The organism is Vibrio pomeroyi (genome assembly GCA_041879425.1).
Classification (GTDB): Bacteria; Pseudomonadota; Gammaproteobacteria; order Enterobacterales; family Vibrionaceae; genus Vibrio; species Vibrio pomeroyi_A.
This window is the reverse complement of sequence record CP090854.1, coordinates 1,903,157-1,960,827: the sequence shown is the minus strand read 5'-3', so window position 1 is coordinate 1,960,827 and position 57,671 is coordinate 1,903,157. Positions and strand designations below refer to the sequence as shown.

At 46.5% G+C, this 57,671-nt stretch carries 31 protein-coding genes (2 of these 31 running past the window's edge); 16 read left to right on the top strand and 15 right to left on the bottom strand.

Going from position 1 to position 57,671, the window contains the following annotated elements; translation table 11 throughout:
• A protein-coding gene (locus tag L0992_08785) for an Ig-like domain-containing protein (GenBank protein XGB65823.1) crosses the window boundary here: on the top strand, positions 1-18,031 show its 3' portion. It extends 2,021 nt beyond the left edge of the window; 18,031 of the gene's 20,052 nt are visible here — the last part of the coding sequence; its start codon lies off the left edge, out of view; it ends in the stop codon at positions 18,029-18,031.
• A 52-nt stretch (positions 18,032-18,083) separates the two neighbouring features.
• Here L0992_08785 and L0992_08780 read toward each other — a convergent pair whose 3' ends face one another.
• Both L0992_08780 and L0992_08775 read right to left on the bottom strand, forming a co-directional pair.
• Positions 18,084-19,277 carry a class I SAM-dependent methyltransferase gene (locus L0992_08780; protein XGB65822.1) on the bottom strand — a complete coding sequence of 398 codons (1,194 nt, stop codon included), beginning with the start codon at positions 19,275-19,277 and terminating at the stop codon, positions 18,084-18,086.
• Between the two features lie 109 nt (positions 19,278-19,386).
• Positions 19,387-20,790, bottom strand: a complete 1,404-nt coding sequence (locus L0992_08775) for a methyl-accepting chemotaxis protein (protein ID XGB65821.1) — start codon at positions 20,788-20,790, stop codon at positions 19,387-19,389.
• A gap of 88 nt (positions 20,791-20,878) precedes the next feature.
• On the opposite strand from L0992_08775, the gene yccX reads away from it, so the two are divergent.
• Positions 20,879-21,166, top strand: coding sequence for an acylphosphatase (gene yccX, locus L0992_08770; GenBank protein ID XGB65820.1), 288 nt, complete (start codon positions 20,879-20,881; stop codon positions 21,164-21,166).
• Positions 21,167-21,217: 51 nt separating this feature from the next.
• On the opposite strand, the gene L0992_08765 is transcribed toward yccX, so the two are convergent.
• The 6 genes from L0992_08765 to L0992_08740 all read right to left on the bottom strand — a co-directional run bounded on the left by L0992_08765 (position 21,218) and on the right by L0992_08740 (position 26,953).
• Positions 21,218-21,547 carry a TusE/DsrC/DsvC family sulfur relay protein gene (locus L0992_08765; protein XGB65819.1) on the bottom strand — a complete coding sequence of 110 codons (330 nt, stop codon included), beginning with the start codon at positions 21,545-21,547 and terminating at the stop codon, positions 21,218-21,220.
• A gap of 179 nt (positions 21,548-21,726) precedes the next feature.
• On the bottom strand, positions 21,727-22,392 hold the full coding sequence (locus tag L0992_08760) for a Bax inhibitor-1/YccA family protein (protein XGB65818.1): 666 nt from the start codon (positions 22,390-22,392) through the stop codon (positions 21,727-21,729).
• 294 nt (positions 22,393-22,686) lie between these two features.
• On the bottom strand, positions 22,687-23,451 hold the full coding sequence (locus L0992_08755; protein ID XGB65817.1) for an amino acid ABC transporter ATP-binding protein: 765 nt from the start codon (positions 23,449-23,451) through the stop codon (positions 22,687-22,689).
• Positions 23,452-23,473: 22 nt separating this feature from the next.
• On the bottom strand, positions 23,474-24,571 hold the full coding sequence (locus tag L0992_08750; protein XGB65816.1) for an amino acid ABC transporter permease: 1,098 nt from the start codon (positions 24,569-24,571) through the stop codon (positions 23,474-23,476).
• Between the two features lies 1 nt (position 24,572).
• Positions 24,573-25,778, bottom strand: coding sequence for an amino acid ABC transporter permease (locus L0992_08745; protein ID XGB65815.1), 1,206 nt, complete (start codon positions 25,776-25,778; stop codon positions 24,573-24,575).
• Positions 25,779-25,924: 146 nt separating this feature from the next.
• Entirely contained in the window at positions 25,925-26,953 is a 1,029-nt protein-coding gene (locus tag L0992_08740) for an amino acid ABC transporter substrate-binding protein (protein XGB65814.1), read from the bottom strand.
• A gap of 481 nt (positions 26,954-27,434) precedes the next feature.
• Between L0992_08740 and L0992_08735 the strand changes: the two genes are divergently transcribed.
• Complete coding sequence (locus L0992_08735; protein XGB65813.1) at positions 27,435-28,376, top strand: siroheme synthase; 942 nt, start codon at positions 27,435-27,437, stop codon at positions 28,374-28,376.
• Between the two features lie 168 nt (positions 28,377-28,544).
• Here the strand turns inward: L0992_08735 and L0992_08730 are convergent, their stop codons facing one another.
• The gene (locus L0992_08730) at positions 28,545-29,027 is read right to left on the bottom strand and encodes a YajQ family cyclic di-GMP-binding protein (protein XGB65812.1); all 483 of its coding nucleotides are present in this window, start codon (positions 29,025-29,027) and stop codon (positions 28,545-28,547) included.
• A 12-nt stretch (positions 29,028-29,039) separates the two neighbouring features.
• Positions 29,040-30,098: a 3-deoxy-7-phosphoheptulonate synthase gene (locus tag L0992_08725; protein XGB65811.1), complete on the bottom strand. Its 1,059-nt coding sequence runs from the start codon at positions 30,096-30,098 to the stop codon at positions 29,040-29,042.
• 207 nt (positions 30,099-30,305) lie between these two features.
• On the opposite strand from L0992_08725, the gene L0992_08720 reads away from it, so the two are divergent.
• Both L0992_08720 and L0992_08715 read left to right on the top strand, forming a co-directional pair.
• The gene (locus L0992_08720; GenBank protein XGB65810.1) at positions 30,306-31,193 is read left to right on the top strand and encodes a phosphoenolpyruvate synthase; all 888 of its coding nucleotides are present in this window, start codon (positions 30,306-30,308) and stop codon (positions 31,191-31,193) included.
• Between the two features lie 159 nt (positions 31,194-31,352).
• A complete protein-coding gene (locus tag L0992_08715) occupies positions 31,353-31,838 on the top strand; it encodes a DUF4442 domain-containing protein (protein XGB65809.1) in 486 nt (161 codons plus the stop codon).
• A gap of 111 nt (positions 31,839-31,949) precedes the next feature.
• Here L0992_08715 and L0992_08710 read toward each other — a convergent pair whose 3' ends face one another.
• Positions 31,950-33,305, bottom strand: coding sequence for a hypothetical protein (locus L0992_08710; protein ID XGB65808.1), 1,356 nt, complete (start codon positions 33,303-33,305; stop codon positions 31,950-31,952).
• Between the two features lie 28 nt (positions 33,306-33,333).
• On the opposite strand from L0992_08710, the gene L0992_08705 reads away from it, so the two are divergent.
• A complete protein-coding gene (locus L0992_08705) occupies positions 33,334-34,242 on the top strand; it encodes a S1-like domain-containing RNA-binding protein (GenBank protein ID XGB65807.1) in 909 nt (302 codons plus the stop codon).
• 361 nt (positions 34,243-34,603) lie between these two features.
• Here L0992_08705 and rsmF read toward each other — a convergent pair whose 3' ends face one another.
• From rsmF to L0992_08685, 4 genes are all read right to left on the bottom strand, one after another.
• Complete coding sequence (rsmF, locus tag L0992_08700; protein XGB65806.1) at positions 34,604-36,025, bottom strand: 16S rRNA (cytosine(1407)-C(5))-methyltransferase RsmF; 1,422 nt, start codon at positions 36,023-36,025, stop codon at positions 34,604-34,606.
• A 149-nt stretch (positions 36,026-36,174) separates the two neighbouring features.
• Positions 36,175-38,832 (bottom strand): MlaD family protein, encoded by a 2,658-nt coding sequence (locus tag L0992_08695; GenBank protein ID XGB65805.1) that lies wholly within the window; start codon positions 38,830-38,832, stop codon positions 36,175-36,177.
• Positions 38,819-40,102, bottom strand: a complete 1,284-nt coding sequence (locus L0992_08690) for a paraquat-inducible protein A (GenBank protein XGB65804.1) — start codon at positions 40,100-40,102, stop codon at positions 38,819-38,821. Before L0992_08690 ends, L0992_08695 begins: the two co-directional genes overlap by 14 nt.
• Before the next feature lie 54 nt (positions 40,103-40,156).
• Complete coding sequence (locus tag L0992_08685) at positions 40,157-41,953, bottom strand: ABC transporter ATP-binding protein/permease (protein XGB65803.1); 1,797 nt, start codon at positions 41,951-41,953, stop codon at positions 40,157-40,159.
• Positions 41,954-42,042: 89 nt separating this feature from the next.
• Here L0992_08685 and L0992_08680 point away from each other — a divergent pair, with 89 nt between their 5' ends.
• From L0992_08680 to rlmKL, 10 genes are all read left to right on the top strand, one after another.
• Positions 42,043-42,534, top strand: a complete 492-nt coding sequence (locus L0992_08680; protein ID XGB65802.1) for a GAF domain-containing protein — start codon at positions 42,043-42,045, stop codon at positions 42,532-42,534.
• 97 nt (positions 42,535-42,631) lie between these two features.
• Entirely contained in the window at positions 42,632-43,255 is a 624-nt protein-coding gene (gene proQ / locus L0992_08675; GenBank protein ID XGB65801.1) for an RNA chaperone ProQ, read from the top strand.
• A 17-nt stretch (positions 43,256-43,272) separates the two neighbouring features.
• Positions 43,273-45,267 carry a carboxy terminal-processing peptidase gene (gene prc, locus L0992_08670; protein ID XGB65800.1) on the top strand — a complete coding sequence of 665 codons (1,995 nt, stop codon included), beginning with the start codon at positions 43,273-43,275 and terminating at the stop codon, positions 45,265-45,267.
• Positions 45,268-45,589: 322 nt separating this feature from the next.
• On the top strand, positions 45,590-46,273 hold the full coding sequence (locus L0992_08665) for a hypothetical protein (protein XGB65799.1): 684 nt from the start codon (positions 45,590-45,592) through the stop codon (positions 46,271-46,273).
• Positions 46,274-46,491: 218 nt separating this feature from the next.
• Positions 46,492-49,098 carry an aminopeptidase N gene (gene pepN, locus L0992_08660; protein ID XGB65798.1) on the top strand — a complete coding sequence of 869 codons (2,607 nt, stop codon included), beginning with the start codon at positions 46,492-46,494 and terminating at the stop codon, positions 49,096-49,098.
• 207 nt (positions 49,099-49,305) lie between these two features.
• The gene (locus L0992_08655; GenBank protein XGB65797.1) at positions 49,306-49,524 is read left to right on the top strand and encodes a DUF2835 domain-containing protein; all 219 of its coding nucleotides are present in this window, start codon (positions 49,306-49,308) and stop codon (positions 49,522-49,524) included.
• Between the two features lie 228 nt (positions 49,525-49,752).
• On the top strand, positions 49,753-54,594 hold the full coding sequence (locus L0992_08650; GenBank protein XGB65796.1) for an NAD-glutamate dehydrogenase: 4,842 nt from the start codon (positions 49,753-49,755) through the stop codon (positions 54,592-54,594).
• Between the two features lie 312 nt (positions 54,595-54,906).
• On the top strand, positions 54,907-55,917 hold the full coding sequence (pyrD, locus tag L0992_08645) for a quinone-dependent dihydroorotate dehydrogenase (protein XGB65795.1): 1,011 nt from the start codon (positions 54,907-54,909) through the stop codon (positions 55,915-55,917).
• 206 nt (positions 55,918-56,123) lie between these two features.
• Complete coding sequence (locus L0992_08640; protein ID XGB65794.1) at positions 56,124-56,672, top strand: cell division protein ZapC; 549 nt, start codon at positions 56,124-56,126, stop codon at positions 56,670-56,672.
• 507 nt (positions 56,673-57,179) lie between these two features.
• A protein-coding gene (rlmKL, locus tag L0992_08635) for a bifunctional 23S rRNA (guanine(2069)-N(7))-methyltransferase RlmK/23S rRNA (guanine(2445)-N(2))-methyltransferase RlmL (GenBank protein XGB65793.1) crosses the window boundary here: on the top strand, positions 57,180-57,671 show its 5' end (the start). 1,629 nt of this gene lie beyond the right edge of the window; only the first 492 of its 2,121 coding nucleotides appear in the window; the start codon lies at positions 57,180-57,182; the stop codon falls past the right edge of the window.

Sequence of the window (57,671 nt, the reverse complement as noted above, 5' to 3'; positions counted from 1 at the left end):
GGTGACGCTGAAAGAAACGAACGTGAACGACAACGACACGGTCATCGATAAAGCGACAGATACGTTCGAGTATGCGGAAGGCACGGCAGCGGGCGTAACGCTGGGCACGGTCACGGCGACCGACGCCGATGGCACCAACATCGAGTACAGCATCGCTGACGCAAACAACGTGTTCCATAATGGCGAAGCGCTGTATACCGTGAATGAGCAGACCGGTGAGGTCAGCCTGACGGATGCGGGTTATGCCGCGTTCACCAACGACTACGAGTTGGATGACAACAGTCATACAATCACAGTGACGGCGACGGGCACGGACGGTTCGGGCGATAACACGGTTGATACGATCGAGGTGACGCTGAAAGAAACGAACGTGAACGACAACGACACGGTCATCGATAAAGCGACAGATACGTTCGAGTATGCGGAAGGCACGGCAGCGGGCGTAACGCTGGGCACGGTCACGGCGACCGACGCCGATGGCACCAACATCGAGTACAGCATCGCTGACGCAAACAACGTGTTCCATAATGGCGAAGCGCTGTATACCGTGAATGAGCAGACCGGTGAGGTCAGCCTGACGGATGCGGGTTATGCCGCGTTCACCAACGACTACGAGTTGGATGACAACAGTCATACAATCACAGTGACGGCGACGGGCACGGACGGTTCGGGCGATAACACGGTTGATACGATCGAGGTGACGCTGAAAGAAACGAACGTGAACGACAACGACACGGTCATCGATAAAGCGACAGATACGTTCGAGTATGCGGAAGGCACGGCAGCGGGCGTAACGCTGGGCACGGTCACGGCGACCGACGCCGATGGCACCAACATCGAGTACAGCATCGCTGACGCAAACAACGTGTTCCATAATGGCGAAGCGCTGTATACCGTGAATGAGCAGACCGGTGAGGTCAGCCTGACGGATGCGGGTTATGCCGCGTTCACCAACGACTACGAGTTGGATGACAACAGTCATACAATCACAGTGACGGCGACGGGCACGGACGGTTCGGGCGATAACACGGTTGATACGATCGAGGTGACGCTGAAAGAAACGAACGTGAACGACAACGACACGGTCATCGATAAAGCGACAGATACGTTCGAGTATGCGGAAGGCACGGCAGCGGGCGTAACGCTGGGCACGGTCACGGCGACCGACGCCGATGGCACCAACATCGAGTACAGCATCGCTGACGCAAACAACGTGTTCCATAATGGCGAAGCGCTGTATACCGTGAATGAGCAGACCGGTGAGGTCAGCCTGACGGATGCGGGTTATGCCGCGTTCACCAACGACTACGAGTTGGATGACAACAGTCATACAATCACAGTGACGGCGACGGGCACGGACGGTTCGGGCGATAACACGGTTGATACGATCGAGGTGACGCTGAAAGAAACGAACGTGAACGACAACGACACGGTCATCGATAAAGCGACAGATACGTTCGAGTATGCGGAAGGCACGGCAGCGGGCGTAACGCTGGGCACGGTCACGGCGACCGACGCCGATGGCACCAACATCGAGTACAGCATCGCTGACGCAAACAACGTGTTCCATAATGGCGAAGCGCTGTATACCGTGAATGAGCAGACCGGTGAGGTCAGCCTGACGGATGCGGGTTATGCCGCGTTCACCAACGACTACGAGTTGGATGACAACAGTCATACAATCACAGTGACGGCGACGGGCACGGACGGTTCGGGCGATAACACGGTTGATACGATCGAGGTGACGCTGAAAGAAACGAACGTGAACGACAACGACACGGTCATCGATAAAGCGACAGATACGTTCGAGTATGCGGAAGGCACGGCAGCGGGCGTAACGCTGGGCACGGTCACGGCGACCGACGCCGATGGCACCAACATCGAGTACAGCATCGCTGACGCAAACAACGTGTTCCATAATGGCGAAGCGCTGTATACCGTGAATGAGCAGACCGGTGAGGTCAGCCTGACGGATGCGGGTTATGCCGCGTTCACCAACGACTACGAGTTGGATGACAACAGTCATACAATCACAGTGACGGCGACGGGCACGGACGGTTCGGGCGATAACACGGTTGATACGATCGAGGTGACGCTGAAAGAAACGAACGTGAACGACAACGACACGGTCATCGATAAAGCGACAGATACGTTCGAGTATGCGGAAGGCACGGCAGCGGGCGTAACGCTGGGCACGGTCACGGCGACCGACGCCGATGGCACCAACATCGAGTACAGCATCGCTGACGCAAACAACGTGTTCCATAATGGCGAAGCGCTGTATACCGTGAATGAGCAGACCGGTGAGGTCAGCCTGACGGATGCGGGTTATGCCGCGTTCACCAACGACTACGAGTTGGATGACAACAGTCATACAATCACAGTGACGGCGACGGGCACGGACGGTTCGGGCGATAACACGGTTGATACGATCGAGGTGACGCTGAAAGAAACGAACGTGAACGACAACGACACGGTCATCGATAAAGCGACAGATACGTTCGAGTATGCGGAAGGCACGGCAGCGGGCGTAACGCTGGGCACGGTCACGGCGACCGACGCCGATGGCACCAACATCGAGTACAGCATCGCTGACGCAAACAACGTGTTCCATAATGGCGAAGCGCTGTATACCGTGAATGAGCAGACCGGTGAGGTCAGCCTGACGGATGCGGGTTATGCCGCGTTCACCAACGACTACGAGTTGGATGACAACAGTCATACAATCACAGTGACGGCGACGGGCACGGACGGTTCGGGCGATAACACGGTTGATACGATCGAGGTGACGCTGAAAGAAACGAACGTGAACGACAACGACACGGTCATCGATAAAGCGACAGATACGTTCGAGTATGCGGAAGGCACGGCAGCGGGCGTAACGCTGGGCACGGTCACGGCGACCGACGCCGATGGCACCAACATCGAGTACAGCATCGCTGACGCAAACAACGTGTTCCATAATGGCGAAGCGCTGTATACCGTGAATGAGCAGACCGGTGAGGTCAGCCTGACGGATGCGGGTTATGCCGCGTTCACCAACGACTACGAGTTGGATGACAACAGTCATACAATCACAGTGACGGCGACGGGCACGGACGGTTCGGGCGATAACACGGTTGATACGATCGAGGTGACGCTGAAAGAAACGAACGTGAACGACAACGACACGGTCATCGATAAAGCGACAGATACGTTCGAGTATGCGGAAGGCACGGCAGCGGGCGTAACGCTGGGCACGGTCACGGCGACCGACGCCGATGGCACCAACATCGAGTACAGCATCGCTGACGCAAACAACGTGTTCCATAATGGCGAAGCGCTGTATACCGTGAATGAGCAGACCGGTGAGGTCAGCCTGACGGATGCGGGTTATGCCGCGTTCACCAACGACTACGAGTTGGATGACAACAGTCATACAATCACAGTGACGGCGACGGGCACGGACGGTTCGGGCGATAACACGGTTGATACGATCGAGGTGACGCTGAAAGAAACGAACGTGAACGACAACGACACGGTCATCGATAAAGCGACAGATACGTTCGAGTATGCGGAAGGCACGGCAGCGGGCGTAACGCTGGGCACGGTCACGGCGACCGACGCCGATGGCACCAACATCGAGTACAGCATCGCTGACGCAAACAACGTGTTCCATAATGGCGAAGCGCTGTATACCGTGAATGAGCAGACCGGTGAGGTCAGCCTGACGGATGCGGGTTATGCCGCGTTCACCAACGACTACGAGTTGGATGACAACAGTCATACAATCACAGTGACGGCGACGGGCACGGACGGTTCGGGCGATAACACGGTTGATACGATCGAGGTGACGCTGAAAGAAACGAACGTGAACGACAACGACACGGTCATCGATAAAGCGACAGATACGTTCGAGTATGCGGAAGGCACGGCAGCGGGCGTAACGCTGGGCACGGTCACGGCGACCGACGCCGATGGCACCAACATCGAGTACAGCATCGCTGACGCAAACAACGTGTTCCATAATGGCGAAGCGCTGTATACCGTGAATGAGCAGACCGGTGAGGTCAGCCTGACGGATGCGGGTTATGCCGCGTTCACCAACGACTACGAGTTGGATGACAACAGTCATACAATCACAGTGACGGCGACGGGCACGGACGGTTCGGGCGATAACACGGTTGATACGATCGAGGTGACGCTGAAAGAAACGAACGTGAACGACAACGACACGGTCATCGATAAAGCGACAGATACGTTCGAGTATGCGGAAGGCACGGCAGCGGGCGTAACGCTGGGCACGGTCACGGCGACCGACGCCGATGGCACCAACATCGAGTACAGCATCGCTGACGCAAACAACGTGTTCCATAATGGCGAAGCGCTGTATACCGTGAATGAGCAGACCGGTGAGGTCAGCCTGACGGATGCGGGTTATGCCGCGTTCACCAACGACTACGAGTTGGATGACAACAGTCATACAATCACAGTGACGGCGACGGGCACGGACGGTTCGGGCGATAACACGGTTGATACGATCGAGGTGACGCTGAAAGAAACGAACGTGAACGACAACGACACGGTCATCGATAAAGCGACAGATACGTTCGAGTATGCGGAAGGCACGGCAGCGGGCGTAACGCTGGGCACGGTCACGGCGACCGACGCCGATGGCACCAACATCGAGTACAGCATCGCTGACGCAAACAACGTGTTCCATAATGGCGAAGCGCTGTATACCGTGAATGAGCAGACCGGTGAGGTCAGCCTGACGGATGCGGGTTATGCCGCGTTCACCAACGACTACGAGTTGGATGACAACAGTCATACAATCACAGTGACGGCGACGGGCACGGACGGTTCGGGCGATAACACGGTTGATACGATCGAGGTGACGCTGAAAGAAACGAACGTGAACGACAACGACACGGTCATCGATAAAGCGACAGATACGTTCGAGTATGCGGAAGGCACGGCAGCGGGCGTAACGCTGGGCACGGTCACGGCGACCGACGCCGATGGCACCAACATCGAGTACAGCATCGCTGACGCAAACAACGTGTTCCATAATGGCGAAGCGCTGTATACCGTGAATGAGCAGACCGGTGAGGTCAGCCTGACGGATGCGGGTTATGCCGCGTTCACCAACGACTACGAGTTGGATGACAACAGTCATACAATCACAGTGACGGCGACGGGCACGGACGGTTCGGGCGATAACACGGTTGATACGATCGAGGTGACGCTGAAAGAAACGAACGTGAACGACAACGACACGGTCATCGATAAAGCGACAGATACGTTCGAGTATGCGGAAGGCACGGCAGCGGGCGTAACGCTGGGCACGGTCACGGCGACCGACGCCGATGGCACCAACATCGAGTACAGCATCGCTGACGCAAACAACGTGTTCCATAATGGCGAAGCGCTGTATACCGTGAATGAGCAGACCGGTGAGGTCAGCCTGACGGATGCGGGTTATGCCGCGTTCACCAACGACTACGAGTTGGATGACAACAGTCATACAATCACAGTGACGGCGACGGGCACGGACGGTTCGGGCGATAACACGGTTGATACGATCGAGGTGACGCTGAAAGAAACGAACGTGAACGACAACGACACGGTCATCGATAAAGCGACAGATACGTTCGAGTATGCGGAAGGCACGGCAGCGGGCGTAACGCTGGGCACGGTCACGGCGACCGACGCCGATGGCACCAACATCGAGTACAGCATCGCTGACGCAAACAACGTGTTCCATAATGGCGAAGCGCTGTATACCGTGAATGAGCAGACCGGTGAGGTCAGCCTGACGGATGCGGGTTATGCCGCGTTCACCAACGACTACGAGTTGGATGACAACAGTCATACAATCACAGTGACGGCGACGGGCACGGACGGTTCGGGCGATAACACGGTTGATACGATCGAGGTGACGCTGAAAGAAACGAACGTGAACGACAACGACACGGTCATCGATAAAGCGACAGATACGTTCGAGTATGCGGAAGGCACGGCAGCGGGCGTAACGCTGGGCACGGTCACGGCGACCGACGCCGATGGCACCAACATCGAGTACAGCATCGCTGACGCAAACAACGTGTTCCATAATGGCGAAGCGCTGTATACCGTGAATGAGCAGACCGGTGAGGTCAGCCTGACGGATGCGGGTTATGCCGCGTTCACCAACGACTACGAGTTGGATGACAACAGTCATACAATCACAGTGACGGCGACGGGCACGGACGGTTCGGGCGATAACACGGTTGATACGATCGAGGTGACGCTGAAAGAAACGAACGTGAACGACAACGACACGGTCATCGATAAAGCGACAGATACGTTCGAGTATGCGGAAGGCACGGCAGCGGGCGTAACGCTGGGCACGGTCACGGCGACCGACGCCGATGGCACCAACATCGAGTACAGCATCGCTGACGCAAACAACGTGTTCCATAATGGCGAAGCGCTGTATACCGTGAATGAGCAGACCGGTGAGGTCAGCCTGACGGATGCGGGTTATGCCGCGTTCACCAACGACTACGAGTTGGATGACAACAGTCATACAATCACAGTGACGGCGACGGGCACGGACGGTTCGGGCGATAACACGGTTGATACGATCGAGGTGACGCTGAAAGAAACGAACGTGAACGACAACGACACGGTCATCGATAAAGCGACAGATACGTTCGAGTATGCGGAAGGCACGGCAGCGGGCGTAACGCTGGGCACGGTCACGGCGACCGACGCCGATGGCACCAACATCGAGTACAGCATCGCTGACGCAAACAACGTGTTCCATAATGGCGAAGCGCTGTATACCGTGAATGAGCAGACCGGTGAGGTCAGCCTGACGGATGCGGGTTATGCCGCGTTCACCAACGACTACGAGTTGGATGACAACAGTCATACAATCACAGTGACGGCGACGGGCACGGACGGTTCGGGCGATAACACGGTTGATACGATCGAGGTGACGCTGAAAGAAACGAACGTGAACGACAACGACACGGTCATCGATAAAGCGACAGATACGTTCGAGTATGCGGAAGGCACGGCAGCGGGCGTAACGCTGGGCACGGTCACGGCGACCGACGCCGATGGCACCAACATCGAGTACAGCATCGCTGACGCAAACAACGTGTTCCATAATGGCGAAGCGCTGTATACCGTGAATGAGCAGACCGGTGAGGTCAGCCTGACGGATGCGGGTTATGCCGCGTTCACCAACGACTACGAGTTGGATGACAACAGTCATACAATCACAGTGACGGCGACGGGCACGGACGGTTCGGGCGATAACACGGTTGATACGATCGAGGTGACGCTGAAAGAAACGAACGTGAACGACAACGACACGGTCATCGATAAAGCGACAGATACGTTCGAGTATGCGGAAGGCACGGCAGCGGGCGTAACGCTGGGCACGGTCACGGCGACCGACGCCGATGGCACCAACATCGAGTACAGCATCGCTGACGCAAACAACGTGTTCCATAATGGCGAAGCGCTGTATACCGTGAATGAGCAGACCGGTGAGGTCAGCCTGACGGATGCGGGTTATGCCGCGTTCACCAACGACTACGAGTTGGATGACAACAGTCATACAATCACAGTGACGGCGACGGGCACGGACGGTTCGGGCGATAACACGGTTGATACGATCGAGGTGACGCTGAAAGAAACGAACGTGAACGACAACGACACGGTCATCGATAAAGCGACAGATACGTTCGAGTATGCGGAAGGCACGGCAGCGGGCGTAACGCTGGGCACGGTCACGGCGACCGACGCCGATGGCACCAACATCGAGTACAGCATCGCTGACGCAAACAACGTGTTCCATAATGGCGAAGCGCTGTATACCGTGAATGAGCAGACCGGTGAGGTCAGCCTGACGGATGCGGGTTATGCCGCGTTCACCAACGACTACGAGTTGGATGACAACAGTCATACAATCACAGTGACGGCGACGGGCACGGACGGTTCGGGCGATAACACGGTTGATACGATCGAGGTGACGCTGAAAGAAACGAACGTGAACGACAACGACACGGTCATCGATAAAGCGACAGATACGTTCGAGTATGCGGAAGGCACGGCAGCGGGCGTAACGCTGGGCACGGTCACGGCGACCGACGCCGATGGCACCAACATCGAGTACAGCATCGCTGACGCAAACAACGTGTTCCATAATGGCGAAGCGCTGTATACCGTGAATGAGCAGACCGGTGAGGTCAGCCTGACGGATGCGGGTTATGCCGCGTTCACCAACGACTACGAGTTGGATGACAACAGTCATACAATCACAGTGACGGCGACGGGCACGGACGGTTCGGGCGATAACACGGTTGATACGATCGAGGTGACGCTGAAAGAAACGAACGTGAACGACAACGACACGGTCATCGATAAAGCGACAGATACGTTCGAGTATGCGGAAGGCACGGCAGCGGGCGTAACGCTGGGCACGGTCACGGCGACCGACGCCGATGGCACCAACATCGAGTACAGCATCGCTGACGCAAACAACGTGTTCCATAATGGCGAAGCGCTGTATACCGTGAATGAGCAGACCGGTGAGGTCAGCCTGACGGATGCGGGTTATGCCGCGTTCACCAACGACTACGAGTTGGATGACAACAGTCATACAATCACAGTGACGGCGACGGGCACGGACGGTTCGGGCGATAACACGGTTGATACGATCGAGGTGACGCTGAAAGAAACGAACGTGAACGACAACGACACGGTCATCGATAAAGCGACAGATACGTTCGAGTATGCGGAAGGCACGGCAGCGGGCGTAACGCTGGGCACGGTCACGGCGACCGACGCCGATGGCACCAACATCGAGTACAGCATCGCTGACGCAAACAACGTGTTCCATAATGGCGAAGCGCTGTATACCGTGAATGAGCAGACCGGTGAGGTCAGCCTGACGGATGCGGGTTATGCCGCGTTCACCAACGACTACGAGTTGGATGACAACAGTCATACAATCACAGTGACGGCGACGGGCACGGACGGTTCGGGCGATAACACGGTTGATACGATCGAGGTGACGCTGAAAGAAACGAACGTGAACGACAACGACACGGTCATCGATAAAGCGACAGATACGTTCGAGTATGCGGAAGGCACGGCAGCGGGCGTAACGCTGGGCACGGTCACGGCGACCGACGCCGATGGCACCAACATCGAGTACAGCATCGCTGACGCAAACAACGTGTTCCATAATGGCGAAGCGCTGTATACCGTGAATGAGCAGACCGGTGAGGTCAGCCTGACGGATGCGGGTTATGCCGCGTTCACCAACGACTACGAGTTGGATGACAACAGTCATACAATCACAGTGACGGCGACGGGCACGGACGGTTCGGGCGATAACACGGTTGATACGATCGAGGTGACGCTGAAAGAAACGAACGTGAACGACAACGACACGGTCATCGATAAAGCGACAGATACGTTCGAGTATGCGGAAGGCACGGCAGCGGGCGTAACGCTGGGCACGGTCACGGCGACCGACGCCGATGGCACCAACATCGAGTACAGCATCGCTGACGCAAACAACGTGTTCCATAATGGCGAAGCGCTGTATACCGTGAATGAGCAGACCGGTGAGGTCAGCCTGACGGATGCGGGTTATGCCGCGTTCACCAACGACTACGAGTTGGATGACAACAGTCATACAATCACAGTGACGGCGACGGGCACGGACGGTTCGGGCGATAACACGGTTGATACGATCGAGGTGACGCTGAAAGAAACGAACGTGAACGACAACGACACGGTCATCGATAAAGCGACAGATACGTTCGAGTATGCGGAAGGCACGGCAGCGGGCGTAACGCTGGGCACGGTCACGGCGACCGACGCCGATGGCACCAACATCGAGTACAGCATCGCTGACGCAAACAACGTGTTCCATAATGGCGAAGCGCTGTATACCGTGAATGAGCAGACCGGTGAGGTCAGCCTGACGGATGCGGGTTATGCCGCGTTCACCAACGACTACGAGTTGGATGACAACAGTCATACAATCACAGTGACGGCGACGGGCACGGACGGTTCGGGCGATAACACGGTTGATACGATCGAGGTGACGCTGAAAGAAACGAACGTGAACGACAACGACACGGTCATCGATAAAGCGACAGATACGTTCGAGTATGCGGAAGGCACGGCAGCGGGCGTAACGCTGGGCACGGTCACGGCGACCGACGCCGATGGCACCAACATCGAGTACAGCATCGCTGACGCAAACAACGTGTTCCATAATGGCGAAGCGCTGTATACCGTGAATGAGCAGACCGGTGAGGTCAGCCTGACGGATGCGGGTTATGCCGCGTTCACCAACGACTACGAGTTGGATGACAACAGTCATACAATCACAGTGACGGCGACGGGCACGGACGGTTCGGGCGATAACACGGTTGATACGATCGAGGTGACGCTGAAAGAAACGAACGTGAACGACAACGACACGGTCATCGATAAAGCGACAGATACGTTCGAGTATGCGGAAGGCACGGCAGCGGGCGTAACGCTGGGCACGGTCACGGCGACCGACGCCGATGGCACCAACATCGAGTACAGCATCGCTGACGCAAACAACGTGTTCCATAATGGCGAAGCGCTGTATACCGTGAATGAGCAGACCGGTGAGGTCAGCCTGACGGATGCGGGTTATGCCGCGTTCACCAACGACTACGAGTTGGATGACAACAGTCATACAATCACAGTGACGGCGACGGGCACGGACGGTTCGGGCGATAACACGGTTGATACGATCGAGGTGACGCTGAAAGAAACGAACGTGAACGACAACGACACGGTCATCGATAAAGCGACAGATACGTTCGAGTATGCGGAAGGCACGGCAGCGGGCGTAACGCTGGGCACGGTCACGGCGACCGACGCCGATGGCACCAACATCGAGTACAGCATCGCTGACGCAAACAACGTGTTCCATAATGGCGAAGCGCTGTATACCGTGAATGAGCAGACCGGTGAGGTCAGCCTGACGGATGCGGGTTATGCCGCGTTCACCAACGACTACGAGTTGGATGACAACAGTCATACAATCACAGTGACGGCGACGGGCACGGACGGTTCGGGCGATAACACGGTTGATACGATCGAGGTGACGCTGAAAGAAACGAACGTGAACGACAACGACACGGTCATCGATAAAGCGACAGATACGTTCGAGTATGCGGAAGGCACGGCAGCGGGCGTAACGCTGGGCACGGTCACGGCGACCGACGCCGATGGCACCAACATCGAGTACAGCATCGCTGACGCAAACAACGTGTTCCATAATGGCGAAGCGCTGTATACCGTGAATGAGCAGACCGGTGAGGTCAGCCTGACGGATGCGGGTTATGCCGCGTTCACCAACGACTACGAGTTGGATGACAACAGTCATACAATCACAGTGACGGCGACGGGCACGGACGGTTCGGGCGATAACACGGTTGATACGATCGAGGTGACGCTGAAAGAAACGAACGTGAACGACAACGACACGGTCATCGATAAAGCGACAGATACGTTCGAGTATGCGGAAGGCACGGCAGCGGGCGTAACGCTGGGCACGGTCACGGCGACCGACGCCGATGGCACCAACATCGAGTACAGCATCGCTGACGCAAACAACGTGTTCCATAATGGCGAAGCGCTGTATACCGTGAATGAGCAGACCGGTGAGGTCAGCCTGACGGATGCGGGTTATGCCGCGTTCACCAACGACTACGAGTTGGATGACAACAGTCATACAATCACAGTGACGGCGACGGGCACGGACGGTTCGGGCGATAACACGGTTGATACGATCGAGGTGACGCTGAAAGAAACGAACGTGAACGACAACGACACGGTCATCGATAAAGCGACAGATACGTTCGAGTATGCGGAAGGCACGGCAGCGGGCGTAACGCTGGGCACGGTCACGGCGACCGACGCCGATGGCACCAACATCGAGTACAGCATCGCTGACGCAAACAACGTGTTCCATAATGGCGAAGCGCTGTATACCGTGAATGAGCAGACCGGTGAGGTCAGCCTGACGGATGCGGGTTATGCCGCGTTCACCAACGACTACGAGTTGGATGACAACAGTCATACAATCACAGTGACGGCGACGGGCACGGACGGTTCGGGCGATAACACGGTTGATACGATCGAGGTGACGCTGAAAGAAACGAACGTGAACGACAACGACACGGTCATCGATAAAGCGACAGATACGTTCGAGTATGCGGAAGGCACGGCAGCGGGCGTAACGCTGGGCACGGTCACGGCGACCGACGCCGATGGCACCAACATCGAGTACAGCATCGCTGACGCAAACAACGTGTTCCATAATGGCGAAGCGCTGTATACCGTGAATGAGCAGACCGGTGAGGTCAGCCTGACGGATGCGGGTTATGCCGCGTTCACCAACGACTACGAGTTGGATGACAACAGTCATACAATCACAGTGACGGCGACGGGCACGGACGGTTCGGGCGATAACACGGTTGATACGATCGAGGTGACGCTGAAAGAAACGAACGTGAACGACAACGACACGGTCATCGATAAAGCGACAGATACGTTCGAGTATGCGGAAGGCACGGCAGCGGGCGTAACGCTGGGCACGGTCACGGCGACCGACGCCGATGGCACCAACATCGAGTACAGCATCGCTGACGCAAACAACGTGTTCCATAATGGCGAAGCGCTGTATACCGTGAATGAGCAGACCGGTGAGGTCAGCCTGACGGATGCGGGTTATGCCGCGTTCACCAACGACTACGAGTTGGATGACAACAGTCATACAATCACAGTGACGGCGACGGGCACGGACGGTTCGGGCGATAACACGGTTGATACGATCGAGGTGACGCTGAAAGAAACGAACGTGAACGACAACGACACGGTCATCGATAAAGCGACAGATACGTTCGAGTATGCGGAAGGCACGGCAGCGGGCGTAACGCTGGGCACGGTCACGGCGACCGACGCCGATGGCACCAACATCGAGTACAGCATCGCTGACGCAAACAACGTGTTCCATAATGGCGAAGCGCTGTATACCGTGAATGAGCAGACCGGTGAGGTCAGCCTGACGGATGCGGGTTATGCCGCGTTCACCAACGACTACGAGTTGGATGACAACAGTCATACAATCACAGTGACGGCGACGGGCACGGACGGTTCGGGCGATAACACGGTTGATACGATCGAGGTGACGCTGAAAGAAACGAACGTGAACGACAACGACACGGTCATCGATAAAGCGACAGATACGTTCGAGTATGCGGAAGGCACGGCAGCGGGCGTAACGCTGGGCACGGTCACGGCGACCGACGCCGATGGCACCAACATCGAGTACAGCATCGCTGACGCAAACAACGTGTTCCATAATGGCGAAGCGCTGTATACCGTGAATGAGCAGACCGGTGAGGTCAGCCTGACGGATGCGGGTTATGCCGCGTTCACCAACGACTACGAGTTGGATGACAACAGTCATACAATCACAGTGACGGCGACGGGCACGGACGGTTCGGGCGATAACACGGTTGATACGATCGAGGTGACGCTGAAAGAAACGAACGTGAACGACAACGACACGGTCATCGATAAAGCGACAGATACGTTCGAGTATGCGGAAGGCACGGCAGCGGGCGTAACGCTGGGCACGGTCACGGCGACCGACGCCGATGGCACCAACATCGAGTACAGCATCGCTGACGCAAACAACGTGTTCCATAATGGCGAAGCGCTGTATACCGTGAATGAGCAGACCGGTGAGGTCAGCCTGACGGATGCGGGTTATGCCGCGTTCACCAACGACTACGAGTTGGATGACAACAGTCATACAATCACAGTGACGGCGACGGGCACGGACGGTTCGGGCGATAACACGGTTGATACGATCGAGGTGACGCTGAAAGAAACGAACGTGAACGATGGACCAATTGCCGTAGATGGCGTTGTCAATACCAGCGAAGACACTCCAATCCTCATTGAGTGGGATTCGTTTGGAATTACAGATGTTGATTCGCCGGATTCATCTTTAGGTATTGAGATTACTGATTTACCAGATAACGGTCAGTTTGAGTACTTTGGTGACGATGGTCTGTGGCATGATGTTTCAGTTGGTCAAGTCATTGATAAAGGTGCGTTTGATGCAGATAGAGTTCGTTTTACTCCTGATGAAGATGAGTCAGGGTACGATAATCATTCAACTCCAGGGGTAGGCGATCAACAGCAAGATTATGCTCAAATAAGCTTTAAACCAACGGATGGTATTAATACAGGTCTTGAATCGACTATTGCTATAAATGTTACGCCAATTGCTGATGCGCCTAACTTGATTACTAACATAGATGGTATTGAACTGCCGGATCAACAATTCAACGTGAATATGTGGAATGGTGTCTCGGTTGGTTCCCAATATGGAGTTGGTAATGGTGTTGATCCTGATATCTTGATTAATGTCATAGATGATTTGGATAGTAACGATAGTTCTTCAAGTAATACCAATGATGTTAGAGACCCTAGCCAAGGCGCTGGTCAAGCGACACTTATAACTGGCCTTATCTATCTTGAAGCCGGTACATCTTATGACTTTGTTGGTAGAGCTGATGATAGTTTGGCGATCAAAGTAGGTGGTGAGCTTACAGACGACGCTCGTTGGGGTGATGGTCGCGGGACCATTCAAGGAGGAGCATTTACACCAACTGTTTCCGGTTTTTACCCAATAGAGATTTATCATCATAATCAGAGTGGTCCTGGTAACTTCGATGTTAATGTTTCAGTTGATGGTGGAAGCGCTGTTAATTTAAATAACATCAACTTTGGTATTGTCAGTGATGTATCTCAATTAGACAGTATTGATATACGTACATCAGAGCTGATCAATGAAAATGGTGTTGAGTTTTATCAGGTTTATACAACGAATGAAGGCCTACAAGATACGCGGATCCCATTGACAGAGCTGCAAGCATCGTTAAATGATATCGATGGTTCAGAGACTTTGGCTGTGAATGTAAGTGGTTTCCCTGCGGGGGCAGAGTTAAGCGATGGAGTCAACTCTCACACATTTACTAACACGAATGAAGAATTTGATATTAGCAGTTGGGATATGACAAATTTGACTGTCTTACCTCCTGCAGGAAGTCACGACGATTTCACTATCGATGTGGAAGCAGTTGCTAGCGAGAAGGATTCAACAAGTACTGCAACAACTTCGACTAGCATCGATGTGGTCGTTTACGAATACAATGCTACTCATACTCAACCTGATACTAGAACTGTAGATGAAGATAACAATGTTTCCGGCAACGTTTTATCTAATGATACTGACGCAGACAACACTTTATCATTGCAGTCAGTTGAAATAGGGGGGACGCTCTATGACCTTGGTCAAACTATCACGTTGACTAGTGGTGAGTTAACTGTTGACCAAGATGGTAGTTATTTGTTTGTTCCTTCTGACAATTGGTCTGGCGATGTCGCAACTGTAACTTATACGACAAACACAGGCGTAAGCGATACTCTTGATATCACAGTAACCGCGATTGCAGACGCTCCTCGTATAACTATTGCAGTCGGAGAATTACAACAAACGCAAGCGGTACCCGATTTCGGAACGTCACCTAGCGATATTCGCAACCTCGTGAGTAATGGTGAAACCTCTATCGGAGATATCAGTTTCGACCACGTTGATCAGTCTCCAGCGTTCAATAATGGTAACCAAGGTGACGACTTGATGATTGCGCCAGATAATGCAGCGGCACAGCAGTTTGTGGGCGATCAGCAAGCAGTTAACTTAAGTCAACACGGTAGCGACACGTTTGTCGGTACCAGTGGTAATGATTCCTTTTATGGTGGGAATGGCTCGCAGGATAGCGAAGCGGAAACCGACACAGTTATCTACCAAGGTAAGTTCTCCGAGTACGGTCTCGATTTTCGTGGTTTAGAGCACAGCCAAGTGCCGTATTGGCTAGTAAAAGACTCACTAGAAAGGGATACGTCTAGCGATAACTCACCAACAACAGAAGACGGGGACCACTTATACGGAATCGAAAGACTTATATTCTCAGATGCTATTGTTGAAATCGATAATGAAACTGGTGAATATACGGTTCTTCAAGATCGAGCCATACCATTAGACATTACAACCGAACTGGTCGATGTAGATGGTAGTGAGACGTTAAGTAGTGACGTAACAATACAAGGCATTCCTCAGGGAGTTGGGTTGTATGTGGACGGGCAACTGATTTCCCCGAATAATGATGGTAGTTACTCTGTTACTATCCCTGCATCCGGTGAGATTAACGCTGAATTACGTATTCCGTATTCTCATGAAGGCGACGTTGACTTTGAGCTTTCCGTAACGGCAAGTTCAACAGAGTCAGGGAACTCCGATCAAGCAGTTACCGTAGAAACGGCTGATGTTAGCTTTAGAAGCTATGTCCTTAACACTGGCTCCCATGGTGATGACAACATAGTTGGCTCTTTAGACAATGACTTAATTGTTGGTGACGTACAGGGACTGCAGATCGTAGCAGGTGAGGATTACAACATCGCCTTTATACTGGATACTTCTGGCAGCATGGGCAGCGACGTCGATACGGCGAAGGATGAGTTGTTAGTTGTTTTTGATGCTATTTTAGCGAGCTCTCAAGGGCAACACTCAGGTGATGTGAATATCCTAATTACCGATTTTTCTAATGGTAGTAATACGTCTGTTTCTGTGGACTTAAGCAGTCAAAACCCTAGAGCTCAGTTTGTTTCTGCTCTCGATAGTATTGTAGACAATGGAAGCGGCGGAACTAATTATGAGGCAGGTTTCGAGTCTGCTGTTGATTGGTTTGCTACGCAAAGTAGTGGGAACAATATCTCTTACTTTATTTCAGATGGTGAGCCAACCTCTTATACAGAAAGTAAGTTGATGAGAAGCGATTTTGACGACATATTGCTAGATTACGATGAAGCTACTAATACTGTTATTACCCTAGATGATTTAATCCCTGATGGATATACAAATGGAGTTATCAATTATCAGGGTAAAGTTTTGATTGATGGTGATTCTAAGCTTTATTCTCCGTTAACCGGTGAACAAATTGGAGAACTGAGCATAAACGGATATTCTTTTGACTACTACGATAGAGGTGGAGTTAACAGACAAGGTCAACATATGTTTCAACTGTTAGCTTTAATGTCTGCTGTTGAAGCTATCGGGTTAGGTAGTTCATTAGATCAAGATGTCCTTGACGATTATGATTCTGACGGCGTAGTTGCGACATCTATTGATGTAACTAAACTTGCTGAGGTTATTTTAGGAAAAGAAATCGACCTGTTACAAGGTTCTGATGGTATTGATGGCCTAGCGGGTAATGACATCATATTTGGTGACTTCATGCAGTTTGACAATATTTCCGGTCAAGGTGTACCAGCCATTCAGAAATATGTGGCTCAGCAAACAGGTGAGGAGTTATCACTTGTGTCTGCTCGCGATATTCACACTTACATTACGGATAACGTCGACGAGTTCAATCAATCAAATGCTAATGACAAGGATGACGTTTTATCAGGTGGTGACGGTGACGACCTTTTATTTGGTCAAGGCGGTGACGATACGCTGATAGGTGGACTTGGTGATGATATTTTAACGGGTGGTGACGGTGATGACTTGTTCAAGTGGGTTGATCAACCGTTCCAAGGTGATGTCGATACGATAACCGATTTTGCTTTAGGGGAAGACCATCTTGATATCTCTGAGTTGTTACCAAACGAAAGTTCAATGTTTGATCTTCTTGAGCATATTACAATTGAAAAAGTTGATAACGGCAGTGGTGATAAAGACCTTGTTATTACCATCTCAGAAAACACAGATAACACAGGTCAAACTCAAAAGATTGTTCTTGATAATGTAGGCGATCAGTTCGACTCGGTTAATAGTGCAGTAGATGGTTCTGTTACTAATAGTGATTTGACCAATTTGGTGAGTCAGTTGTTCGTTAACTTACCGGATCAACTTTAAAAAAAGGGCCGAAAGGCCCTTTTTTATTATCTAGTTATCAAAGCTAAATCGCTTAAATAACCTTACAAGCAAAGCCTTTTAGGTAGAAACCTTCTGGGTAGGCTGTGTCTGTTAGGTGATCGGCTGCTTGTTCGAAGCGCTCGATGAACTTAACCGTTCGGCCTGCGTCTAGTGCTGCATCGGCGATGATCTTTTGGAATAAATCTGTACCCATTAAGCCAGAGCAAGAGTAGGTGAGTAGGGTGCCGCCTGGTTTCAGGATTTGCATTGCAAGCATGTTAACGTCTTTGTAGCCGTTAGCGCCTGAAGTTAGGTTGTTCTTGCTTGAAACAAACTTCGGTGGATCCATGATCACTACGTCAAACTTAGTGCCTTGGTCGCGGTATTCTCGAAGCAGCTTGAATACGTCGGCATTAAGGAACACTGCGCGCTTTTTAGAGATATCAAACTCGTTAAGCTCAGCGTTCAACTTCGCCGTATCAAGAGCAAGTTGAGATACATCAGCGTTAATCACACGCTTAGCATCGCCTTTCAGGGCGTATAGGCCAAAACCACCTGTGTATGAGAAACAGTTAAGAACATCTTTGTTTTTAACGTATTTCATCGACTCTTTGCGGCTATCACGTTGGTCCATGTAGAAGCCCGTTTTGTGGCCTTCCATAATGTTCACGCTGATTTTTACGCCATTCTCTTCAATCACAATTGACTTAGGTGGCTCTTCACCATGAAGTACACCGACAACTTGTTCTAGGCCTTCTTTTTTACGAACCGCTACGTCTGAGCGCTCGTAAATGTTGCAGTCGGGGAAGCACTCGATTAGCGCTTCAACCAATACGCTTTTGTTAAACTCAGCGCCTGCACTTAGCAGCTGGCAAACTAGAAAGTCTTGGTACTTATCGATAGTGATGCCAGGCAAGCCATCAGACTCTGCAGCTGTTAAACGGTAACCCGTTAGGCCGTCACGTTCGATGATGTCTTCACGTAAAGACTGTGCATCTTGAATTCGTTTTACAAAGAACGCCTTGTTGATTTCTTCTTTTTCAAATGTCCAAACACGAGCTCGAATTTGAGAAGCTGGAGAGTAAGCTGCTTTTGCAAGCCACTGACCATTTTGAGCATATACGTCTACAGTTTCACCTTGTTGTGGCTCGCCTTCGACCTTATCGATACCGCGTGAAAATACCCAAGGGTGTTTGCGGCGTAGTGATTTATCTCGGCCTTTAGCTAGATGAATTGAAGGAGTCATAATTTACTCTGTTTGTTGAATTTGAAGGAGGGGTATTGTCGGGGAAGTACAGGTGAAAAGCAAATAAGAAAGGGCTGCAGAAGCAGCCCTAGTAACGATATTTCAATGATTAAGCCTTGAGGCCGGTTAATAAGCCTTCCATTGTGTCGCTTTGCTTACGAAGCTGGTCAACGTTGGCATTACTCTTACTGATCATTTCACAGATGCTGTCTGATTGATGACGAATCTCTTCGACACTCTGTGCAATGTTATCAGCAACAACACCTTGCTCTTCAGCTGCGGTAGCTATCTGAGTACTACTGTCCGAAATGGATTGATTCTTTTCAGCCAGAGAGCCGATTTCAACGTTCACTTCAGACATTAATGTTTGTCCTTCATTTGCGTTGTTAACCGTTACTTCCATCAGTTTTGTTAGCGATTGGCTGTTACGTTGTAATGATTCAATCATGCTTTGGATTTCAACAGTCGCTTGCTGTGTTCTTCCTGCAAGAGCACGAACCTCATCTGCAACCACAGCAAAACCACGTCCTTGTTCACCAGCACGAGCTGCTTCAATAGCGGCGTTGAGAGCAAGCAAGTTAGTCTGTTCTGAGATACCATTGATGGTTGTTACAACTTCATCGATCTGTGCAGCGTTCGCATCAAGCTCTTCTACTGCTTGCGAAGCCGATTGGATCTCTTGAGATAGGCTCGAGATAGATTTTAGAGTATTCGAAACCTTCACTTGGCCACTTTGAGCAACACCACGAGCATCCATCGTTTGAGAGCTAGAATCGTGTGCAAGGGTGGCCACTTCACGAATGGTTGCTGCCATCTGTTCGGTCGCACTTGCTAGGCTATTCAGGTGCTCTTGTTGATTACCTGAAATGTCTGAGCTTTGCTGTGTTGATTGGTTCAAGTCCGAACTGATTTGCTGCATAAGTGCCACAGATTCTTGTATAGAAAGAACCATGTTTTGTTCGCGTTCTGCTACCTTATCGATAGTGATGGCAATTTCACTGAATTCATCACGAACTAAGAAGTAGTTCATTCGACAAGTTAAGTCACCATTCGCCAGTGTGTTCAGTGCTTTGTTCATTGAGAACATGGCACCGCCAATGAAAGTCATGATGTAGTAAACACCGAGAGCAATCAGCGTTAGCGTTACCGCGATGATAGATACTTGAGTTGTAGATAATGCAGACCAAAGGTTTTGATCGTGGTTTGCTACTAAACTAAATGCGCCATTCATGACTGAAACAGAACCTGCACCATAGCCTAAAGAGATGCTGTCAGAACTACTAACGAGTTGAGCTACTTGTTCTTTCGTGAGTTGGCCCGCTTCAATAAGCCCTTTCATCAAGAGCATTTCTTCTTGATAAAGGTGAGCCAGTAATGAATCCGCTGCACTATCTAAAACGAGCGTTAATATAACCAGAGCGAGAAGAGGTAATAAGAAGAGTAGATAGAACTTTTCTTGGATTTTTAGGTGAATGAGATATTTATCAATCCAACGAAATGGGATTTCTTTCATAATCGTTATACTCGAAGTAAGTCCACCAATAAGCGGTGAATGAATAGAAGCTTAACTATATCATTCATATAATTTATGAGGCAACGTTATGGAAAATTCCCAATTTATTTTTGTCGTGTCAGGCGTAGTTCAGTGTGTTGGTTTTCGTTATCACACCAGCAGACAAGCGCAAGCTTTGAGTATTTCAGGTTACGCTAAGAACCTAAATGATGGTCGAGTAGAAGTATTAGCGGTCGGAGAGGTTGGGCAAATCGAGAAGCTATACGAATGGCTAAAAATCGGCCCTAAGAGTGCGGTAGTTGATGGCGTAGTCAAACATCGAGTCGGAGAGAAAGAACGACAAAACGTGCGTGTTGGGGAGTTTAAAATACTGTAGTTCAGTCACTACAGTATTTATATTCAGGAATGATCTAAAGCAGGTTAGTCTTTACAAGCATTTCGCTGGTTTAGGTAGGCCTGCAAGTTTAGTCGCTTGCTTCGCTGGGCCTTTCTTGAATAACTTGAATAGATACTTGCTGTTGCCTTTTTCTGGGCCGTGAGCCTTTTCCATCGCTTTAACTAGCATGCGAACTGCTGGAGAGGTGTTGAACTCTTCGTAAAAGCTCCTTACAAAATGTACGACTTCTAAGTGCGCATCCGTAAGTTCAATAGCTTCATCTTGAGCAAGAATTTCAATCATACCTTCTTCCCATTGCGTGTAGTCCAATAGGTAGCCTTGAGCATCGGTTTCAATTTGCTTGCCGTTATATTCAAACATGTTTAATCCAGAATCCAGTTAACTATCCAGATAGGGTAATGACCAAGTTTACTTTTCTCAATAGATTTATAGCGATCTCAAGAAATATTGCAGCTATCAAAAGAATTCTGGTGCTGATAGATACAAAAAAGCCCAAGAGCTAGGCTCTTGGGCAAGATATTCTTCAGTTATGGGAGTGATTAGTCGTCGCTACCCATGATGCCTAGAATGCTTAGTAGGCTGATGAAGATGTTGTAGATTGATACGTACAAGCTGATCGTTGCTGAGATGTAGTTAGTTTCACCGCCACGAATGATGTTTTGCGTTGTAAGCAAGATAACACCAGTCGAGAACAGGATGAACATACCGCTCATTGCCAATGATAGTAGAGGCATTTGTAGGAAGATGTTTGCAACCATACCTACAAGTAGTACAACGAAACCAGCTAGTAGCATGCCGTTAAGGAATGACAGGTCACGCTTAGTAGTAAGAGCGTAAGCTGAAGCACCCATAAACGCTAATGCGGTACCGCCAAGTGCAGTTAGGATGACATCACCCATGCCTGCGCCAACGTACATATTAAGGATTGGACCGATGGTGTAGCCTAAGAAACCTGTAAATAGGAATGTGAAGACTAGACCCATGCTGTTGTCGCGGTTCTTCTCAGTTAAGAAAAGTAGGCCGTAGAAGCCAACTAGCATGATGATAAGACCAGGGCGAGGAAGGTTCATCGCCATAGATACGCCTGCTACAACAGCAGACCAAAGTAGTGTCATAGACAGTAGAGCGTAGGTGTTACGCAACACTTTATTGGTTTGCAGAGCACTTTCTTGAGATGCTGTGCGTGAAAACATAGGGCTGTTCATAATCTTCCTCGTAAGGTGACTTCAATAGTTATTGGTACATTTATGGGGGTGAAAGTTCGAAAAATCAAGTCTTTCATTCCTCTTGTATACGTAAAATAATAATCAAAATAGTCGGTTAAGTGTTTCTGAAGGTGTAACAAAGTATTTCTTAAGGCTGTAATTAAGTATAGCTAAGATACGATGTTCAACCTTTGGTCGATCTATTCAGTTAACTAAAACTTTAAAAACTATCTATAACATTGAAAAATAAAGAGGCGACCTAAGCCGCCTCTGTAGTTTATGCATCATAACACATTAATGGTGTAAGATTTGGCTTAAGAAGTTCTGCGTTCTGTCTGACTGTGGATTTTCAAAGAAGTCGACAGGGTTGTTCTCTTCGATGATTTCGCCAGCGTCCATGAAGATAACGCGATCCGCGACCTCTTTAGCAAAGCCCATTTCGTGCGTTACACACAACATGGTCATACCTTCTTCTGCAAGCTCTACCATTACATCTAACACCTCACGAACCATTTCTGGATCGAGCGCTGATGTTGGTTCATCAAACAGCATCACTTGTGGGTTCATACATAGAGAACGGGCAATGGCTACACGTTGTTGCTGACCACCTGAAAGCTGGCCTGGGAATTTATCCGCTTGCTCAGGGATTTTCACACGCTCTAGGTATTTCATCGCAATCGCTTCAGCTTCTTCCTTCGGCATCTTTTTGACCCAAATAGGGGCCAGAGTACAGTTTTCTAATACTGTAAGATGTGGGAACAGGTTGAAGTGCTGGAAACACATACCTACATCTCTCCGCACGGCTTCGATGTTTTTTAAATCTTCTGTCAGTTCATTACCCGAAACGAAGATATGACCTTTTTGGTGCTCTTCCAGTCGGTTGATACAACGGATCATCGTAGATTTACCTGAGCCAGAAGGGCCACAGATAACGATTTTCTCGCCTTTCTTAACTTCTAGGTTGATGTTCTTAAGCACGTGGAACTCACCGTACCACTTGTTCATGTCTTTAAGTTCAATCATCAACTCGTGCGATTCTGGGTTTAGTTGTTGCGTCATAATACGTCCTTGATCTTATTAACTATCGTTTGTGACCGGTGTGAAGTCTGTTTTCTAGCCATATCGAGTACCTCGACATGCCAAAACAGAACACCCAGAACACTAACGCGACAAATACATAACTCTCTGTTGCGAAGCCTAACCACTCAGGGTCAGTATTCGCTGCTTGGCCAATACCTAACACATCAAACATACCGATGATAAGTACAAGACTGGTGTCTTTAAATAGGCCAATGAATGTGTTCACGATTGATGGAATAGTGATTTTCAACGCTTGAGGAAGAATAATCAGTCCCATCTTTTTCCAATAGGTTAGACCCAGTGCATCTGCTGCTTCGTATTGGCCTTTAGGAATCGCTTGTAGACCACCACGAATAACCTCTGCCATATAAGCTGCACTAAACAACACCACACCAACAAGAGCACGGATGAGCTTATCGGTTTCAGAACCTGCGGCTAAGAATAGAGGCAACATTACCGATGCCATGAACAGCACAGTAATAAGAGGAACACCACGCCAGATTTCGATATACACAGTACAGATACTACGAATGATCGGCATCTCTGAACGACGTCCAAGGGCAAGTGCAACACCGATAGGAAGCGAAACCACAATACCAACTAACGCGATGATCAGTGTAACCAGCAGGCCGCCCCATTTATGGGTATCAACAACTTCTAGTCCAAATACACCACCGTATAACAAACCAGCGATTAGAAATGGGTAGATGTTTACGAAGAACAACCAAATCCACGTACGCTTAGGTGTTTTTTCATAAGCCAATAAAGCGACGAAAATCGCTAACGTTGCGTAGAAAAGGCGAGGGCGCCACAGTTCAGCTTCAGGGTAGAAACCGTACATGAACTGATCCCAACGAACACTAATGAATACCCAGCACGCGCCGTCACTCGTACATGCATCACGAGTTGTACCAACCCAGTCAGCATTTAAGAATGCCCAGTCAAAGGTTGCCCAAAGTAATGAGAATGCGATGTAACCCAAAACCAGTGTCACTACGCTGTTAATAGGGCCGTTAAAGAGATTTTTCCTTAGCCAACCAACCATACCAACTGTGTTAGCGGGAGGCGGAAGATCAGGTTGAAATTGATGTGTGCTCATATTATCTCTCCACCAATGCGACTTTACGGTTATAGATATTCATTAACGCGGAGGTCAATAAGCTCAGAGTTAGGTATACGCCCATGGTCATTGCAATGATTTCAATCGCTTGACCTGTTTGGTTAAGCGTTGTACCTGCGAATACAGAAACTAGGTCAGGATAACCAATCGCCATTGCTAGCGAAGAGTTCTTGGTTAAGTTTAAGTATTGACTCGTAAGCGGTGGAATTATGATACGTAAAGCTTGCGGGATGATAACCAGCTTAAGTGTGCGAGAACGTGGTAGCCCCAAAGACATTGCAGCCTCTGTTTGACCATGGTTCACCGCATTAATACCCGAACGAACGATCTCTGCAATGAAAGATGCCGTATAGATACTGAGAGCTAACACAAGGGCTGCCAGCTCAGGGATGATGCTGATACCACCTTTAAAGTTAAAGCCTTTCAGGGCAGGGTATTCAGCCGAAATAGGCATTCCCATCACAAAATAAACAACCAGAGGTAAACCAACGATTAGGCTAGCTGCGATGCGAAACATCGGTGTTTGTTGCCCTGTCAGTTTCTGTTTGTTGTTAGCCCAAATATTGATGATCACAGTAGCGATAATACCGATGATCAATGCAGCAATAACGAAGCTGCTTCCTTGCTCTAAAACAGGCGCCGGGAAATATAAGCCACGAACATTCAAGAAGATGGCTTCACCCAAGCTCAGACTTTGACGAGCTGATGGTAGAGCTTGAAGAACGGCGAAATACCAAAAGAAAATTTGAAGTAATAGAGGGATATTTCGGAAGATTTCAATGTAAACCGCTGCACATCGGCTAACTAACCAGTTAGAAGATAAACGAGCGATACCCATACTGAAGCCGAGAACGGTAGCTAAAATAATACCTAGCACTGAAACTAGGGCGGTGTTTAATAAGCCGACAACGAACGTTCGACCATAAGAGAAGGTTTCGTCATATTCGACGAGCGTTAATCCGATACCAAAACCGGCTTCTTGACTTAAAAAGTCAAAACCAGTGGCAATGCCTCGAGCATCAAGGTTGGTAAGGGCATTATTTACGATGGTGTAGAAGAAAGCGCCGAGTGCTCCGATGGCAATGATCTGAAAAACAACAGATCGGAAAGTCGGGTTGTATAATAGGTTGGCACTTTTTGCTTCAGGCTTTTCCTGGGAAGGAGTAAGAGTGTTGTTAGGTTTCATACTGCAATAACCTCAAATCCATTTAACAGTTAGGGCGGAAAAACCGCCCTAAATCGTGTTACTCAAATATTCATTTTCTGTTTGTTGCTACCACACAATATGTGCGTGATAGCAACGGTTACGAACAAGTAATCACGTAGGTGCTATTAACGGATTGGTGGAGCGTACATAAAGCCGCCCGCATTCCATAATGCATTTACGCCACGAGAGATTTGAAGTGGAGAACCTGTACCAACAGTACGCTCAAAACTCTCACCGTAGTTACCAACTTGCTTAATTACTTGGTAACCCCAGTCGTCACGAATGCCAAGGCCTTTACCTTTAGGACCGTCTACACCAAGAATACGCTTGATGTTTGGATCTTTTGACTTAAGCATTTCGTCTGCATTTTTAGAAGAGATGCCGTATTCTTCCGCGTTAATCATTGCAGAAAGTGTCCACTTAGCAACGTTAAACCATTTGTCATCATCTTGACGAACAACAGGGCCTAGAGGCTCTTTAGAGATGATTTCAGGAAGTACTTGCGCAGATTTCGGATCAGCTAGGTTTAGGCGAAGTGCGTAAAGACCAGATTGGTCTGTTGTTAGCACGTCACAACGACCTGCGTCGAAACCTTTAGAAGTTTGTGCTGCTGTATCAAATACCACTGGCTTGTAAGACATGCCGTTGTTACGGAAGTAATCGGCTAGGTTAAGCTCAGTCGTTGTACCTGATTGAACACATACAGAAGCGCCATCAAGTTCAAGAGCACTTGTAAGACCTAGATCTTTCTTAACCATGAAGCCTTGACCATCGTAGTAGTTAACGCCTACGAAGTTCAGACCTAAAGCGGTGTCACGATGTAATGTCCATGTTGTGTTACGAGATAGTACGTCGATTTCGCCAGATTGAAGCGCAGTAAAACGCTCTTTTGCTGTTAGAGGTACATACTTAACTTTGGTCTTGTCACCGAGTACAGCCGCTGCAAGAGCTTGACAATACTCAACATCAATTCCTTCCCATTCACCTTTTGAGTTAGGGTTAGAGAACCCTGGAAGACCTGTACTTACACCACAAGTTAAGAAACCTTGAGATGTGACTTTGTCCAGAGTGCTTTCTGCCGCTGATGCCGATGTTGCCATCATCGCAGTTGATGCAGCTACTACTGAAGCAAGAAGTGTTAGTTTATTTGTCATTTGTATCCTTCCTTGTTAACCAGGTGACACCTGATACTCGTGCTCGTTTGAGTTTTTCTATATGTGTTGCGTTTTCTATGACCTTGTTGCCCAAATCAAACGAGTTGCATTTTGCAAATGAAACTGTGTGCGATTTAAACAACTGTTTATAAGGTTAGGAAAGGATCCGTAGTTTCACAAATGTATAATTTAAAAAGAATTTTGAATGAAATCACAAATCCGAACACATTTAGAATGACCAAATGTTAACTGAATGTAAATAGTGCAAGGGTTCACACTGTTGGTGCAACAAGATTTAGATTTTTATATTGATAATCGACTAGATAAATATTCTGAATGAATCTCACACTGGTGAAACATTCGCCTTAAAAAAGATTGAAATTTGGTCAATAAATATTTTTATTACACTTGGATAGTTATGAATATGCTCCAAATTTGGTAGCATGGCTGAATAGTTATTGAAGTCGTCTCAAGGAAGAACATGCGTTATTTCCCAATGTTTTTGGATGTAGAGAATAAGCCAATTCTGGTGGTTGGTGGGGGTGAGGTTGCTTGCCGTAAAGTCGACAGCTTGTTACGAGCTGGAGCGAATGTGACTTTGGTTTCTCCCAAGGTAGCGCCTTACCTAAAGCTGCTTGTTGATGAGAGCAAACTTCACTGGGTTCAGAACTTTTATTCGTCGCAGATCATATCGAAAGATTACTTGCAGGTTTGGGCTACAACAGACAACCCAAGTCTGAATCACCAAGTGTATAATGATGCGAAAAAACTGGGTATTTTAGTCAATGTAGTTGATGATTTGCCTTACTGCGACTTCATCACGCCTTCGATGATAAATCGCGGAAGAATTCAAATTGCGATCTCTAGCGGCGGTGCTTCACCTGTTTTAGTGCGAAATATTAGAGAAAAACTCGAAACAGTGCTGCCACAAAATATAGGTTTGATTGCAGACTTCGGTGCATCAAAACGCAATTCAATCAAAGAGTCATTCCCAACCGTCGATGAGCGTCGCAAGTTTTGGGAACGCTTCTTGTCATCTAACTTTATTGAACAGATAACAGACAGAGAGCAGTTAGAGTCTTGCTATCAACAAGCGCTGACGCAAGGCATTGATAGTGAAGGGCAGGTGACTTGGATTGAGTTCGAGCAAGATATAGAGCTGTTACCAATGAAAGCTTTACGTCTAATGCAGGAAGCGGAACTGGTTCTTGCTCCGAGTGATTGCCCGTTTGAGTTTATAGACTTGTGTCGCCGAGATGCGGAAAGGGAAAGCTATGCGAATAGTGGAGAACTGTCTACCAAGCTCGACAAAGCAAGAGCAGAGAGCTTGCGTGTCTGTGTGTTTATTCCACCAGCGAGTGTTGAGTTCAATTTACTGGTAGGGAAAGACCTGAAGCTGTCTTCTGCCAAGGTGTTGAGTTAAAAGATAGGCCAGCTAGCTGCATTCATACTGGCGTCTAACACGCTAATAACAACGCCTAGATAAATAAAAAGCCACTTCCGATAAAGAAGTGGCTTTTTGCTATTTTAAATGCCGCATTAAACTGATTAGTGAGCAGCGAACAAGAGCCGCTGCACATAGCTAGATCAATTAGTCGCGGAAGTTATCAAACTGGAAAGGTTGACCAAGTTCACCGTTGCGAACAAGTGCCATAACCGCTTGTAGGTCATCACGCTTCTTGCCCGTTACACGAACTTTTTCGCCTTGGATAGCCGCTTGAACCTTAACTTTGTTGTCTTTGATTAGCTTAACGATTTTCTTAGCAACATCGGTTTCGATGCCTTGCTTGAAGATAACCGTTTGGTGCCAAGTGCGACCTGTTTGGTCTGCAGCCTTCGCTTCCATCGCGTTAGGATCAACATTACGCTTAGTTAGGTTGCTACGAAGGATATCGCGCATTTGCTTCAGTTGGAAATCGTCTTGAGCAGTCAGCTTTACCGACTCATCTTTGTAGTCGAAGCTTGCATCAACGCCGCGGAAATCGAAACGAGTCGATAGTTCACGGTTAGCATTGTCTACAGCGTTGCGTAGCTCTACTGATTCTACTTCAGAGATAATGTCAAATGATGGCATTGTGTTATGTCCTTAAGCTAAGTTTCTATCTTTAATTGCAGATGCAAGCATGTCTAGCATAGTTGCAGTATCTTCCCAGCTTAGGCATGGGTCAGTAATAGACTTGCCGTATTCTAGGTTATTGATGTCAGTCATCGGCTGGTTGCCTTCTTTAATGAAGCTTTCTGCCATGATGCCTGCAATTTGATTCTTGTTAGATTTGATCTGGTCACAAATGTCTTGTGCAACTTCTAACTGCTTACGGTGCTGTTTCTGACAGTTAGCGTGGCTAAAGTCTACAACCAAACGTTGAGGCAGGTCGAATTCAGCCAGTTGCTTACATGCGATATCTACCGACTCAGCGTCGAAGTTAGGACCCTTATCACCACCACGTAGAATAACGTGACCGTATGGGTTACCAGAAGTACGGTAAACCGTCATGCGGCCGTTCTTGTCTGGAGAGTAGAAGTAGTGTGAAGCATGCGCAGCACGAATAGCATCGATAGCGATCTTGATGTTGCCGTTAGTCGCGTTTTTGAAGCCAACTGGGCAAGAAAGAGCAGAAGCCATTTCACGGTGAATCTGAGATTCTGTTGTACGAGCGCCAATTGCGCCCCAAGTGATAAGGTCTGCAATGTACTGACCTGTGATCATATCAAGGAATTCAGTCGCTGTTGCTAGGCCAAGCTTATTGATGTCGAGCAGAAGCTTACGTGCTTTGTTCAAGCCCGTTTCAAGTGCGTATGAACCATCAAGGTTTGGATCGGTAATCAGACCTTTCCAACCTACAACCGTACGAGGTTTCTCGAAGTAGGTTCTCATTACCACGAACAATTCGTCTTTGTATTGCTCTTGAATCTGGCTTAAGCGCTCAGCGTAATCAAGTGCCGCTTCTGTGTCATGAACAGAACAAGGGCCAACGATAACTAATAGGCGGTTATCACGACCCGTTAGGATATCTTCGATTTGGCGGCGAGAATTTGCAATACGCTCAGCAACGTCGTCAGTAATAGGGTGTGCATTGCCTAATTCGGCAGGAGTTGGCATAGGACCCAGAGCTTGGGTTCTCAACTCATCAGTTTTTAATGGCATGTGATAGCTTTTTTATTCTATTGCGAAGTGGTTAAGATAACGGAATTGAACAGAGGAATAAACTCTCTTGAGTCAAAGTTATCTCAGTTATTGCTAATATTCTTATTTTTATCAGCAGGCCAGCGTCAAATAAGGGATTTTCACTTGTATTAACAGGCAGCTATCGGTATTTTCGTTTGAACACAACATAAAAATGCTGGAGCAGCAATGACTCAAGAAAATCAAAGCACTTTGCACCCAGAACTTGTCTTAGGTGATGTGCTGCCTTCTTATAACGATAATAATAATTCTACCCACTTGTACGTATCTCTGTCTGAATTGGTTATGGACCGCGTTTTCTACCATCCATCGATTGAAGACCATTTAGATACACTTTCTGATATTGAGAAAACCTCTTTAGATGCCATCCTTGGTGGCAAGAGTGTCGAAGAACATTTTGTTTCAACACTGGTTATTGCGATTCAAGCTGCAGTCCTACCGAGTCATACCTCAGTGCGCATCGCGTTGAGCAGTGCCGATAGCTACAGCTTCCGTTCGCTGTTAGGCGGCAATTGCGAAGTTGAGGAAGTGAACCCGGCACTGGGCGTTCGTGGTGTCGCTCGCTATGCGACACCAGAATACAGCAAGGCTTTCGCTTTAGAGTGTCAGGTGATTAAGACATTACGTGAGCAGGGCATCAACGTTGAAGTCGTTGTGCCTTACGTTCGTGCGTTAAGCGACGCTGCGAAGATCATCGACTTGCTAGCAGAGCAAGGTTTACCACGCGGTCTTAATGGTCTGAAAGTGCTGTTCTCGTGTGATGTTCCTTCTGCAGTGCTATTGAGCGAACGTCTACTGCATTACTTTGATGGTGTCGTTGTGAATGTCGACAGCCTAGCGTCTTTCACTCTTGGCGTAGACAAACAAAATGACGCGCAGCAACATGCTTTCGATCCGCAAAACGAAGCGGTAATTACTTTACTTGATATGATTGTTAAAGCGACCCTGCATGCGAAGAAGCCAGTATTGTTAGTAACGCAAGGTTTAGTCGATTACCCACGTCTACAAGGTTACATTGCTGACCTTGAAGGCGTTGAAACGGTCGTGACTGCTTAAATCGATTAGCTTGCCTGATAAGCTGACTTAAAGCGCTTATGCTTTGAGAATGAAAGAGATATCATTGTACGATGATATCTCTTTTTTGTAACATTTTTTTGACATTCTTATCGCTAGTCGATTAACTGGTCTGATGACTAACTTGGCTAGGTAATTCGAATGTTGACCCCTCTACAAAAAGCAAATTTCTACTTAAGCATGTTTGGCTTTTTCAAAGTCCCACTTATCTGGTTGTGTCGACCAAAACTGCTCGCGTTGGACAACCAACATGTTGAAGTGAAAATCCCGCTCAAGAGACGTACCAAGAATCACCTTAACAGTATGTACTTTGGCGTTTTGGCTGTCGGTGCGGATGTAGCCGGTGGCTTTCTCGCGATGAGTAAGTCGCAACAGCAAGGTGAAAAGATCTCGTTGGCTTTTAAAGAGGTAACGGGTAACTTTTTGAAGCGCCCTGAAGGTGATGTGCATTTCACTTGTAACGACGGTGAGCTGATCAACACTATGTTGGCAGAAACTATGTCGACCGGAGAACGAGTCAATCAACCCGTAACCATTATCGCGACATGCCCATCTTTACATGGTGATGAGCCGATGGCCGAGTTCACGCTAACGCTTTCAATTAAGAAAGTCCCATCCAGAAAATAGCCATCAAATAAATAGGTGCTAGGTAAGAGGTTATGGGGGAATGTTCGAAGAGTTGAAACAACGGTATGTGAATGGTTTCCACATACCGTTATAGAGAACTTTATAACGGCTCTATGACTCTTGAGTGATTTGCTCAATATCAACGATTTTGGAACGGTTCATAACAATCTTCCAACGGTAGTAGGTTGGTTCGTTATCATGGTTGTTCTCTTTGATGATCAGGTTGAGAAGATGACGTTTTTCTACTGATTCGCGGCTCACTTGTCCTTCATTCAAACGGTAGATCTTGTTCGAACCCTTATCCATCAATCGTGTCAGCGCTCTCAAGCTGATCGATAATGTTTCACGAGTCTCTTCATAACCACTCATAAAGGTCGATGTCGACATCTCAGTATGCGAGCGGTAATGCAAGATTTGCTCTTCACGTTGCACCACACGCTTCTTACGAATTGATTGAATACGATCTGCAAGCTTAGAAAAGTTTGCGTAATCCAACCATTCCAGTTTATGGCCTACTGACTTGTTGGTCGTTGGGTCATAGTAACGACGCTTCCATTTTGGCTTGCCTTTACGCAGCCAGCGCCAAAGGATGTCTCTCAAGTCATCTTTAAAGATCTCACGTAACGCGTAGATGAAAGACATCGCCACGATGAAAGAAGCGGTAATCTCACCGAGAAAATCACGAGCCAAGATCACGGTAGTGGTCACGACAACCATCACCAAACCGGTCGCAATGCCTTTCACGGCTCGCTTAACGTTCTTACCCATCGATGTCGTCTTTTCTTTAAGCACGATAGGGTGTTCAATCAAACGACGCAGTAAGCGCATCTTGTTACTCAAGCGGGTAACGTCTTCTCGAACTCTTGCTGAGTTGTAGCGGTTCAGTTTACGGTGCGCAGTCTCTTTATCACAAAGTGTTAAGAGTCGTTCTTTAATCGTTGAATACTCACTGCCACGTGGCATGTGCGAAACCAGCGATAAGAACTTTTGCTCTGTGTACCAAGATAGGTAGTTATCGATATTAGCGTAGTAGCGCTTGAGGTTTTCTTCGTAGGGGATGCTTCGGCGTAGCTTTTTCAAGATATCTAAAGCCAGTTCAATGACTTCATCTACTTCATCAGCCGTTACGTCGTCACTATCGTTCTTATTCAAGCTACTTACGGCTTTGTCCAATGCGATAACATATTGATAAGCGAACAAACTCAAACTTACACGGTACTGTGTAATGGACAGTCGGCCACGTTTTGCTAAACGGCTGTGCACCAAAGGCAGCAGTGTTTTATCACTGTAATAAGCACGTTTTTGAGTGATCGAGCTGTAGAAAAATGCGCTTTCAGAAAGCACTTCAGGAGTCAGTCCAAGTTCACCGGGAATGAATAGATAAACGTCCATGTCGAGCTTTTTTGTTTTAGCCATGGCATGGTTAATTTTAAGTGTTATCGCATCTTGTTTATCAACGGTGATCAACGATGGCTCCTAGAATGTAAAAATATGAATGAAACTAGCGAAAGCATATCAGAGATCACGTATAATCTCCGCCAAATTTAAAGTAGAGACAATCTTGATGATTAATATTGGTCAAATAAACAACTTAGAAGTAGTAAAACAAGCAGACTTCGGTGTATTCCTTGACGCTAGTGACTATGGAACCGTGTTGCTGCCTAAACGATTTACTCCTGAAGGTGTTGAAATTGGTCAAAAGTTAGATGTTTTCTTATACATTGATTCTGACAACCAGATCGCTGCAACGACTGAAAAACCGATAGCTCAAGTAGGGCAGTTTGGTTTGATGACCGTTGAAGGTGTAAACAGCACTGGCGCATTCATGAGTTGGGGCGTGAAAGGTAAAGACCTACTGGTTCCTTTCAGCGAGCAACGTGGCCGTTTAAACGAAGGTCAGTCAATCTTAGTATATGTATATATTGATAAAGCATCTAGCCGCATTGTAGGTACAACAAAGTTCAACAAGTGGTTAGACAACACGCCTGCGACTTATAAGCAAAACGAGCAAGTGGATCTTATCATCGCTGAACGTAGCCAATTGGGTTACAAAGCGATCGTAAATGGCGAGCACTGGGGCATGATTTTCCCATCTGACATCATCGGCAAGCTGTTCATCGGTAAAACTCTGAAAGGCTACATTAAAAATGTTCGTGAAGAAGACGGTAAGATTGATCTGTCTCTTCAGAAGATTGGTGTAGCTAAGATGGATGATCTAAGTACTAAGATTTTAGACTTGCTTGAAAAGAAAGGTGGCTTCTTGCCATTGAATGACAAGTCTTCACCGGATGCGATTTTCTCTGCATTCAGAACCAGTAAAGGTACGTTCAAAAAGACCATTGGTGGTTTGTACAAGTCTGGCAAAATCTCGATCGACAAAGAAGGCATTCGCTTAACTAAATAAGCGGGTCTGCCGGTCAAAAAGAAGCCCAAACCTTCCTGTTTGGGCTTAGGGGAAAGGGCTCCGAAGAGCCTACGCTAATCGTTGTAATTGTTTATCTAATAGAATGAAGTCTAGTTTAATTTTTCTGATATGCGATTTTTGATAACGCAAATAGTGACTTGAATTGATGTTTTTATAATTAAGCGTTGATTCATCAACCTTTTTATTTGCGTTGACTGAGTTAGTCTCTCCAAAAACAGATTGAATAGAAAAAGCCCAAGCAACCTGCGTTGTTTGGGCTTTTTGTTTATTCGTCTGTATAGATCTGTTCAGGGATAGAGCATGTGCTAAAAGCTAAAAGCTAAAAGCTAAAAGCTAAAAGCTAGAACAGGTTCTTATCGCGCACTAGTTCACGTGGTAAACCGTTCTTAACTCGGTTACCAACCCATTTACCAAGGCCAATGATTGCACCGTTGTATTTAACCAGTACTTCGCCTTTACCTGATAAACCTTCAGGGCGAACATCTCGTCCCATGAACCATTCACGAGCATCTTCGATAGTCAGTTCAACAATGTTGGCTTCATTGCCTGTCGCGAGGGTGGTCGCCACTTGGTGCTGCCAGCGGTAACCTTTTTTATGGGTTTCTGCGATCTTGATGCCCATGCGAGAGAAGCGGAACTCACCAATCATCGGCTCTAACGCTTCAGGGAATAGCCATACGTCTTTGTCGCGTGTCCATACCTGTGTATCGCTTGGTAACTCGATATCTAACGCACTTAAAAGCTGTTCAGCCACTTCTTGTTGTGCTTTTTTCGATGCTTTCTCGAATGGAAACTTACCTAAGCGTTTTTTCACTTCTGGCGGAGTAACCGATGCTAGCTTGCGAATACGTGCAACAAAGAAGCCTTCAGAGTCATAAACCTGAGGGAAGATGTGTAAGAAGCCTTCTTCTGTTGTGGTCGCTTTTGCGTCTTCAAACAGTGATTCTAGAGATTCGAATTCGACCGCGTCACCAAAGGTTTCTTTTAGGTGATGACAAACTTGTTGGTTCTCTTCCGTGCTTAACGTACACGTTGAGTAAACCAGAACTCCATTAGGCTTAAGGGCGTGGAAAGCACTTTCAATCAGGTCTTTTTGGGTATCTGCAATGTCGACTACTGATTGATAAGTCCAGTTCTTCATTGCGTCGGCGTCTTTACGAATAGTGCCTTCGCCAGAGCAGGGTGCGTCTAACAACACTGCATCGAATTGTTCTGGTAGCCATCCACCGAATACACGGCCGTCAAAGTTACTTAGAGCGGCATTACGAACACCACAACGTTCGATGTTAGCGTGAAGGACTTTCACACGGCTTGCTGCGTATTCATTGGCAACCAATACACCGCGATTATTCATTAGCGCAGCGATTTGAGTGGTTTTAGAGCCTGGTGCAGCCGCAGTGTCTAACACCGCTTGGTAATCAGCTTCACCTTGGAAAAGTGCCGAAGGTGGCATCATCGAGCTGGCTTCTTGGATGTAGAAAAGACCAGACATGTGTTCTGCCGTATTACCTAGTGGCGCTTCACTCTCATCAGCTGTAATCCAAAAGCCCGTTTCGCACCAAGGTACAGGTTCCAGTTCCCAGCCTTTCTCTTTTGCTCGTACGAGGAAGTCTTCAACACTGATCTTCAATGTGTTGACTCGAATACTTTTACGAAGTGGTTTTTGGCATGAAGCGACAAAAGAAGCCATATCTAGATGACTAGGCATGATTGCTTCGATGTGCGTTAGGAATTCTTCTGGAATATATACGTTAGCGTGCAAAAGAGTATCTCGATTTATTGCATTAATGCGGTGAGTTTAAAGCAAAATGAGGCCGTCCTAAACCATATTTATAGCAAACAACAAAAATGCAGCCTAATGGCTGCATTTTGATGAAGAATTAATCTTCCTGAAACGTGTGGGAATTCACTCTATGGGCGAGGAATCGCGGTTCTCCATGATTTCCACTCATCTTCGGCTTGAGGATAGAGATAGAAAGACTGATCTTCGCTTGCGACTGGTTGAAGTTCATTCGTCGGTGGGGTTGAGAATGTAATACCACCTCTTAATAAGCTGTCTACCGTTCCGGCTTTGATGTTTGCGCCTGATAGACCAATAGAGACATCGACGCCCGACACGTTCCAGAACACAGTGTTTGCGCGAATTAGATACGCGTAATCAGGTTCTATTTGAATCGTAGATATAATGCGGTCGGCAAACTCGCCTAGCTGAACATCGATAACACTGCCGATTTCAAGTTCGCGGAATAGGATAGGTGTGCCTTCTGATACCGAGCCTCGCGTTTCGCTTTGTAGCTGGAATATTTTGCCTTCAGGCTGCACGGGTCCCTTGCTAAGCTCAAATTTCGTGTTTCTTTCACCTTTGCCCGGATCTACGTTGATGTGTTTAGAGAGCAGCGCAGAGACGTTTTTGATGCCGTTAAGGCCAATCTCAGGTTCTGCCAACCAGAAGTGACTGTTCGTCACGGCAATCTTGTCGACGTACTCAGGTAAAATACGCGCAGTAATCTCAATACCGCCTTTGTTGAAGTTCGGAATCACCAAAGTAACCTCACCAACAGTGACACCTTGATATTTGATCGCCATACCCTTGCTGACTTCTTGATCGCCAGAAGAGGTGATAGTAATCGCGCGGCCAAATTTTCGAGCGGATTTCGAATCTTTATAAAGCTTCCACACATCACCAAGTTTGTTGTCGATTCCCGGCAGAGAGTCAAAAGCAATACCGCCTTGGATAAGAGTTTTAACTGGCGCCGCTTTAATACTGATACCCGATAGTGACGCATCAACCTCAACGCCTGAACGGTTCCAGAAAACGGTATGCTTATTGAGCAAGTGCGTATAACGATTTTCGATCGTGACTTTGATTCTTACACCACCGTCTGCAAGCTGAAAATCAGAAATACTACCCACTTGTAGGTTGCGATAGAGTAGTGGGCTGCCTTTAGAAATTGAAGGTAACTCACTGGCAAACAACGAAAGCGTCTTTGAGCCGGACTGATTAAACTTAGCGATTTCTGCTAACGATTTACTTTGGAAAAGTTGGTAGTCCGTTCGAGCTTCAGATTTACCTTCACTTACAAAGCTAATCGAGCCAGTCAGAAGCTGTTTTGCTGGTGGAACAGTAACACTCAAACCTGATTCGGTAAGCTCCGCGGTCGCACTGCCTGTCACGAAGAAACGGTTGTGACTTTTGATAAGGTGCGCGTACTCGTTGTCGATAAGCGCATCCATGAACACTTCGTGCTTATCAGAGCCAGTGCCAACACCATCGACTAAGCCCACTTGGATGATAGAGCCAACAGCAATACCTTTGTAGAGCAGTTGTGTACCGACATCCAGTCCGAACGAATTGTTTGAGGTTAAGCGAATCGCAACGGATTTCTCTTGTTCCTGACTGAATTCGTTCTTACGGATCGCAGTAAATCGACGGGCTTTTTCACCTTTGCCCGGTACCAAGGTTAAAAAGTTACCTGTCACTAAGTTTGCAATGTTTTTCATGCCAGTAAGCGATAGTTCAGCTTCTTCTAGAACGAATTTACTGCCGCTATTTAAAAAGTCACTGAATGCAGGCTGGATAGCAGCGGATGCGACCACGTTTTCACGTCCCTCGCTTAAAGATAAGTCGGTGATTTGACCTATTTCAATGCCGCGATACATGATCGGAGCGCCCGTTGCACTGATCTTGTTATCATCGGGAACAGCGATCTTGATAGAGATACCACGGCCTGCTGTTTTCAAATCTGGGTAGAGCTTGAACTTGGTGTTCATCTCAACCGGTTCGCCTTCTCCTGGAGAGTCCACGGCGATAGAGCCACCTAATAGGGCACTTAGACTTTCTAAGCGCACGTCAACACCTGAAAATCCAATACTGGCACCTAAGCCACTTACATTCCAAAAACGGCTTTGATCGGTAATGATATGGCTGTATTCATCTTTAATTGACGCTTGAATGGTTACGGATTTAGCGTTGTCGTTTAGCTGGTAGTTGTAAACCTCACCAATGGGGATTTTACGATAAACGATTTGAGAGCCAACAGACACACCACCTAGATCTTTGGTCGTCAATGAGATGTTTAGACCTTCAGAAGCCAGCAAATCAGAAGGGGACGACTCTAAAGCCTGAAAAACGGTTTCTGGCTCTTCTTTAGTTTCGCTAGGGTGTATAGCGATATAGTTACCTGAAACAAGTGCATCTAACCCAGAGATACCAGACAAACTGGCCGTTGGCTTTACGAGCCAAAAACGTGTGCCTTTTGATAGTAGTTTCTTCGCTTCTGGGTAGATGTCAGCATCGACATAGATGCTCGATAGATCTTTGGATAAGGTGATGTCGCGCACCATACCCACCTCTAAGCCTTGGTAACGAATCGTTGTTCGACCTGCGACTAAACCTGCGGCATCTGAAAAGTATATCTGAACACGTTGGCCTGCATCGTGGATCGATTTCATGACCAACCAACCGGCTAATGCGACGGTTAATATCGGCAGAATCCACAAAGGTGAGATGCCTTTGTTTTTCCTTACTTCTGGTGAATATGACGTTTGTGATTGGTTATCGTTGTTCATTCACTGACTCATCTTTAGAGGTGTAGTTATCCCAAATTAGCCTAGGATCTAAGCTTTCCGCTGCTAGCATCGTGAGAACAACCACGACGCCAAAAGCGACTGCACCATAACCTGGTGTAAAGTTTAAAATTTGTCCGCGGTCGACCAAGGTCATCATGATCGAAATAACGAATAGATCCATAACCGACCATTTTCCCACCCATTTCACGATGAAATAGATGGTCATACGTTGTCTGTGGTAAATCGTACGCTTCATCTTGATACAGATTAAGATGTACGCGAGGCCCAGTATTTTCGCGACGGGAACGACGATACTGGCAATGAAAATGATCGCTGCAATGCCATACATATCGCTATTTATTAGCGACGCGACACCGGAAATTATTGTGTCTTCTAGCCTTTGTCCGTTGGTGATAAGGATAGAAATCGGAATGACGTTGGCTGGCACAATAGCCACTGATGCGGCAAACAACAGTGCCCATGTCTTTTGTATAGAGTAGGGCTTGCGGTGGTATAAGTCATGGTGACAACGCACGCAAGTATGCCCATCCGGTTGAGATAGGTGGCAGTTGTGACAGTGTACGTTCTTACTTTCAGTAAATGAGTAGTCAGATTCTTTTGTCCAAGCTTCCCAGTAGCGACGCACGCTGATGCGGCTTACCAACAATACACTGAAAAGCTGCAGAAGAATGAGGCCAACCAATCCAGGGCCGACAAAAATATCTGAGTAATCTTGCAGTTTGAAACATGAGACCGCCAAACTTACCAGAAACACATCCAACATCATCCAATGTTTTAATGTCTGGATGATGGCTAACGCATACCTAAATGGTGTAAAAAATTTGAAGCGCAATGATAAATGGGTAATGAGTACCGATGTACACACGAGCAACGGAGCGATCGAACTGCAGAACAGGATCAGTAAGCCAAGCAGAGGGAAGCCTTCACCCATTAAAGTAAAGACGCCGGATGGTAATGTAGCAGGTATCATGACACCAATCAGGCGAATACTGATGAATTCAAAAAAGTGCGAGGGGATAAACAGCAATAAGCAGGTAATCGCAATTGCTAGGTTTCCAGAGAGGCTAGGGGTGCCGCCTCTATAAAGCTGAGTGCCACATCTTGGGCAATAAGCGGATTTCCCTAAAGGGATGTCCATTTTATCGACGGGGAGTTCACAGCCCTGACAAAGGCGCACAGAGCTGCTATCGCATTGATGCTTTGTTGATAAAGGATTGGTAACGGATGGGGAGGTCACGCGACCTCCCAAGTTGAAGCATCAGTTAGGCTCGTTGCCCGACTTAAAGACTTAGGGCCACAAACATCAGGCGTGCGATTGCACACTGCCGTAGAGTGTTTGATAAAGTCCTTGTTGTTCAACCAATTCACCATGTGTTCCCGTCTGTGTGACTTGTCCATCTTCTAAAACATAGATTAGATCGGCTTGTTTCACCGCTGATAATCGATGAGCCACTATCAAAGTTGTGCGATCTTTCAAAAACTCGCTGAGAGCTTTATGCAGTGCCGACTCTGTGGCTGTATCCAGTGCGGAGGTCGCTTCGTCAAGAATAACAAACTTAGGATTGCTCAGCACCATGCGGGCTATTGCAAGACGTTGTCGTTGACCGCCAGACAGTCGAACCCCGTTCCTACCAATTTGTGTATCCAAGCCATTACTCAGCTGCTTGATAACATCTTGCATTTGAGAGACTTCAAGCGCACGCCATAGCGACATTTCATCATATTCAGCGCCAAGGGTCAGATTATGCCTCAATGTGTCGTTAAAGAGTATAGGTTGTTGTAAAACAACGGCAATTTCATTACGGATAATATCAAAGCTGATGTCATCAGTTTTTTCGCCGTTATAGCGTATACAACCTGAATCGGCTTGATAAACCCCAATCAGCAATTGGATTAAAGTCGATTTACCGCCACCACTCGCACCCACTAAAGCGACCTTTTTACCTGCAGGGATGTGCAGTGATAGGCTATTTAAAACAGTGTTTTCTAATGTGTAAGAGAATGTAACGTTTTCGATATCTACCGTCACTTCTTGGTTTTCATTGAAAGGGTTTACCTTGCTTACTGGGCGATGCTCTTCTTCTAACTTCAGAAGATCATTGATTCGTTGTAGTGCCGCCTTCGCGCTATACCAAGAGAATTGAATCCCTAGCAGCTCTTGAACTGGGCCTAACATAAACCATAAGTAACCGAATACCGCAAAGATCTGACCGATGGTTAAGTCACTGAATAGCACCATTAACATCGCGACAGCTCGGAAAAGTTCAAAGCCTAATAGAAAGAGAAGAAACGAAACACGCCCAGCAGCTTCAGATTGCCATGCATATTTGTCGGCATCGATTCTTACTTGGTTCGCTTGAACCTTCAATTCATCAAGGAAGATACGTTCTTTATTGGCAGCACGTAGCTGATAAATGCCATCTAAGGTTTCAACTAAGCGATTCTGAAAACGTTCGAAAGATTGATTCTCGTACTTTTTAAGGTGCTTAACCTTGCTGCCTAGTTTACGAGAGAAATAAATAACAACAGGATTGACCAGTAGAATGAACAGTCCTAAACGCCACTCTAACCATAACAACACGATCGCAGTACCGAACACAGTTAAGAAGCTGATGAGGAACTTAGAGAGCGTTGAGCCAATGAACTTATCGATTGTCTCTATGTCTGTTATTAGGTGAGCATTAATACCGCCGCTGCCTTTGGTCTCGTATTGTCTAATACTAATGCGACCAAGCTTATCTATCATCTTGCTACGCATTTGATAGGTAATTGTTTTGGAGACGAGTGTAAATTGACGCCCTTGCAGAATGTTTAACGCTTGGCTAACGGTGCGCATGATAATCACTAACAGCAAAGTTAGTGCTATATAGCCAGTCGGTGTTTGTAACGATGATGGAAGTAGGTGGTTCATCATCTCTAAGCCTGAAGCTGGCTTATCAAGTAATACTTCATCAACCATTAATGGCATGAGCAACGGGATAGGGACACTAATGAGAGTTGCAAATATGGCAATAATGTTAGCAAACAGTAATTTGGACTTGTGTTTTTTTACTTGAGTTATTAACCAAGAACGGCTAATAGTGTCTTTTGAATTGTTCATTGTAATGAGAATAAGTCCTATTTAGTTTGATGGCCGCATTCTACTGCGTTCTCTTGATAATGGAAGTCTCAATTTAATTGGAAGTTAATATGAAAATAGAACATTACCAACGCTTAACCAAACAAGCCGTTGCATTAATTGAATCAGAAACCGATCTAACTGCTAATCTTGCTAATATCAGTTCATTATTATTCATGGAATTGGATGAACTGAATTGGGCGGGTTTCTATTTAATGAAGCAGGACCAAGCTAAGGAAAAATACGAACTTGTACTGGGTCCTTTCCAAGGTCAACCTGCTTGTGTACGAATTCCGGTAGGGCGTGGTGTGTGTGGAACTGCGGTTGCGACGAATACAGTTCAGCGCATTCATGATGTTCATGAGTTCGAAGGTCACATCGCATGTGACGCTGCAAGTAACTCAGAAATCGTCATTCCGTTCTCGATTGGCGGAAAAATCGCTGGCGTTCTTGATATCGATAGCCCAAATATTGGTCGTTTTTCTCAAATTGACGAGGACGGATTAACATTTTTCATGGCAGAAGTGGAAAAGCTGCTTAATTCGCACGCGAACAAGGCATAAATTATTCTCTTACTGTGGTTTTTCCCAAGCATCTCTCTATAATACGTAAAAATATTTTCTTAATGCTCGCGGAAAACCGCAAAAACCAGGAACCCACATGGAAAACACTGAAAAGTTAAAAAACAGCAAAGAAGTTATCGCATATATTGCTGAATGTTTCCCTAAATGCTTTACTCTAGAAGGTGAAGCGAAGCCACTTAAAATTGGTATTTTTCAAGATCTTGCTGAACGTCTAAACGAAGACGAAAAAGTAAGTAAGACTCAGCTTCGTGCAGCGTTAAGACAGTACACATCATCATGGCGTTACCTGCACGGCGTAAAAGCTGGCGCAGAACGTGTTGACCTAGACGGCAACGCGTGTGGCACACTAGAAGAAGAGCACGTTGAACACGCTAAAGCGACACTTGCAGAAAGCAAAGCGAAAGTTCAGGCTCGTCGTAAAGAACAAGCACAAAAAGCTCGTGAAGAAGGCAAAGCGAAACCTAAGGCGAAGAAAGCTCAACAGCCTCGTCGTCAAGCGCCGAAAGCACCAAAAGTAGAAAAGCCTGTAGAAACACGCGCTTTGAACGCTGACGAATTTATCGCTGGCAAAGAAGTAAATGTGAACATGGGTAAAGGAAACATGGCTGCGACCATTGTTGAAATCAATAAGGAAGATGTGCGTGTTCAGTTAGCAAACGGCCTACAAATGGTTGTTAAAGCGGAGCACTTGCGCGCTTAAAGGAGATACTCCTACGCATGAAATGCCGTTCAAAATTGACACTGATTGCTGCTAGCTTTTGGCTAGCAGCTTCAGCTCAGGCTCTCGAAGCCAAATTAGATCAGGACGATTTACCTCTACTCGCTCCTGAGGTCCAACACGAAACTGCTAGTAAACGTGTTACTTCTCGATTTACTCGTTCTCACTATAAGCACTTCAATCTCAACGATGATTTTTCTCAAGCTATCTTTAATCGTTACTTAGAGATGCTAGATTATAATCGTAATATCTTCACTCAAGCTGATATTGACTCTTTCGCTGCGTCTTCTACACAAATTGATGATCAGCTGAAATCGGGCAATAACCAGATTGCATTCGATGTTTATAATTTGTCTATGCAGAAGCGTTTTGAACGTTTTCAATATGCATTGTCTTTGCTAGATACAGAGATTAAGTTTGATACCGATGAAAGTATTGAGCTCAATCGTAGCGAAGCGGAATGGCCAAAAGATATCGCTGAAGTGAATGAGCTTTGGAGAAAACGCGTTAAATACGATGCGTTGAATCTAAAACTTACTGGTAAAGAGTGGCCAGAGATTCAAGAAGTTTTGGAAAAGCGTTACAACAATGCGATGAAGCGTATTACGCAATCGCACAACGAAGATGCTTTCCAGATCTACATGAACGCATTTGCGCGTGAAGTTGATCCGCATACCAGTTACCTTTCTCCAAGAAATGCAGAGCAATTCCAATCTGAGATGAACCTATCTCTAGAAGGTATTGGTGCTGTACTTCAGATGACAGACGACTACACCGTTATTCGATCTTTAGTTGCTGGTGGCCCTGCGTCAAACAGCAAACAGTTGAGTGATGGCGACCGCATTGTCGGCGTTGGTCAAGATGGCGAAGAGATTGTTGATGTTATCGGCTGGCGTTTAGACGATGTAGTACAACTTATCAAAGGCCCGAAAGGGACCAAAGTTAAGCTACAGATCTTGCCAGATGGTAAAGATGCAAAAAGTCACGTTGTCACAATTGTTCGCGATAAGATTCGTTTAGAAGACCGCGCCGTTAAATCAGAAGTGATCGAGAAAGACGGCAAGAAGATTGGTGTACTAGAAGTACCAAGCTTCTACGTTGGCCTTTCGAAAGATACCGACAAGTTGATTACTGAGCTTAAAGAGCAAGGTGTTGAAGGTATTATTGTTGACCTTCGAAACAACGGTGGTGGTGCACTGACTGAAGCAACCGAACTCTCTGGTTTGTTTATCAAAGAGGGACCTGTTGTTCAGGTTCGCGATAGCTACGGTCGTGTCAAAGTGAACAGCGATACTGATGGCCAAATCAGTTACCAAGGCCCGTTAACGGTATTGGTGAATCGCTACAGTGCTTCAGCATCTGAAATCTTTGCAGCAGCGATGCAAGATTACGGTCGTGCAATCATCTTGGGTGAAAACTCTTTCGGTAAAGGTACGGTGCAACAGCATCGCTCTTTGAATCATATTTATGATTTGTTCGATAAAGAGTTGGGCTACGTTCAATACACAATACAGAAATTCTACCGAATAAATGGTGGTAGTACGCAAAACAAGGGTGTAGTACCTGATATTGCTTACCCAACGCCAATTGATCCTGCAGATACTGGTGAAAGTGTTGAAGACAACGCTCTTCCTTGGGACAGCATCGACAAAGCGAAGTACTCAGTGTTACAGCGTAACGATGAGCAAATCGCAGCGTTGACGGCTAAACACCAAGCTCGTATCGCAACAGACATGGAATTTGGCTTTATCGCGCAAGATATTGAAAAATATAAGGCAGATAAAGACGACAACGACCTTTCTCTTAATGAAAAGGTTCGTCAACAAGAGAGTGATGATGCGGATGCGCTTCGTCTAGAGCGTATTAACCAACGTCAAAAAGCCGCTAAGTTAGAGGCATTTAAAACGTTGGATGATATTCCCAAAGACTACGAAGCCCCGGATGCTTATCTTGATGAATCAGTTGCTATCATGCTGGATATGATCAAAAAATAAACAAAACACCTGTTAAAGGTGATTGTTTAAAGACGTACTATTTGAAAAGCGAGCTTAGGCTCGTTTTTTTTTGTGCCTGCGTTCTTGCCTAGAATGATGTCACGTTAACGGCATGCTTCCTCGGCTTTCCACTTGTCCTAGAACCATTGTTATCGGCTTTATGAGTGTGAAGTGCACCGTAAAAATAACTAAACTTGAGTATTATTTTTCGAGTGATAATGACATTTAAGTTACTTCGCACTTAAAATTTAGTGACTTGGATCATATTTTTTCGCTTTCTATTCATTACGTGCCTAAGCTTAAAGAAAACGAGGGGACGCTTATGAAATGGATTCTACTATTTTTATCTTGTTTAAGTTTTGTGGCTTTTGGGAGCGAGGTCGCTTCGAGTAGCCAACAATCAAAAAGTGATAGTAATCTATCTCATTTTGACCTTCCTTTGCTGCTTGGTGATTGGTATTTGATGAATCCTGATCCTGAGCAAGGCACTGAAAACTTTAGAGCGATCAAGCTCACTCTTGATTCAAACTACTCATTCACTATCGATATCCAAAAGAAAGACTATAGTGTCGATCATTGGGAAGGTTTGTATAACGCCAATGAGGACACCATTATTTTGGGTTTGAATACCTCAGAACCTCAGGTTTACGCGTACAGCAGTAATCACAACATGCTGAATCTTAACGGTGTTATGTTCACTAAGGCCTTGCCAAATGCTTTGGCGGGGATCTGGTCAAGTGCCGAATTGTCCGGAAGCGATTTACGCGCGAGTAATATTCAAAAAATGGATTTGGTTCTTCAACCAGACTTTATATTCATGTTCCGAGTTTCCGATGAAGAAGGTGGTGAAGTCATTCGCCGCGGTGTGTATTACACTGAAGGCGACCAGTTAGTGTTACTTTATGAGAATGGTGAACACGGTACTCGTTATACACTGAACAGCGATGTGTTAACGCTGCAAGGTGAAGAGGGAGACATGTTTGCGGTACTCAATCGCATCCGGTAATCGTGAGTTTTAGCAATAAAGTCGTACTCGTTGATAATATTGTGCACAGTTCATTTCTTAGGCGTTCCTGTCTGATTTGATTGATAAAATAGCAAAACATGGAGGCATTTTCCTGCAATGCCTCCTTTTTTTAATATTCCCCTTGTTTTATTGGCGCTCAACCTTTAGATATATACAGTTAAAAAATAATTACGTATAACGATCAAAAGGAACCCGTCATGGCACACACCCCTCAAGCCAAGTATCGTAAAGATTATCAATCACCATCTCACACGATTTCTGAAATCGATCTTACTTTCGATTTGTACGACTCAGCATCCATTGTTACGGCTGTTTCTAGTGTTAAGCAGGAGAAAGACAGCTCGACATTAGTACTTGATGGTGAAGGCTTGAAGTTGGTTTCTGTTTTGGTTGAAGGCAACGAATGGACTCAGTACGAGCAGTCTGAAACTCAACTGACTCTGAATGACCTTCCAAAAGAATTTACGCTAACCATCATTACCGAAGTTAACCCTGAAGGGAACAGCGCACTTGAAGGCTTGTACAAGTCGGGTGGTGCGTTCTGTACTCAGTGTGAAGCCGAAGGTTTCCGTCGTATTACTTACTACATGGATCGCCCTGATGTATTGGCTAAATTCACCACAACGGTAATTGCAGACAAAGCAGAGAACCCATTCCTATTAAGTAATGGTAACCGTGTAGATGAAGGTGAAGCTGAAAATGGTCGTCACTGGGTCAAGTGGCAAGACCCACATCCAAAACCAGCATACTTGTTTGCTTTAGTTGCGGGTGACTTCGATGTACTCCGTGATGCTTATACTACGCAATCAGGCCGCAAAGTTGACCTAGAAATCTTTGTTGATAAAGGCAATCTAGACCGTGCAAACCACGCGATGGTTTCTTTGATTAACTCAATGAAGTGGGATGAAGAGCGTTTCAATCTTGAATACGACTTAGACATCTACATGATCGTAGCCGTTGATTTCTTCAACATGGGTGCGATGGAAAACAAAGGCCTGAACGTATTCAACTCTAAGTTTGTTCTAGCAAACGACCAAACAGCAACGGATACAGATTACCTAGGTATTGAAGCTGTAATCGGTCATGAATACTTCCATAACTGGACAGGTAACCGAGTAACTTGTCGCGATTGGTTCCAGTTGAGCTTGAAAGAAGGCTTAACGGTATTCCGCGACCAAGAGTTCTCGTCTGATCTTGGTTCTCGCGCGGTAAACCGTATCAACAATGTACGTATCATTCGCGGACCACAATTCGCAGAAGATGCTAGTCCAATGTCTCATCCAATTCGTCCAGAAAAAGTGATAGAAATGAATAACTTCTATACTTTGACCGTGTACGAAAAGGGCAGCGAAGTGATCCGTATGATCCACACGTTGTTGGGTGAAGATGGTTTCCAAAAAGGCATGAAGCTGTACTTCGAACGTCACGATGGTACGGCCGCAACATGTGAAGATTTCGTCGCAGCAATGGAAGATGCATCAGGTGTTGATCTGTCTCAGTTCCGTTTATGGTACAGCCAGTCTGGTACGCCGACGCTGTCTGTTGAAAGTCATTACGATGCCGATAAGAAACAATACACGTTAACAACTCGTCAAGTAACAGCACCAACGCATGAGCAAACTGAGAAGCAGGCTCTGCATATCCCTCTAGATATCGAGCTGTACACTGCTTCGGGTGATGTGGTTGAGTTACAATGTAACGGAGAGCCAGTTCATAACGTATTAGATGTGAAAGAAGCGGAACAGACTTTCGTGTTTGAAAACGTTTCTGAACAACCAATCCCATCACTACTTCGTGAATTCTCTGCGCCAGTGAAATTGGCGTACAACTATTCAGATGAAGAACTTATCTTCTTGATGGTGAATGCCCGCAATGAGTTCTCTCGTTGGGATGCTGGTCAAATGCTGTTGGCGAAATACATCCGCAGCAATGTTGAAAAAGTTCAACAAGGTGAAGCGTTTGCACTTTCTGATTCTGTGGTTGATGTATTCCGTGGCGTACTATTGAGTGACTCGCTAGAACCTGCCTTCATCGCAGAGATGCTTTCATTGCCAAGTCATAATGAAGTATCGGGTTGGTACGAGCGTGTTGACATAGATGCTGTCGCATCTGTGCTTAACTCAATGAAGGTAACACTGGCAACAGAACTAGAAGACGAACTGGCTGCGGTTTACCACAGCAATGCACTAGCGGAATACACAATCGATCACGATTCGATTGGTAAGCGCACTTTGCGTAAAGTTTGCCTTGGTTACTTAGCACATACAGAGCAGGGTAACGATTTGGTTGTTGCAATGTACCAGCAGGCAAACAACATGACAGACACGATGGCAGCGATGGGTGCGGCAAACAGCGCACAACTGGCATGTCGTGAAACTCTGATGGCAGATTACAGCGACAAGTGGAAACACGACGGTCTTGTTATGGATAAGTGGTTTGCTCTACAAGGTACGAACCCAAGTTCAAATGCGCTTGAAGTGATCAAAGAATCCATGTCACATCAAGCGTTTAGTTTGAAGAACCCGAACCGAACTCGTAACTTGGTTGGTTCATTCTTAAACATGAACCCCGTACAGTTCCATGACAAGTCTGGTCAGGGGTATGCGTTTGCAGGTGAGATCTTACGTGAGTTAAACAGCAGTAACCCGCAAGTTGCTTCACGTCTGATTGATCCACTTCTTAAATTCCGTAAGTACGATGATGAGCGCCAAGCTCTTATCAAGCAGGAACTTGAGACATTGAAGAACATGGATAACTTAGCAAAAGACCTCTTCGAGAAAGTAACGAAAGCACTAGAAGCTTAAGTTATGCCTTCTCAAGGTTAACGGTTTACTTATAAGCTGTTTACTTATAAAGAAAAGTCATCAGTGGTAGAGAGTATCTGCCACTGATTTTTTGTTTCTGCTTCATCGAATTTTCGATAAGCTAGAGCACTTTCAAGCTCAGTTTCACCGTCAGACATCGTTAAGTGCCCACAAAATACCGGCACTGTTTATTTATACAGGTATCGTATGAACCACTATATTTTCCAACTTAACATCTCATATCAGCAGTTTTTGGCCAGTTATTCTGGTGCGGCAAGTAAAGTTCAAGTGATAACAACAACCGGATTACGTTTACAGTTACCTGCAACTCGGTTCAGACCATTTCTTACACAAATAGGGGTTAGAGGGCAGTTTAGACTGACAACTGACCAAAAAAATAAGTTTATTAAGTTGGAAGCTCTGTAAACCTTGGCGTGCCTAGTGAGTTAAAAGGAATCTTAATCACATAATCAAACATTTCACCTCTTACCACCTCCAAAACAATTAACTATTTCTCAATAATGCTTTTACAATAAATGAATGCATTACCTTTGCTTAACTCGTTAGTAGAAAAGCGCTCAACGGCATGATTCAAACACCAGATTAAGTGATCCCCCTAATAATAAAATATAATTCTAATTGTGGAGTGTGACTATGACCGCACGTGAAACTGTGGTTCCAGTTTTACTTGAAAAAGTTTACAAGCTGATTCAAGACAAACTTGACCTTGCTCATCGACCTCTCGTAACTCAACTTGCTCAACACTTGTTTAGTAACGTTTCTCACGACGACCTAACTCAGAGAAACGAATCCGATTTATACGGTGCTGTAGTTAGCTTATGGCATCACATCAATGAAAAGAAAGCCGACGAAATTTCTGTTCGTGTTTTTAACCCGACAGTAAGTCGCCAAGGCTGGCAGTCTACTCACACTATCGTTGAGATAGTGGTACCAGATAGCCCATTCCTCGTTGATTCTGTAAAAATGGCATTGACTCGCCTCGACCTCTCTTCTCACCTTATGCTTCACAACCCAACTCAAATTTCTCGTTCTGACTCAGGAAGTGTTGTCGGTGTGAGTAACGATGAAGGTGTATTCCAATCGCTTTTCCATATTGAGGTCGACCGCCTTAGCAGCAAAGCCGAGATGACAGCACTTAAAACAGAACTGCTGGATATCTTTACTGATACTGGCCTTGTTGTTAACGACTGGCTAAAAATGGTTGAAAGACTGAAAGAAGTCACCAACCAAGTTGAAAAGCAAAAAGAGACAATTCCGGTAGACGCTCAACGCTTCGATGAAACGCTGGCTTTCCTTCGTTGGTTAGGCGAGCACAACTTTACGTTTATGGGTTACAAGGAATACGACCTTGTGTCTGTAAATGGTGACACTGAACTGCAACCGACTAAGGAGCAAGGCCTTGGTTTGTTCGCAAATTCAGATCGTGTACGCAACGTTAAGCTGTCTGAGTTTTCGGACTCGGCACGTTTAGAAGCGAAGAAACCGTATGTACTTATCGTAACGAAGGGCAACACGGCTTCACGCATTCACCGCCCAGCTTACAATGACTACATCGGTATTAAGAAATTCGACAAGAACGGCAAGGTAATTGGTGAGCATCGCTTCACTGGTCTTTACACTTCTGCTGTTTATAACCAAACCGTTGAAACGATTCCTCTAGTTCGCGAGAAAGTAGAGCGTATCTTAGACGCGAGTGGTTACCGAGAGGGTTCATACTCTTACAAAGCTCTGCATAATATTCTTGAAAACTATCCACGTGATGAACTACTTCAAGCTCGAGAAGAAGAGTTACTTGAAGTGGGTACAGGCGTAGTTCAAATGCAAGATCGCGATCTTCTGCGTCTGTTCGTTCGCAAAGACCCGTTTGGTCGTTTCTTCAGCTGTATGGTTTACGTAACAAAAGATCGTTACAACACTGAACTTCGCCGCCAAACACAACGCATCTTGAAGCAGTACTTTGGTTGTGAAGAAGAGGTTGAATTCACAACTTACTTCTCTGAAAGCCCGCTGGCGAGAACGCACTATATTGTTCGTGTTGATAACAACAACATGGATGTGGACGTGAAAACAATTGAGCAAAATTTAATGGAAGTATCGTCTACGTGGGATGACCGCCTGTCTGAATCAATCATTGCAAACTTCGGCGAAAGCAAAGGCCTTCCATTGTCGAAAGAGTACATGCGTGCATTCCCACGTTCGTACAAAGAAGACATGATGCCAGGTTCTGCAGTAGCGGATATTGAGCGTTTAGAAGCACTAAGCGAAGACAACAAACTGGGTATGCTTTTCTACCGTCCTCAAGAAGAAGCGGCAGATTCTAAAGCAGTTCGTTTGAAGTTGTTCTACCACAGTGATGAGCCAATTCACCTTTCTGACGTGATGCCAATGCTTGAAAACTTTGGCTTGCGCGTTATCGGTGAATCTCCATATGAAGTGCGTAAAACCAACGGTGTGACATATTGGATCCTAGATTTCTCTATGCTGCACAAGAGCGACAAGACTATTGATCTGCGTGAAGCTCGCGATCTTTTCCAACAAGCCTTCGCAGCAATTTGGGCGGGTGAGTTAGACAGCGATGGTTTCAACCGCTTGGTACTTGGCGCTGGTCTTTCTGGCCGTGAAATCTCAATCTTACGTGCTTATGCTCGTTACATGCGTCAAGTGGGTTTCCCATTCAGCCAACAATACATTGAAGACACATTGTCTCATTACCCAGATTTAGCAAAAGGGTTAGTGAGCTTATTCGGTAAGCGTTTTGACCCTAAACTGAAGGGCAGCGCGAAAGGCCAACAAGATCTTATTAAGAAGATCACTGAACAGTTGGATCATGTAGAAAGCTTGGATGATGATCGTATCATTCGTCGCTACATGGAAATGATCACCGCAACGCTTCGTACTAACTACTACCAAGTAGATGAGAACAAGCAGTCTAAACCTTGGTTGGCTCTGAAAATGAGACCAAGTGAGATTCCAGACATCCCAGCGCCGGTTCCTGCGTTTGAAATCTTCGTTTACGCTCCAGACATTGAGGGTGTGCATCTACGTGGCGGTAAAGTAGCTCGTGGTGGTTTACGTTGGTCAGACCGTCAAGAAGATTTCCGTACTGAGATTCTAGGCCTAGTTAAAGCACAACAAGTTAAGAACACTGTGATTGTTCCTGTTGGTGCTAAAGGTGGTTTCGTTTGTAAGCGTCAACATATGATGTCTGGCCGTGACGAGATCTTCGCGGAAGGTCAACGCTGTTATAAGCGCTTCATCCGTGCACTATTAGATGTATCAGACAACATTATCGAAGGTGAGGTTATCCCACCTAAGAGCGTTGTTCGTCACGATGAAGATGACCCGTACTTGGTTGTTGCAGCCGATAAAGGTACCGCGACATTCTCAGATCTAGCGAACTCAGTATCTGATGAATACAACTTCTGGCTAGGTGATGCGTTTGCATCGGGTGGCTCTAACGGTTACGACCACAAAGCGATGGGTATCACCGCGAAAGGTGGCTGGGAATCAGTTAAGCGTCACTTCCGTGAAATGGGCATCAACTGCCAAACGACAGATTTCACTGCGATCGGTGTAGGTGATATGGCGGGCGATGTGTTTGGTAACGGTATGTTGCTATCTAAGCACATTCGTATGCAAGCTGCGTTTAACCACATGCACATCTTCATTGACCCGAATCCAGATTCAGCATCAAGCTGGGTAGAGCGTGATCGTCTGTTTAATCTGCCTCGCTCAAGCTGGGAAGATTACAATAAAGACTTGATTTCTCAAGGTGGTGGCATCTTCTCTCGTCGAGCGAAGTCTATCTCTCTAACGCCTGAAATTCAGAAAATGCTGGGTACCAAGAAAGCATCAATGGCACCGAATGACTTGATCAAAGCGATCTTGTCTATGCAGGTTGATCTACTTTGGAACGGCGGTATCGGTACTTATGTTAAGTCTTCAAACGAGACTCATACTGATGTAGGTGACCGTGCCAACGACGTACTACGTATCGATGGCCGTGACCTGAAAGCTAAGGTAGTTGGTGAAGGCGGTAACTTGGGTATGACTCAACTGGGTCGTATCGAATACGCTCTTACCGGTGGCCGAGTTAATACCGATTTCGTTGATAACGTTGGTGGTGTTGACTGTTCGGATAACGAAGTAAACATTAAGATCTTCCTGAATGGTTTGGTGTCGAATGGCGATCTGACTGTTAAGCAACGTAACCAAGTGCTTGAGTCGATGGAAGATGAAGTTGGCGAAATCGTACTAGATGATGCGTACTGCCAAGCTGAGTCTATCTCTGTTACTGAGCATCAAGGTGTCGGCTTAGTGAAAGAGCAAATCCGCTTCATCCACACAATGGAGAAAGCAGGGTACTTGGATCGTGGTTTGGAATACATCCCAGATGACGAAACGCTTCTAGAACGTGAGAAGCAAGGCCAAGCTCTAACAAGACCAGAACTATCAGTATTGATCGCTTATGGAAAAATGGTACTGAAAGAAGATCTTGTGAGTGATGATATTGCGAATGATGAGTTCCATGCTCAACAGTTAATGCAATACTTCCCAACTGAGTTACGCCGTAACTATTCTCAACACATGGATAACCATCCACTGCGCGCTGAGATCATTGCGACAGCACTTGCAAACCAAATGGTTAACGAGATGGGTTGTAACTTCGTGACTCGTTTGCAAGAAGAGACAGGCGCAAACATTGTTGATATTGCGAATGCTTACGCAGCATCTCGTGAGATCTACGGCTTGGGCAAAGTGCTTAAGAGCATTCGTGAACTGGACAATATCTCAAGTTCTGAAGCTCAATATGAGTTGCTTTACCACGTGCGCCGCACGCTTCGTCGTCTAGCGCGTTGGTTGCTAAGAAACCGTACTGGTAAACAATCAGTGAACGCATTGATTGAACTGTATCAAGGCGATGTGGTTGCTATTACTGAGAAACTGGATGAAAACCTAGTAGCTTCAGAAGTAGAAGAGCACCAAGCAATGGCTCAGGTATGGATTGACCAGGGTGTAACGGCAGAACTGGCGAATTCAGTGGCTCGTTTGTCTAGCTTGTACTCAGCACTGGATATATCCACAGTAGCTCGTGAAACGGGTAAAACAGTACAACAAGCGTCTAAGCTTTATTTCAACCTTGGCGATCGTTTGTCTCTGCACTGGTTCTTGAAACAAATCAATGGTCAAGCGGTAGACAATAACTGGCAGGCGTTAGCACGTGCAGCATTCAGAGAAGATCTGGATTGGCAGCAACGTCAGCTAACAGGCCAAGTACTTAACTGCGGTTGTGGTTCAGACTTAGATGTTATTAAAGCATTGGACGACTGGATGGAAAGCAATTCAGTTTCTCTACATCGCTGGGAAAGCATCTTGAACGAATTCAAAGTGGGTTCTGTTCATGAGTTTGCTAAGTTCTCAGTAGCGTTACGTGAATTGATGCTACTGAATCTAAACTGTATGTCGAAAGACTAATCGTTAGATAGAAACGAAAACTATAAGGGCAGGCCATCAGGTCTGCCTTTTTCGTTTGGCTAAACAGCTTTTTGTAGATTAACTATTCATACATATGTCCTGCATTAGCGAGCTGGTGGCTGAGCTTATGTATAAGGAACATTGCAAATGGATAATCTGAGCTTGAAACGGTAACGTTTGCTTAATAATAAACCTCATTCGTTAGCAAACTCGATTATCTTACCCTTACAGTCAGTAATAGATTGAATAGTTGGGTAAATAAGTAAATAATATCGCCCCGTTTACACGGGGCTTTTTTCTATCGGAGGCACAATGCTTTACCGTCTAGCCAGAACTGGCTTTTTCCAACTTGATGCCGAAAAGGCACATGATCTTGCAATTCAAAATTTCAAACGCTTCACAGGCACACCTATTGATCTTTTGTATCGCCAACAATTACCTCACCGACCTGTAGAGTGCATGGGTCTTACTTTTAAAAACCCAGTTGGCCTTGCTGCCGGCCTAGATAAAAACGGCGAATGTATTGATGCATTTGGCGCAATGGGTTTTGGTTTCGTAGAAGTAGGGACTGTTACTCCTCGTCCGCAAGCCGGTAACGACAAACCTCGTTTGTTCCGTCTTGTTGAAGCAGAAGGCATCATCAACCGCATGGGTTTTAATAACCTAGGCGTTGATAACCTTGTTGAGAATGTTAAGAAGTCGAACTATGACGGCATCTTAGGTATCAACATCGGTAAGAACAAAGACACACCAATTGAAAAGGGCGCTGAAGATTACTTGATCTGTATGGAGAAGGTATATCAATACGCTGGTTACATTGCTGTGAACATCTCTTCACCAAACACTCCAGGACTTCGTTCTCTACAATATGGCGAAGCATTAGACGATCTATTGTCTGAACTGAAAACGAAACAATCTGAACTAGAAGAGAAGCATGGTAAATATGTTCCTCTTGCTCTTAAGATTGCTCCGGATCTAAGTGACGACGAAATCAGCCAAATTTGTGAATCATTGATCAAAAATAAGATCGATGGTGTGATCGCAACAAACACAACATTGGATCGTTCAATCGTTGAAGGCATGAAGCATTGTGACGAAGCGGGTGGTCTAAGCGGACGTCCAGTTCAATCTCGCAGTACTGAAGTTGTTCGTAAACTTTATCAAGAGCTTGGTGACCAACTGCCGATCATCGGGGTAGGTGGTGTTGATTCGTATGTTGCTGCAAAAGAGAAAATGATGGCAGGCGCTAAGCTTGTACAAGTTTACTCTGGTTTCATTTACAAAGGTCCAGGCCTTGTAGGCGACATCGTTAAAAATCTTTAAACGGCAAGACGCTTTTATTTCTGAAAAGCGACAATCTGGCATCGTCTTAATAAAAGAGACACTGTAACTCACTGAGTTGTAGAGAAAAGCGACAAGAAAGAGGAATTCATTTCCTCTTTTTTTTTGCCTATTGCTCAGTAAAATTACTGTAATTGAAGGTAATTTTGCGTTTTACCTAATGGAATGGTTCAACAGTGTGAGACGAAATGATGCTTAAACCTAGCGATACATGGAGTTGGTATTACGATGAGCAGCAATGTTCATTAATGCTAAACCTCGGAGAGGATATGATTTTCAAAACGAATCTGGTCCGTAATAAGCTGGTGGACTGCGCGTTTAGAGATAATGAATTCACCGTTGATGACGCATCTTCATACCAAACCTTCAAAGAACAAATTTCTGGCTTAGAACTGTCTGAGCCTCGCCAAGCTGAACTTGCACTCTATTGTGTGGCAGCAAAGCGCTTCCATAAGCCTGTACAGCCTAAGAGTTGGTTCTTCGACTCACAAGGCACTGGACATGAATATCCTCAAGAAGGGGATATTGTACAAATGAATAACGAGCATAGCTTAGGGTATTTCATTGTATTAGAAGTGGGAGAGTGTGCGAGCCTATGTGCATTTGTCGACCTAGAAGAGTTCCTATTAACGCCTTCAAAAGGGCTGCGATATGGAGACTCAATCAAGGTGATGCACGATAGAATGGTAGACGCGAACGCTATCCTTCATCAAGCACACATAGCGATGGTGGGTTAACCTCCAATCTAGTACATCATTTCTACCACGCATCGCAGCACACAAGCGTATAAACCTTCCTCAGAATCGGCTTAATAGCCGATTTTTTTGTGCCTAAAAAACCTCATCCTGATAAATACATCACTGCTTAACCATTTAAATAGTGAACTTACGACTATTTTTTCACCTTAATTTCTGCCCGTTTTCATCGCCAGAAGAGTAAATTTACCGTATTTATTCCCTGTTTTTGGTCTTTTGTAGCTAAGTTTCACCCATAAATTACCACTGGTATATACCAATTTTGAAGTGAATATAAATTCACACTGCTACTTTGGTTAAGAAATGGTCCGAAATGGAGTTGGTTTGATAGGTCTTGTGTTCTAAGGGGATGTGGGTAAGCGATCGCTTCAAGACTGTGCATTTGCTAGCCAGTTAGTCGAAAGATTCAATGAAAAGACGTGTTTAGTGTGATGCTCTAGTTACAAATTCAGGTATAATCGAGCTCATTTTTATCAATAAAAGAACACTATGAATCAATATCTAGCGGTTACCTCAAACGGCCTTGAGAATTTATTAGTTGAAGAACTAACCCAACTAGGGATTACAAACGCAAAACCTGTTCAAGCAGGTGTTAAATTCAAAGCGACCAATGAGCAAATTTATCGTTGTTGTTTGTGGAGCCGTTTGGCTTCTCGATTTGTACGTGTCCTTTCTGAATTCACTTGTATGGACGACATGGATTTGTACCTATCAACCACTGCGGTTAACTGGGTAAATCAATTCCATAGCTCTAAGCGTTTTGTTGTTGACTTCAATGGTACGAACAACGAAATCCGTAATAGCCAATACGGTGCGATGAAAGTAAAAGATGCCGTTGTTGATTGCTTCGAGAAAAAGTCTTTGCCTCGTCCTTCTATCAGCAAAGAGAACCCAGATGTTCGTATTCACGTTCGTCTACACCGTGATAAAGCGATTCTTGGTGTTGATATGGTGGGTAGCGGTCTTCACCAACGTGGTTAC

Excerpts from the sequence above, each read along its gene's own strand:
- L0992_08780 (XGB65822.1), bottom strand. The coding sequence starts at position 19,277 with ATGACTCCTTCAATTCATCTAGCTAAAGGCCGAGATAAATCACTACGC.
- L0992_08775 (XGB65821.1), bottom strand. The coding sequence starts at position 20,790 with ATGAAAGAAATCCCATTTCGTTGGATTGATAAATATCTCATTCACCTA.
- yccX (XGB65820.1), top strand. The coding sequence starts at position 20,879 with ATGGAAAATTCCCAATTTATTTTTGTCGTGTCAGGCGTAGTTCAGTGT.
- L0992_08765 (XGB65819.1), bottom strand. The coding sequence starts at position 21,547 with ATGTTTGAATATAACGGCAAGCAAATTGAAACCGATGCTCAAGGCTAC.
- L0992_08760 (XGB65818.1), bottom strand. The coding sequence starts at position 22,392 with ATGAACAGCCCTATGTTTTCACGCACAGCATCTCAAGAAAGTGCTCTG.
- L0992_08755 (XGB65817.1), bottom strand. The coding sequence starts at position 23,451 with ATGACGCAACAACTAAACCCAGAATCGCACGAGTTGATGATTGAACTT.
- L0992_08750 (XGB65816.1), bottom strand. The coding sequence starts at position 24,571 with ATGAGCACACATCAATTTCAACCTGATCTTCCGCCTCCCGCTAACACA.
- L0992_08745 (XGB65815.1), bottom strand. The coding sequence starts at position 25,778 with ATGAAACCTAACAACACTCTTACTCCTTCCCAGGAAAAGCCTGAAGCA.
- L0992_08740 (XGB65814.1), bottom strand. The coding sequence starts at position 26,953 with ATGACAAATAAACTAACACTTCTTGCTTCAGTAGTAGCTGCATCAACT.
- L0992_08735 (XGB65813.1), top strand. The coding sequence starts at position 27,435 with ATGCGTTATTTCCCAATGTTTTTGGATGTAGAGAATAAGCCAATTCTG.
- L0992_08730 (XGB65812.1), bottom strand. The coding sequence starts at position 29,027 with ATGCCATCATTTGACATTATCTCTGAAGTAGAATCAGTAGAGCTACGC.
- L0992_08725 (XGB65811.1), bottom strand. The coding sequence starts at position 30,098 with ATGCCATTAAAAACTGATGAGTTGAGAACCCAAGCTCTGGGTCCTATG.
- L0992_08720 (XGB65810.1), top strand. The coding sequence starts at position 30,306 with ATGACTCAAGAAAATCAAAGCACTTTGCACCCAGAACTTGTCTTAGGT.
- L0992_08715 (XGB65809.1), top strand. The coding sequence starts at position 31,353 with ATGTTGACCCCTCTACAAAAAGCAAATTTCTACTTAAGCATGTTTGGC.
- L0992_08705 (XGB65807.1), top strand. The coding sequence starts at position 33,334 with ATGAAACTAGCGAAAGCATATCAGAGATCACGTATAATCTCCGCCAAA.
- L0992_08695 (XGB65805.1), bottom strand. The coding sequence starts at position 38,832 with ATGAACAACGATAACCAATCACAAACGTCATATTCACCAGAAGTAAGG.
- L0992_08685 (XGB65803.1), bottom strand. The coding sequence starts at position 41,953 with ATGAACAATTCAAAAGACACTATTAGCCGTTCTTGGTTAATAACTCAA.
- L0992_08680 (XGB65802.1), top strand. The coding sequence starts at position 42,043 with ATGAAAATAGAACATTACCAACGCTTAACCAAACAAGCCGTTGCATTA.
- proQ (XGB65801.1), top strand. The coding sequence starts at position 42,632 with ATGGAAAACACTGAAAAGTTAAAAAACAGCAAAGAAGTTATCGCATAT.
- prc (XGB65800.1), top strand. The coding sequence starts at position 43,273 with ATGAAATGCCGTTCAAAATTGACACTGATTGCTGCTAGCTTTTGGCTA.
- L0992_08665 (XGB65799.1), top strand. The coding sequence starts at position 45,590 with ATGAAATGGATTCTACTATTTTTATCTTGTTTAAGTTTTGTGGCTTTT.
- pepN (XGB65798.1), top strand. The coding sequence starts at position 46,492 with ATGGCACACACCCCTCAAGCCAAGTATCGTAAAGATTATCAATCACCA.
- L0992_08655 (XGB65797.1), top strand. The coding sequence starts at position 49,306 with ATGAACCACTATATTTTCCAACTTAACATCTCATATCAGCAGTTTTTG.
- L0992_08650 (XGB65796.1), top strand. The coding sequence starts at position 49,753 with ATGACCGCACGTGAAACTGTGGTTCCAGTTTTACTTGAAAAAGTTTAC.
- pyrD (XGB65795.1), top strand. The coding sequence starts at position 54,907 with ATGCTTTACCGTCTAGCCAGAACTGGCTTTTTCCAACTTGATGCCGAA.
- L0992_08640 (XGB65794.1), top strand. The coding sequence starts at position 56,124 with ATGATGCTTAAACCTAGCGATACATGGAGTTGGTATTACGATGAGCAG.